The organism is Gardnerella nova, assembly GCF_049244055.1.
GTDB lineage: Bacteria > Actinomycetota > Actinomycetes > Actinomycetales > Bifidobacteriaceae > Bifidobacterium > Bifidobacterium vaginale_H.
Genome location: NZ_CP058369.1, coordinates 346028 through 403220 on the forward strand (window position 1 = coordinate 346028; position 57193 = coordinate 403220).

At 37.9% G+C, this 57193-nt stretch carries 61 protein-coding genes and 4 pseudogenes (2 of these 65 cut by a window edge); 44 read left to right on the top strand and 21 right to left on the bottom strand.

Annotated elements, in window-relative coordinates; genetic code table 11:
• Both tet(M) and HXT56_RS01510 read left to right on the top strand, forming a co-directional pair.
• Nucleotides 1-749 carry the 3' end of a tetracycline resistance ribosomal protection protein Tet(M) gene (tet(M), locus tag HXT56_RS01505; protein WP_000691736.1) on the top strand. Its footprint begins 1171 nt before the window's first position, so the window shows 749 of its 1920 coding nt (coding positions 1172-1920); its start codon lies off the left edge, out of view; it ends in the stop codon at nt 747-749.
• A gap of 118 nt (nt 750-867) precedes the next feature.
• Complete coding sequence (locus HXT56_RS01510) at nt 868-1035, top strand: cysteine-rich KTR domain-containing protein (protein WP_000336323.1); 168 nt, start codon at nt 868-870, stop codon at nt 1033-1035.
• 59 nt (nt 1036-1094) lie between these two features.
• Here HXT56_RS01510 and HXT56_RS01515 read toward each other — a convergent pair.
• Nucleotides 1095-1205, bottom strand: a pseudogene (locus tag HXT56_RS01515) (XRE family transcriptional regulator); the annotation flags it as partial.
• 59 nt (nt 1206-1264) lie between these two features.
• Here HXT56_RS01515 and HXT56_RS01520 point away from each other — a divergent pair.
• The 9 genes from HXT56_RS01520 (at nt 1265) to HXT56_RS01560 (ending at nt 9050) form a co-directional block, all read left to right on the top strand.
• Nucleotides 1265-2251 (top strand): restriction endonuclease subunit S, encoded by a 987-nt coding sequence (locus HXT56_RS01520; protein ID WP_421778259.1) that lies wholly within the window; start codon nt 1265-1267, stop codon nt 2249-2251.
• A 499-nt stretch (nt 2252-2750) separates the two neighbouring features.
• A complete protein-coding gene (locus HXT56_RS01525) occupies nt 2751-3344 on the top strand; it encodes a hypothetical protein (protein ID WP_116712562.1) in 594 nt (197 codons plus the stop codon).
• Nucleotides 3345-3435: 91 nt separating this feature from the next.
• The gene (locus HXT56_RS01530) at nt 3436-3720 is read left to right on the top strand and encodes a hypothetical protein (protein ID WP_004114737.1); all 285 of its coding nucleotides are present in this window, start codon (nt 3436-3438) and stop codon (nt 3718-3720) included.
• A gap of 107 nt (nt 3721-3827) precedes the next feature.
• Nucleotides 3828-5306, top strand: a complete 1479-nt coding sequence (locus HXT56_RS01535) for an Lsa family ABC-F type ribosomal protection protein (protein ID WP_004113321.1) — start codon at nt 3828-3830, stop codon at nt 5304-5306.
• A gap of 734 nt (nt 5307-6040) precedes the next feature.
• Nucleotides 6041-6799 (top strand): ATP-binding cassette domain-containing protein, encoded by a 759-nt coding sequence (locus HXT56_RS01540; protein WP_421778260.1) that lies wholly within the window; start codon nt 6041-6043, stop codon nt 6797-6799.
• Complete coding sequence (locus HXT56_RS01545) at nt 6796-7188, top strand: hypothetical protein (RefSeq protein WP_004114689.1); 393 nt, start codon at nt 6796-6798, stop codon at nt 7186-7188. The genes HXT56_RS01540 and HXT56_RS01545 overlap by 4 nt, the downstream gene beginning before the upstream one ends.
• Nucleotides 7189-7192: 4 nt before the next feature.
• A complete protein-coding gene (locus tag HXT56_RS01550; RefSeq protein ID WP_032837326.1) occupies nt 7193-8065 on the top strand; it encodes an ABC transporter ATP-binding protein in 873 nt (290 codons plus the stop codon).
• Nucleotides 8034-8684, top strand: coding sequence for a hypothetical protein (locus HXT56_RS01555; RefSeq protein WP_421778261.1), 651 nt, complete (start codon nt 8034-8036; stop codon nt 8682-8684). Before HXT56_RS01550 ends, HXT56_RS01555 begins: the two co-directional genes overlap by 32 nt.
• Nucleotides 8685-8687: 3 nt before the next feature.
• Nucleotides 8688-9050 (top strand): thioredoxin, encoded by a 363-nt coding sequence (locus tag HXT56_RS01560; RefSeq protein ID WP_248901207.1) that lies wholly within the window; start codon nt 8688-8690, stop codon nt 9048-9050.
• Here the strand turns inward: HXT56_RS01560 and HXT56_RS01565 are convergent.
• Nucleotides 9047-9268 carry a hypothetical protein gene (locus tag HXT56_RS01565; RefSeq protein ID WP_421778262.1) on the bottom strand — a complete coding sequence of 74 codons (222 nt, stop codon included), beginning with the start codon at nt 9266-9268 and terminating at the stop codon, nt 9047-9049. The two genes, HXT56_RS01560 and HXT56_RS01565, sit on opposite strands and share 4 nt — an antisense overlap.
• A gap of 438 nt (nt 9269-9706) precedes the next feature.
• On the opposite strand from HXT56_RS01565, the gene HXT56_RS01570 reads away from it, so the two are divergent.
• Both HXT56_RS01570 and HXT56_RS01575 read left to right on the top strand, forming a co-directional pair.
• On the top strand, nt 9707-9868 hold the full coding sequence (locus tag HXT56_RS01570) for a hypothetical protein (protein WP_421778263.1): 162 nt from the start codon (nt 9707-9709) through the stop codon (nt 9866-9868).
• Nucleotides 9869-10368: 500 nt separating this feature from the next.
• Entirely contained in the window at nt 10369-11769 is a 1401-nt protein-coding gene (locus tag HXT56_RS01575) for a hypothetical protein (protein WP_421778264.1), read from the top strand.
• A 130-nt stretch (nt 11770-11899) separates the two neighbouring features.
• Here the strand turns inward: HXT56_RS01575 and HXT56_RS01580 are convergent.
• Nucleotides 11900-12073 (bottom strand): annotated as a pseudogene (locus HXT56_RS01580) (IS256 family transposase); the annotation flags it as partial.
• Nucleotides 12074-12432: 359 nt separating this feature from the next.
• Between HXT56_RS01580 and HXT56_RS01585 the strand changes: the two are divergent.
• Both HXT56_RS01585 and HXT56_RS01590 read left to right on the top strand, forming a co-directional pair.
• Nucleotides 12433-12990 (top strand): hypothetical protein, encoded by a 558-nt coding sequence (locus HXT56_RS01585; protein ID WP_421778265.1) that lies wholly within the window; start codon nt 12433-12435, stop codon nt 12988-12990.
• 1 nt (nt 12991) lies between these two features.
• Complete coding sequence (locus HXT56_RS01590) at nt 12992-13270, top strand: hypothetical protein (RefSeq protein WP_033888441.1); 279 nt, start codon at nt 12992-12994, stop codon at nt 13268-13270.
• 86 nt (nt 13271-13356) lie between these two features.
• Here HXT56_RS01590 and HXT56_RS01595 read toward each other — a convergent pair whose 3' ends face one another.
• On the bottom strand, nt 13357-13578 hold the full coding sequence (locus HXT56_RS01595) for an IS3 family transposase (RefSeq protein WP_419471009.1): 222 nt from the start codon (nt 13576-13578) through the stop codon (nt 13357-13359).
• A 218-nt stretch (nt 13579-13796) separates the two neighbouring features.
• Complete coding sequence (locus HXT56_RS01600; RefSeq protein WP_421778521.1) at nt 13797-14024, bottom strand: hypothetical protein; 228 nt, start codon at nt 14022-14024, stop codon at nt 13797-13799.
• Nucleotides 14025-14392: 368 nt separating this feature from the next.
• Here HXT56_RS01600 and HXT56_RS01605 point away from each other — a divergent pair, with 368 nt between their 5' ends.
• The 3 genes and pseudogenes from HXT56_RS01605 to HXT56_RS01615 form a co-directional block, all read left to right on the top strand.
• Entirely contained in the window at nt 14393-15298 is a 906-nt protein-coding gene (locus HXT56_RS01605) for an exonuclease domain-containing protein (RefSeq protein WP_421778266.1), read from the top strand.
• A gap of 25 nt (nt 15299-15323) precedes the next feature.
• Entirely contained in the window at nt 15324-16127 is an 804-nt protein-coding gene (locus tag HXT56_RS01610; protein WP_004128523.1) for a KilA-N domain-containing protein, read from the top strand.
• A 3-nt stretch (nt 16128-16130) separates the two neighbouring features.
• Nucleotides 16131-16445 (top strand): annotated as a pseudogene (locus tag HXT56_RS01615) (hypothetical protein); the annotation flags it as partial.
• A gap of 106 nt (nt 16446-16551) precedes the next feature.
• Here the strand turns inward: HXT56_RS01615 and HXT56_RS01620 are convergent.
• Both HXT56_RS01620 and HXT56_RS01625 read right to left on the bottom strand, forming a co-directional pair.
• Nucleotides 16552-16869: a type II toxin-antitoxin system RelE/ParE family toxin gene (locus HXT56_RS01620; protein WP_250310182.1), complete on the bottom strand. Its 318-nt coding sequence runs from the start codon at nt 16867-16869 to the stop codon at nt 16552-16554.
• A complete protein-coding gene (locus HXT56_RS01625; RefSeq protein WP_250310181.1) occupies nt 16850-17122 on the bottom strand; it encodes a type II toxin-antitoxin system Phd/YefM family antitoxin in 273 nt (90 codons plus the stop codon). Before HXT56_RS01625 ends, HXT56_RS01620 begins: the two co-directional genes overlap by 20 nt.
• 383 nt (nt 17123-17505) lie before the next feature.
• On the opposite strand from HXT56_RS01625, the gene HXT56_RS01630 reads away from it, so the two are divergent.
• From HXT56_RS01630 to HXT56_RS01645, 4 genes are all read left to right on the top strand, one after another.
• Nucleotides 17506-17646: a hypothetical protein gene (locus HXT56_RS01630; protein ID WP_165846098.1), complete on the top strand. Its 141-nt coding sequence runs from the start codon at nt 17506-17508 to the stop codon at nt 17644-17646.
• 238 nt (nt 17647-17884) lie between these two features.
• Nucleotides 17885-18319, top strand: coding sequence for a hypothetical protein (locus HXT56_RS01635; RefSeq protein WP_116712557.1), 435 nt, complete (start codon nt 17885-17887; stop codon nt 18317-18319).
• A 130-nt stretch (nt 18320-18449) separates the two neighbouring features.
• Nucleotides 18450-18746 (top strand): type II toxin-antitoxin system RelB/DinJ family antitoxin, encoded by a 297-nt coding sequence (locus HXT56_RS01640; RefSeq protein ID WP_116712556.1) that lies wholly within the window; start codon nt 18450-18452, stop codon nt 18744-18746.
• A gap of 13 nt (nt 18747-18759) precedes the next feature.
• On the top strand, nt 18760-20043 hold the full coding sequence (locus HXT56_RS01645) for a YcxB family protein (RefSeq protein ID WP_421778267.1): 1284 nt from the start codon (nt 18760-18762) through the stop codon (nt 20041-20043).
• A 178-nt stretch (nt 20044-20221) separates the two neighbouring features.
• Here HXT56_RS01645 and HXT56_RS01650 read toward each other — a convergent pair whose 3' ends face one another.
• From HXT56_RS01650 to HXT56_RS01665, 4 genes are all read right to left on the bottom strand, one after another.
• Nucleotides 20222-20344, bottom strand: a complete 123-nt coding sequence (locus HXT56_RS01650) for an IS3 family transposase (RefSeq protein ID WP_349815773.1) — start codon at nt 20342-20344, stop codon at nt 20222-20224.
• 190 nt (nt 20345-20534) lie between these two features.
• Complete coding sequence (locus HXT56_RS01655; protein ID WP_250310175.1) at nt 20535-21299, bottom strand: ABC transporter permease; 765 nt, start codon at nt 21297-21299, stop codon at nt 20535-20537.
• Between the two features lie 59 nt (nt 21300-21358).
• Entirely contained in the window at nt 21359-22084 is a 726-nt protein-coding gene (locus HXT56_RS01660) for an ABC transporter permease (protein WP_116712554.1), read from the bottom strand.
• Complete coding sequence (locus HXT56_RS01665) at nt 22081-22845, bottom strand: ABC transporter ATP-binding protein (protein WP_116712553.1); 765 nt, start codon at nt 22843-22845, stop codon at nt 22081-22083. The genes HXT56_RS01660 and HXT56_RS01665 overlap by 4 nt, the downstream gene beginning before the upstream one ends.
• Before the next feature lie 139 nt (nt 22846-22984).
• Between HXT56_RS01665 and HXT56_RS01670 the strand changes: the two genes are divergently transcribed.
• From HXT56_RS01670 to HXT56_RS01710, 9 genes and pseudogenes are all read left to right on the top strand, one after another.
• On the top strand, nt 22985-23686 hold the full coding sequence (locus tag HXT56_RS01670; RefSeq protein ID WP_250310173.1) for a response regulator transcription factor: 702 nt from the start codon (nt 22985-22987) through the stop codon (nt 23684-23686).
• A 6-nt stretch (nt 23687-23692) separates the two neighbouring features.
• Complete coding sequence (locus HXT56_RS01675) at nt 23693-25090, top strand: sensor histidine kinase (protein ID WP_421778268.1); 1398 nt, start codon at nt 23693-23695, stop codon at nt 25088-25090.
• A gap of 344 nt (nt 25091-25434) precedes the next feature.
• Nucleotides 25435-25614: a hypothetical protein gene (locus HXT56_RS01680; protein ID WP_009994761.1), complete on the top strand. Its 180-nt coding sequence runs from the start codon at nt 25435-25437 to the stop codon at nt 25612-25614.
• 183 nt (nt 25615-25797) lie between these two features.
• Nucleotides 25798-26076 (top strand): annotated as a pseudogene (locus tag HXT56_RS01685) (hypothetical protein).
• A gap of 148 nt (nt 26077-26224) precedes the next feature.
• Nucleotides 26225-26836 carry a CadD family cadmium resistance transporter gene (locus HXT56_RS01690; protein ID WP_004136331.1) on the top strand — a complete coding sequence of 204 codons (612 nt, stop codon included), beginning with the start codon at nt 26225-26227 and terminating at the stop codon, nt 26834-26836.
• Nucleotides 26837-27146: 310 nt separating this feature from the next.
• A complete protein-coding gene (locus HXT56_RS01695) occupies nt 27147-27341 on the top strand; it encodes a hypothetical protein (protein ID WP_004136333.1) in 195 nt (64 codons plus the stop codon).
• A 132-nt stretch (nt 27342-27473) separates the two neighbouring features.
• Entirely contained in the window at nt 27474-28646 is a 1173-nt protein-coding gene (locus HXT56_RS01700) for an ATP-binding protein (RefSeq protein WP_004136335.1), read from the top strand.
• An 839-nt stretch (nt 28647-29485) separates the two neighbouring features.
• Nucleotides 29486-29971: an NUDIX hydrolase gene (locus HXT56_RS01705; protein ID WP_421778269.1), complete on the top strand. Its 486-nt coding sequence runs from the start codon at nt 29486-29488 to the stop codon at nt 29969-29971.
• 1005 nt (nt 29972-30976) lie between these two features.
• The gene (locus HXT56_RS01710; RefSeq protein WP_004574614.1) at nt 30977-31621 is read left to right on the top strand and encodes a helix-turn-helix domain-containing protein; all 645 of its coding nucleotides are present in this window, start codon (nt 30977-30979) and stop codon (nt 31619-31621) included.
• Nucleotides 31622-31644: 23 nt separating this feature from the next.
• On the opposite strand, the gene HXT56_RS01715 is transcribed toward HXT56_RS01710, so the two are convergent.
• Together HXT56_RS01715 and HXT56_RS01720 are read right to left on the bottom strand one after the other, a co-directional pair.
• Nucleotides 31645-32046 carry a hypothetical protein gene (locus HXT56_RS01715; protein WP_004574613.1) on the bottom strand — a complete coding sequence of 134 codons (402 nt, stop codon included), beginning with the start codon at nt 32044-32046 and terminating at the stop codon, nt 31645-31647.
• Entirely contained in the window at nt 32043-32246 is a 204-nt protein-coding gene (locus HXT56_RS01720; protein ID WP_004134772.1) for a helix-turn-helix transcriptional regulator, read from the bottom strand. Before HXT56_RS01720 ends, HXT56_RS01715 begins: the two co-directional genes overlap by 4 nt.
• A gap of 191 nt (nt 32247-32437) precedes the next feature.
• On the opposite strand from HXT56_RS01720, the gene HXT56_RS01725 reads away from it, so the two are divergent.
• Nucleotides 32438-33631, top strand: a complete 1194-nt coding sequence (locus HXT56_RS01725; RefSeq protein WP_297643791.1) for a hypothetical protein — start codon at nt 32438-32440, stop codon at nt 33629-33631.
• A 128-nt stretch (nt 33632-33759) separates the two neighbouring features.
• Here HXT56_RS01725 and HXT56_RS01730 read toward each other — a convergent pair whose 3' ends face one another.
• Nucleotides 33760-34056, bottom strand: a complete 297-nt coding sequence (locus HXT56_RS01730; RefSeq protein WP_421778270.1) for a type II toxin-antitoxin system RelB/DinJ family antitoxin — start codon at nt 34054-34056, stop codon at nt 33760-33762.
• A 360-nt stretch (nt 34057-34416) separates the two neighbouring features.
• Here HXT56_RS01730 and HXT56_RS01735 point away from each other — a divergent pair, with 360 nt between their 5' ends.
• The 6 genes from HXT56_RS01735 to HXT56_RS01760 all read left to right on the top strand — a co-directional run bounded on the left by HXT56_RS01735 (nt 34417) and on the right by HXT56_RS01760 (nt 40862).
• Nucleotides 34417-34923, top strand: a complete 507-nt coding sequence (locus HXT56_RS01735; RefSeq protein WP_250309299.1) for a GNAT family N-acetyltransferase — start codon at nt 34417-34419, stop codon at nt 34921-34923.
• A gap of 10 nt (nt 34924-34933) precedes the next feature.
• Nucleotides 34934-35893: a hypothetical protein gene (locus tag HXT56_RS01740; protein ID WP_421778271.1), complete on the top strand. Its 960-nt coding sequence runs from the start codon at nt 34934-34936 to the stop codon at nt 35891-35893.
• 386 nt (nt 35894-36279) lie between these two features.
• Nucleotides 36280-37581 carry an MFS transporter gene (locus HXT56_RS01745; RefSeq protein WP_421778272.1) on the top strand — a complete coding sequence of 434 codons (1302 nt, stop codon included), beginning with the start codon at nt 36280-36282 and terminating at the stop codon, nt 37579-37581.
• Between the two features lie 219 nt (nt 37582-37800).
• The gene (sstT, locus tag HXT56_RS01750; protein WP_421778273.1) at nt 37801-39057 is read left to right on the top strand and encodes a serine/threonine transporter SstT; all 1257 of its coding nucleotides are present in this window, start codon (nt 37801-37803) and stop codon (nt 39055-39057) included.
• Between the two features lie 99 nt (nt 39058-39156).
• A complete protein-coding gene (locus tag HXT56_RS01755) occupies nt 39157-39579 on the top strand; it encodes a GNAT family N-acetyltransferase (RefSeq protein WP_116711552.1) in 423 nt (140 codons plus the stop codon).
• 275 nt (nt 39580-39854) lie between these two features.
• Nucleotides 39855-40862 (top strand): CAP domain-containing protein, encoded by a 1008-nt coding sequence (locus HXT56_RS01760; RefSeq protein WP_421778274.1) that lies wholly within the window; start codon nt 39855-39857, stop codon nt 40860-40862.
• Nucleotides 40863-41073: 211 nt separating this feature from the next.
• Here the strand turns inward: HXT56_RS01760 and epsC are convergent, their stop codons facing one another.
• A complete protein-coding gene (gene epsC / locus HXT56_RS01765; protein ID WP_116711554.1) occupies nt 41074-41931 on the bottom strand; it encodes a serine O-acetyltransferase EpsC in 858 nt (285 codons plus the stop codon).
• Nucleotides 41932-42046: 115 nt separating this feature from the next.
• Nucleotides 42047-42979, bottom strand: coding sequence for a cysteine synthase A (gene cysK / locus HXT56_RS01770; protein WP_250309305.1), 933 nt, complete (start codon nt 42977-42979; stop codon nt 42047-42049).
• A gap of 873 nt (nt 42980-43852) precedes the next feature.
• On the opposite strand from cysK, the gene HXT56_RS01775 reads away from it, so the two are divergent.
• Both HXT56_RS01775 and HXT56_RS01780 read left to right on the top strand, forming a co-directional pair.
• On the top strand, nt 43853-44698 hold the full coding sequence (locus HXT56_RS01775; RefSeq protein WP_421778277.1) for a nucleoside phosphorylase: 846 nt from the start codon (nt 43853-43855) through the stop codon (nt 44696-44698).
• Nucleotides 44699-44973: 275 nt separating this feature from the next.
• Nucleotides 44974-46776 (top strand): ABC transporter ATP-binding protein, encoded by a 1803-nt coding sequence (locus HXT56_RS01780; protein ID WP_421778278.1) that lies wholly within the window; start codon nt 44974-44976, stop codon nt 46774-46776.
• Between the two features lie 252 nt (nt 46777-47028).
• On the opposite strand, the gene HXT56_RS01785 is transcribed toward HXT56_RS01780, so the two are convergent.
• The 3 genes from HXT56_RS01785 to HXT56_RS01795 all read right to left on the bottom strand — a co-directional run bounded on the left by HXT56_RS01785 (nt 47029) and on the right by HXT56_RS01795 (nt 49297).
• Nucleotides 47029-47355 (bottom strand): type II toxin-antitoxin system mRNA interferase toxin, RelE/StbE family, encoded by a 327-nt coding sequence (locus HXT56_RS01785; protein WP_116711558.1) that lies wholly within the window; start codon nt 47353-47355, stop codon nt 47029-47031.
• On the bottom strand, nt 47342-47614 hold the full coding sequence (locus HXT56_RS01790) for a type II toxin-antitoxin system Phd/YefM family antitoxin (protein WP_421778279.1): 273 nt from the start codon (nt 47612-47614) through the stop codon (nt 47342-47344). The genes HXT56_RS01785 and HXT56_RS01790 overlap by 14 nt, the downstream gene beginning before the upstream one ends.
• A 342-nt stretch (nt 47615-47956) precedes the next feature.
• Entirely contained in the window at nt 47957-49297 is a 1341-nt protein-coding gene (locus HXT56_RS01795; protein ID WP_421778280.1) for a Na+/H+ antiporter NhaC family protein, read from the bottom strand.
• Nucleotides 49298-49876: 579 nt separating this feature from the next.
• Between HXT56_RS01795 and HXT56_RS01800 the strand changes: the two genes are divergently transcribed.
• The 3 genes from HXT56_RS01800 (at nt 49877) to HXT56_RS01810 (ending at nt 53677) form a co-directional block, all read left to right on the top strand.
• Nucleotides 49877-50635, top strand: a complete 759-nt coding sequence (locus HXT56_RS01800) for an ATP-binding cassette domain-containing protein (RefSeq protein ID WP_421778281.1) — start codon at nt 49877-49879, stop codon at nt 50633-50635.
• A complete protein-coding gene (locus HXT56_RS01805; RefSeq protein WP_421778522.1) occupies nt 50625-52703 on the top strand; it encodes a YhgE/Pip family protein in 2079 nt (692 codons plus the stop codon). The genes HXT56_RS01800 and HXT56_RS01805 overlap by 11 nt, the downstream gene beginning before the upstream one ends.
• A 320-nt stretch (nt 52704-53023) precedes the next feature.
• Complete coding sequence (locus tag HXT56_RS01810) at nt 53024-53677, top strand: TenA family protein (protein WP_421778282.1); 654 nt, start codon at nt 53024-53026, stop codon at nt 53675-53677.
• Nucleotides 53678-53839: 162 nt separating this feature from the next.
• Here the strand turns inward: HXT56_RS01810 and HXT56_RS01815 are convergent, their stop codons facing one another.
• A complete protein-coding gene (locus tag HXT56_RS01815) occupies nt 53840-54973 on the bottom strand; it encodes a 4-hydroxybutyrate dehydrogenase (protein ID WP_421778283.1) in 1134 nt (377 codons plus the stop codon).
• Nucleotides 54974-55179: 206 nt separating this feature from the next.
• On the bottom strand, nt 55180-56520 hold the full coding sequence (gene nox, locus HXT56_RS01820) for a H2O-forming NADH oxidase (RefSeq protein WP_421778284.1): 1341 nt from the start codon (nt 56518-56520) through the stop codon (nt 55180-55182).
• Nucleotides 56521-56886: 366 nt separating this feature from the next.
• On the opposite strand from nox, the gene HXT56_RS01825 reads away from it, so the two are divergent.
• A protein-coding gene (locus tag HXT56_RS01825; RefSeq protein ID WP_421778285.1) for a pyroglutamyl-peptidase I crosses the window boundary here: on the top strand, nt 56887-57193 show its 5' portion. Its footprint extends 299 nt past the window's final position; only the first 307 of its 606 coding nucleotides appear in the window; its start codon is at nt 56887-56889; the stop codon falls past the right edge of the window.

Sequence of the window (57193 nt, forward strand, 5' to 3'; positions counted from 1 at the left end):
TAGGGAAAGTACAAATGGAAGTGATTAGTGCACTGTTGCAAGAAAAGTATCATGTGGAGATAGAACTAAAAGAGCCTACAGTCATTTATATGGAGAGACCGTTAAAAAATGCAGAATATACCATTCACATCGAAGTGCCGCCAAATCCTTTCTGGGCTTCCATTGGTTTATCTGTATCACCGCTTCCGTTGGGAAGTGGAATGCAGTATGAGAGCTCGGTTTCTCTTGGATACTTAAATCAATCATTTCAAAATGCAGTTATGGAAGGGATACGCTATGGTTGCGAACAAGGATTATATGGTTGGAATGTGACGGACTGTAAAATCTGTTTTAAGTATGGCTTATACTATAGCCCTGTTAGTACCCCAGCAGATTTTCGGATGCTTGCTCCTATTGTATTGGAACAAGTCTTAAAAAAAGCTGGAACAGAATTGTTAGAGCCATATCTTAGTTTTAAAATTTATGCGCCACAGGAATATCTTTCACGAGCATACAACGATGCTCCTAAATATTGTGCGAACATCGTAGACACTCAATTGAAAAATAATGAGGTCATTCTTAGTGGAGAAATCCCTGCTCGGTGTATTCAAGAATATCGTAGTGATTTAACTTTCTTTACAAATGGACGTAGTGTTTGTTTAACAGAGTTAAAAGGGTACCATGTTACTACCGGTGAACCTGTTTGCCAGCCCCGTCGTCCAAATAGTCGGATAGATAAAGTACGATATATGTTCAATAAAATAACTTAGTGTATTTTATGTTGTTATATAAATATGGTTTCTTGTTAAATAAGATGAAATATTTTTTAATAAAGATTTGAATTAAAGTGTAAAGGAGGAGATAGTTATTATAAACTACAAGTGGATATTGTGTCCTGTATGTGGAAATAAAACACGATTAAAGATAAGGGAAGATACTGAATTAAAAAAATTCCCCCTCTATTGTCCGAAATGCAGACAAGAAAATTTAATTGAAATAAAGCAGTTCAAAGTAACTGTGATTACAGAGCCAGACGCAAAGACGCAGAGCCGATAAAATGAGATTAATACAATCTCATTTTATCGGCTCTTTCCGTTATGTATGGATTCTTTTAATTAGTCTTCGATGTTTCTTGCTTCGTTGATACCGCTGGCTAAAGATTCCATTAAGGATAGTTCTTTGTCTGTAAAGCTATCCATGTATTTCTCTATCTGTAATCGTCGGGGGGTATGTAAAATATTTTGATGATGCTCATCTTATACCTGGAAATTCTCTTGCGGTTGGAATGATTAGTATGCAATTTCATTATATGCAACATGATTTTTACGCAGGTCAATTCACAAAAACTCTTATTCCAAAGTTTAGGGGATTTAATGAAAATCTCGCTATGTATTTTATAGCCATCTTAAATAAACATAGTGAATATTATCAGAGTTATCTCGTTAGACATTTCAAAGAAAAAATAAGCGAAACAGTTGTTGAGCTTCCTGTCATCGAACACTCCGACCTTAACCACGAATATACTGTAGATGACATTGACTGGCAGTATATGGAAGATCGCATCAAGGAGCTGGAGGAAGATCGCATCAAGGAGCTGGATGCTTATCTAAAGGTAACTAACCTTGATGACTATGAGCTGACAGATGAAGATAAGAAAATACTCTCTCTCTCTAGAAAATCCGCATCTAACGAAAACGGCTCTTTGGAAACTGATTGCGAAAATGGGGCACTAAGGTTTAAGAAATTTAAAGTAGTTGACATTTTTGAAGTAAAAAACACGAAATGTTTTATGAAAAATGATTTGATACTTAATAGTGGTAATACACCATATATTACTGCAAGTGATAGAAATAATTCTGTTATGTCATATATTGCATGCAGTGAAGAACAACTTGATAAAGGGCACTGTATCTTTATTGGCGGAAAAACGCTGACATTTAGCTATCAGGATCAAGATTTTGTTTCAAATGATAGCCATAATCTCGTTTTATATCCTAAGTATTTAAAAATATTTTCAAAATATGTTTATATGTATATGATTGATTCTTTGCAAAAATCGTTGAAGTCTAAATATTATTGGGGGGATTCAATATCTAATAGGAAAATTCAAAAAGATACATTTACGCTTCCAGTAACTCCTGATGGTGAACCTGATTTTGACTATATGGAACGCTACATTCGAGCCATTGAAAAGTTAACTATTGCAGACGTTGTGAAGTATAAAGACAAGGTTATTGATACTGCCAAAAAGCTGGTAAATTGCCAATCTTAAACCTTTTAACGATAGCCTTTTCCTATCGTTAAAAAGTGCACCCACTATCCATAGTGTGCACTCAAAAAAGTGTAGCTATACTTGGAGTTCTCTCAATCCACGTTGAGACTGTCGTATTGATGTCAAAGACTGATTAGGTGGGTGCATTTTTGCCCTTATGTAGCAGGGTTTAGCGAGGGCTATCGTTAAAAGGTTTAGCGTGTGGCGGCTTTAAGCTGGGTTCTTGCGATTTTTGAGCGCAGTTTGGCTGTTTGAGTAAACATGTCTACGCTATAGGGTCGAGTGCACAGGATGTTAACGTACTTCGCTTGCGTTGAAAGCACACTGTGCTTTCAACTCTGAGCAAGCTCAGCGAATCGAAGTGCATTCGCGAATTATATTTAATCGCTCATGCAAGTCGATTCGCCACTTTGCACCCAGGCTGTGAAGTGGGAAAATATAGCTCAAAAGGTAAAATGAAACCTGATTATTAGTATGTGCACGAGGAGGTGCTTAAGGAATGGATAATAAGAAGTTTATCGCAGAGACGAAAGATGTTCGTTTAACGGTGAAACGTGCTGATACCTTTGGCGTGAGCTTTGTTAACTGTGAACAAGATATATTGAGGGTTGAGGATGCGCAAAATGTTATAAGGCTTATTCAAACTAAAAAAGTTTCAGCTTCGAATTGGCTGAGGTGGTTTACTCAGGGTATGCCTGAAATTCTTGTGAGTTTGCCACATGATGTGGAAGTTTGTGAGGTTGAATCTGATTCTAATCAAGTGCTCATCACGGATATTGAGATTGGTAAGCTTTATGTAGAAGTGAACAATGGCAAGGTAGAAGTTGTTAATTTGAAAGCGGATGATGTCTTTCTTAAATGTTATAATGGGTTGGCTTCAGCAACAAACGTAGAAGTAACTCATGTTTGTACGCTTGATACGTTAAATGGCATGAGTATTTTAGAAGGAACAATCACCAAGGATGCAAGCCTTGAAGTAGATTGTGAGAATGGTGTCACCGAGGTTTCAGATAAGAAGAAGGTAAATTGTAAAAACGATGGATTTGCGCATTACATGGTGCACTGTCTTAATGGGAAAGCTATTGCGAAGTAGCAGACATATAGATCAAAAAAGAAGCAATAAAACTTGATATAAGTTGGAATTAGAGCGTATATAGACATACCGATAAAGGAGGAAGCCGTATATGCTCTATGTAAAATTTGATGATTTCGAAGATGTTAGCGTCATGGGAAATGAGAAAGATCATGGAATGTTTATTCCGATTAAGGATGGGAATGTGTATGCTGAGTGCGAACGGTGCGGTGTAGTTGAAAGGATCACCTCACCATGCGAATTCATTGCTAGCACATTTAGGTCAAGAGTGAACTTCAATGAAGGTTATGAACTTTGCGAGAAGTGCTTGCAAGAGGTTGAGTTTGTTACTGTCGCTTTGAGAACTGGAAAATTACCTAATCGAGAATTGAAATGACTGAAAAGCAAAGCAGTGATAACCGTAGTAATACATGAAAAACTAAACGTTAAAAGGTGCACACACTTTGCACCCGGGCGGTAAATGATAATTTAGGGAGGCGTTTTATGTCAGTAATTAAAATTGAAAACCTCACTTTCTCATATTATGGATATGTAAAACCCATATTTAAAAATGTATCGTTTTCCTTTGATACAAACTGGAAAACGGGATTGATAGGAAGAAATGGAATCGGTAAATCAACTCTATTTAAGTTACTTTTAAATCAAGAAACTTATCAAGGTAAAATAAGCAAGGATGTTGAATTTATTAAATTTCCACCAAATATAAGCGATACTTCAAAATTAGGAATTGAGTTATATAAAGAACTAATATCAGATGATGAAGAATGGAAGTTATTTAGAGAACTCAGTTTGCTAAATGTAGATGAGAACCTTGTTTACAGAGAGTTTGAAACGCTTTCTAAAGGGGAACAAACAAAAATCCTTTTAGCTATTTTGTTTACAAGAGAAGATGGCTTTTTACTTATTGATGAACCAACAAACCATTTAGATATGGACGGAAGAAAAATTGTAAGTGAATATCTGAAAAGTAAAAAAGGATTTTTGCTTATATCTCATGATAGAGATTTTTTAGATGGTTGTATCAATCATGTTATTTCTATTAACAGGAATTCTATTGATGTCCAATCGGGAAATTTTACATCATGGTATGAAAACAAAGTGATGAAAGACCAATTTGAAATTAGTCAAAATGAGAGATTAAGAAAAGATATTAAACGATTAAAAGAGTCTGCAAGACAAAGTCAAATTTGGTCTGATAAAATTGAAAATACTAAAAATGGTGTAAAAGTATCAGGTGTAAAACCAGACAAAGGACATATAGGTCATCAATCAGCCAAGATGATGAAAAAATCTAAGAATTTGGAGAATAGACAAAACAAGGCAATAGAAGAAAAACAGAGTTTACTAAAAGATATCGAAACAAAGGAAAGTCTATTATTGCATCCATTACATCATCATAAAAATCCTCTAATATCGGTTAGCAATTTATCATCATGCTATGGAGAGAGACAGATCCTAAATAATGTAAGTTTCGAGATAAAGCAAGGCGACATAGTGGCTATATATGGGGGTAATGGTAGCGGAAAATCAACCTTGATTAAAATTTTATTAGGTATAAATCACGAGTATACAGGTGAGATAAAATTAGCAGGTAATTTAAAAATCTCGTATATTCCTCAAGACACATCTAATTTAACAGGTAGCCTAAATGAATATATTCACAAGCAAGATGTTGATGAAACATTGTGTAAAACAATTCTAAGAAAATTAGATTTTTCAAGAGAATTATTTGAAATGGATATGAAGAATTATAGTGATGGACAAAAAAAGAAAGTTTTAATTGCTGTAAGTTTCTCAAAGCCAGCTCATATATTTGTTTGGGACGAACCACTGAATTATATAGATGTAATATCAAGAATACAGATTGAGGAAATTATAAAAGAAGCAAAGCCTACACTCATATTTGTGGAACACGATAAGCGATTTGTAGAAGATATCGCTAATAAAATAATACAATTTTAAGTAAAATCCAAATCCCAGTTTGTAGTGCCTTAGACTTTTATCATCATACGACATTCCCCTTGCCAGTTTCTCTCCTGCAATGAACGTTAAGGCTCTTTTATTGATGCATGGTTATCATAAGGGTAGTCTTGATACACGTGAGACTGTCGTATTGATGTCAAGGGCTTAATAGGTGGGTGCATTTTTGCCCTTGTGCAGCAAGGCTTAGTGAGGGCTATTGTTAAAAGGTTTAGCGTGTGGCTGCTTTAGGCTGGCTTGGCGTGATTTTTGAGTGCTATTTTTCTGTATGAGGTAAGATATCGACGCTCTGGGGTCGAGTGCACAGGATGTTAACGTTAAAAAGTGCACACACTTTGCACCCACCCTGTGAAGTGGGAAATTGAAGTCATAAAACAAAAATAAGGTAAGATTTCACATATAAGGTGTGGTCGTACCTTATTTTTTGGTCTATAACCCGATAATTGAGAAAAATGAGCAATCGTAATAGAGGATAGTCTGCATATTTTCATGTGAATTTTATTTTCAAAATCATACATAATTCGCGATAATTACATTAATGCCAGGATGAAAGTTGGTGGAAATATCTGGTATATATGTGTTATAACATTTTCGTTACAGTGTATTGACAAGACATCATAAATGATTTATAACTATGGCGAGAGTTGAGAATGCAACATTCGTCTATGATGTTGCGGATTTAGCTCTATAGGAGGTTTTTACTTGAAAGAGAGGAGATGATTATTACGGTTTATAGTCTTGGCAAGCCTGCTATACAAAAATTTTTAGATTTGGAGAGATATTCTTCGCTTGATTCCCATTATCGTAAACCACCTGCTATTGATAGAAACAATGCAGCAGATTTTACTATTACTGGAATATCTTTAGAAAATGTTTCAGTTTCGTACAGTCAAGACACTTCAGTCTCAGTCCTTTCTGGAATATCAAAGCAATTTCGTAGTCATAGCTTGATTTTGGTTAAAGGGAAGAATGGAATAGGCAAATCGACTTTAATGTATGTTATTATGGGCGTAGTACCAGTGTCGGGTGGAAGTGTGCATTATTATGACTCTGATAGGGATTTGTATGGTTATACAATAGAAATGATTCAGAGTAGAATAAGTTGTTATCAGCAAAATCAATTTTTAAACTATGCTTCTATTGGTAAGAATGTTGCATATGATATTTATAAGAATGCAAGACAGCCAGTAGATAATATTTTTAAACTTGATTTAGATAAGATAATTTTTTATAACGGTGTGAATTTATCGCAAGGGGAACGACAGAAGGTTTTATTGTCTAGAAGTTTGAATAAAGAAGCAGATGTGTATATTTTTGATGAGCCTACTTCAAACTTGGATGATTCTTCTAAGAAGATTTTTATAGACAAAGTCTTGGAGTTAAAAAAGACTGCGATGATTTTTATTGTTACTCATGATGCAATGTTCGATAAAATTGCTGATGAAATAATAGATTTGGATGTGATTAAGAAATGAAAAGCAAAAAATGGATATTTGCAGCTACCATAGTAATCCTCGGTCTTATCAGTCTGCTGTATGTAGGGTATAAGACAAATAATGTTCGTTTTGGTATAATTCGTGATGATTTGCCAACACTAGTTTCAGGAGATTATAAAAATAACGATAACTTATCGTTAAAGCCAGGAGTGTATGCTATTTATGCAAAGAGAGGCAAAGGAGAGATACGCTTTGCTGGAAAGCTGTACAAGCTTGATGATGCTCTTTTTGTGCGTGCTCAGAAACAGCCAGGAAATGTTAAAAATGCTGTTATCTACGAAGAGAGTCCTAAAATTTTTATTGGTGAAGATAGTAAGATTTCTGTAAAAGGAGATCGGAAATTTTTAGTTTCATTTGTTAAGAGGTAATCTTATGAAGATATCTCATTTGAAAAAATCATATGGGGGAAAAGTCGTTTTAGATGACATTTCTTTGGAAAGCAGTGCTGGGCAAATTATTGCGTTAGTAGGCAATAATGGTTCAGGAAAAACCACGTTAATGAAGTGCATTGCAAATTTGATAGTTGATTATCAAGGCAATATTGAATTGGACGGTTCACTTTCATTTGCTATTGAGAATCCATCTTTTTATGACGAATTTTCTGTACAGGATAATCTTAGAGTGTTTGCTGCTTTGATGGGGAGAAAAGACTTTAATTGTGATAAATTATTGCATCAGGTGAGTCTCGACGAAGCAAAAAATAAAAAGTTTAAACAATTGTCGCTAGGTATGAAGCAAAAATTAAATATTGCTAGAATATTGCTCTCAAATAGTGAAATCATTCTTCTTGATGAACCTTTCAATGGATTAGATGTTCTTACTATAAAGCAGTTAAAAGACACTATCTTGTCATTGCGCTCACAAGGTAAAAGCCTTGTAATTTCAAGTCATATATTAGATGAGTTAGGTGAAATTGCTGATATTGTATGGTATTTAAAAAAAGGGAAAATTCAAAAAATTGTTAATTTTAACGATAATCTAAGAATTTATAATGTGATTGTTGTAAATGATGTGGATATTAGTAAATTGCTTTCTAACAGATATGAGGTTTTTTGTCGTAGCAAAGATAACAAAGAATCAACTTTTAGAATTAAATTGCCTAGAGAGGATATTGCCAAGGTTCTTAAATTGCTGATTGAGCATGGGGCACAAATCGTGGAATACAGTGATATTACACATGATATTAAAGATTTTATGTTGGAGGAAGATGATAATGAAGCACTATATAAAATCAGAAATTATTAAGTTTAGTCATCAGAAGCTTTTCTTATTGTCTTTTGTTTTGTATTTGGCATGTTGCGTGTTTATAGTATTTCAAGCTAAAAGAGGTGCATTTTTATCACAATATAAATTCTTTTCAACGATAACTATACTATTTTTAAGCCTATATCAGATATTATCAATTGGTGAATGGCAAGAGAAGAAAATTATTCATCATTATCTAGAGTATATTCCTAATAGGATTAAATTATTGTGTTTTATATATGGTGAATACGTAAGCATTTATCTAGTCGTAAATTTGGTATTTTTGTCACTAAAATACTCGTCTCTAGGGATAGTTATGCATCAACTGCTCGTATATCCGATAATTTTCCTTTTGTATATTGCTATAAATATGAATCTGTTGATATATTTTGAAAAAGTTGGTGTTACAATGATTCTTTCCTTTATATTATTATGGATATTGCCGAATTTAATAAACATAATATTGTCTCAAACATCCGTGTATTCTTTTCAGATATTTTATTATTTATCACCAGACTCGTTCACCGCTCTTACGTCTGCAACTTGTATTATTGCTCTAATGTATATTGTTATGTTTTTCCTATTGTCGTTATTCCAATTTATGAAAAAAGAGTACTGAGTTATGAAAAGTGTAGTATCTCGTATACTTCCAGCTATTGTCATAATGTTATTCGTTGGTTTTATTGCATATATTCATTTGAGTGGCTTAAGACCCTCATTTTCAGTATTACAGGAGAATAATATCTCAAATCTTAAAACTGGAGAAGTGCTCTATTTTGGTAGTTCAGGCTGTGGAGCATGTCAGGAATTCAATAAAGTTCTAAAAGAATATCAAGATGAAACGCATACTAAAATTTATTATTGGGATGCCACAGACACGAAAATTGTGAGAAAGGCAGCTGAAATAAAGATTTACAAAGCAAATTGGCGCATTTGGTTTATTAATCATCTATCCCAGCCCCATATAAAAGTAACTCTCATTTAAATCTCATCATATTTCTTTTTTAATTTATCCATATTATCAAGGTCAATCCACTCCTCGCTAAAACCACAGGCAGTGCAAATATACCTATCAACAGGTACTGCCGACATAATTGTATGGCCAGTCATAATATTATTTCCAGTCCCATAAGCCCCAGCAGATCCAGGCACAGATATAATTTCACTTCCCCCACACTTTGGGCATTTTTTCGTATTTTTCATAAATCCTCCTTATCAATCTAGTAATGTTCTTTTTATTGTTTTGAAAAATTGCATAAAAATAGGAAGGAACACATACCTATCCATCAGGTATATATTTCTACCAATTAAAAAATTCTACGTGAAAAGAGACAGAACTACACTGTCTGTCAAGGATTTTGTCAGTTTTTTCATGGCTTGCCAACCTTTTATGCTAACTTTTCTTGAGTTAATTATACAAGAAAAAATCTATATTGACTTGCCTTTATATATTGTATATCCGTGGGTTTAACAATCTAACTTCTTACTTATTGAATGCGATGTTAGTATAAAAAGGATTGCATATCAGTTTTTCTGTCTCAACAAATTCGTACGTACTCTGATTCTATTAAATACGTACTCTGATTCTATTAAAATAGCTTCATAATTTGTACGCACTTTTAATGAGGGGAGTGTTTAGTTATGGGATATTCAGTTACACAACGCATTAAAAGCATTAAACAACCTTATGGTGGATATTTGCCACGAAAAGATTTTGTTGAAGAATCGTTAGGCGAAGAAATAGAAGACTTATACGATAAAGAAAACATTCACCCAGATCGAAGCGTTGATTCAATACATTGACTTGCAGATGGCAGATTCGATGATCTCCTGGCACATGGATGGCGATGGCACGTATACGCTCCATTCGCGCGATGAGGAAGGTCGTCCGCTGGTCGACAGTCAGGAATATTTGATCCGCGCTCATCGACGCCATCCGCGCCGTGCATAAATAAAACAGTATTTTAAGGGTAGTTAAAACGTAGAATCGGCGATATTATTTATTGTTTAGAGATATCGCCGATTTTATGCAAATATCGTTGCTGATAGAACGGTGTTTAGGTAAATTATTGGCGTTTCGTTTGTTGATAAATAAGTCGTGATCAACGATTTATTTTGTATTTCCTGTATGCAATATTTTGTCAGTGTTATTAACTTTCATTTCGGATTTCCTATCGTTTATGTTAGAATAATTTACTATTTGTATTGAATGTTTTACGTTTATGAGGGAAAGAGTATTGCATATTTTTTCATAGAAGCGTACCATAAGGGAAAGGTGTTTTACTATTGTAAAGATGCATAGTATGCCTTCCTATGAAGAAAGAGATATTTTGAAAAATATAATAAGCACAACTGGGAATAAAACTCATAGAGTAGTAGTCTGGATTTTCGGGGTTATAGGTATAATTGCTGTAATTGCAGCCGTTACTATAGGTGTCTTTCATTGGGTTTTATCGACAGAATATACAGTATCTGCTCATTCGGAGAAATTTGAAAATCTTCGGTTGCAGCATGCGGTTGTTGCAATCCCGCTGCATAACCCTCAGACATCTCTTATTCCCAATGGCAACGCATTTATGTCAATTGTTTATGAAGATGGCAGTTTTAAGCTGCATAAGGTGAGCAATATAGAAGGCCAAACGCCAATTTGGAATACTGAGGCGCTTCACTATACAGATTCCCGTGATAGTTATTTCATACCAGTGAACGCTGGAAAACCTACGGTAAACTCTATAGAAAAGGTGCAACGTCAGAATTTTGCATTTTCTCTTGCTAATGGCGGTTTTGTTGATCTGTATGACGAAAGCATGATGAAGCATAGAGGTAAAACAACATATAAGATTCTTTCTACGACTTCTAAAGGTGAGAGTAAGCAGCAAACAATACAATTTTCAGAGAGTCTATTTATTAAAACTTGTTCTACCTGTGGCAATCAAGCGTATGCAATTGCTCAAACAGACAAGCATGAAGTTGTATTGTATCGCATGGTCAATGAAGCAAATGTTGGCCTAAATGAGGTATCGCGGCACCATGAAAAAGACATGGTGGGTGAGCAATTATATCAAGGAGAAAATGAATCTACAGGAGTAATTGATGCTGCTTATAGCCCACGATGCAACAATGGTGTGATTACTTTCTTATATTCGTATGGTCCATCGTCTGCTCGCACAAAGGATATGGCAGTAGAACACAGCGATTCTGCTGATGATGTTAAAGCTATTCAGGAACATTTTCTTGTGCGATGGGATGTGAAAACTGGTAAAATAACAACAATTCCATTGAAGAACAGCAAAGGTCAAGTGTTGTATGGTCCGACCACAGTCTCTTATGAGATTGCTGGCTACATAAACGCACAGGCATACGATGAAAAGCTTCTTCATATTGTTGATACCGAGAATGGACGAGTGTTTACTCTTGATACGCAAACAGGTGTTCTTCGCCGATTGTTAGATAAAACTACGCGTCAAGAGTCGTCAGCGGGCGTCAACTATCGTTTGCTGGTAGGAAACCATGAAATAGTTCGTATGCCATCGATTATCGATACCTCTGATTTGAAAGATTTTGTTATCGAACGATTTGATAGGAAGACTGGAAAATTATTGAAAAAAATAAAAGTTAATAAAGATTTTCTCTATTTGACAGCTCAGAAAAATACGAATTTATATCCGGGAATTCCAGCTGTGAATCCAAAATGGTTGCAATGATCGGCAATTGACGTATTGGGCTTGATGCTTGTGAATGATTTTGCAGTGTCAAGCCCGATTTATTCTGTCGTGCGTGTAGGGGGAAACTAAGGGTAAGCGGCAAAAAGTGTGTCTATTGGTCGGCGTGTCTTTAACACATTGTCCCTTTTCTGATTGAAATATCTGGATGATAGTCAGCTTTACATAAGTTAAACCCAGTGTCTAAATGAGCTGGTCCGATTGGATTATCATCAATAATAATTTTTTTATTTTTTGGTTTAAAACATTCAGCAGTTATAAATTGTTTAGGATCTGAAGGATTTTCAACAATTCATAACTCCTGAATACTTCAAATCAGTAACAAAGAAAATTATTGATGACCAGCAATCAATTGGGTCTTCGGGTTTCGATACAAGCTTTGACTTATTATGTAGGGCAGATTACTACTCAGATATATCAATTAGAAAAGGAACACTACACTAACGACGCACCTGAATAAACACGTTTACAGACACACTTTTGCCGCTTACCTGATTATTACGGCGTTTCTATCAATCAAGTATTTATACTATTGACTTGTGAGCATAACAACGTGAGTCACTCACCACATGTTTGGCCAACATGCTGTTTACTGGAATACGCTTACTCACTAATTGATAAGGCCAATATTAGAGAGATCATCTTGTGATAAAGAAAGTTAGTTCATTGTTAATAGCTGCAGCATTATTACTTGGAAGTATGGTGTTTGCAACTCCATCTTTTGCAGTTCAATCAACACCACGATATGGGAATTTTAAGTCTGAAATGAGAGGATTGCGTTCTCCAGATGGTCGACGTTCAATTGTTCCAGTATCTGGACAAGGATTGAATGTGCATACGCTAGCTGGTGATACTATCGTAGTAAAGAATAATATAGCTACTTGGAGAGATGCAACAAATCATACTATAGCAACTATCAATTTAACAGTTCATGACGGGCAGCATGTTGATTTTGGTTATAGCAAAGTTCTTCATAGGATTGCTCCTACTGTTTCCTTAGAGACAGCTTTAGAACGTGGTGGAAAGAAACATCATTGTATTCCTAAATGGATTGGTGTGGGATGGAATGTTTTATGGGATGCAACAGTTTGTACTCCATTATCACTTGGTATTTCTGGATTGGCGTCACCAATTGCTGGTGTTTCGGCTGATATAGCTTGTAGCGCTGCAGGTGGCACTTTGACAGCAGCATTGGGGTGTTAATATGGATGATGCAACTATTTCGAAGAAGCATGCCACAACAGGGCATCGGTCATGGCTTGCTTCGTTTGCTACCATTTGGCTGACGAGTGTTGTTTTCTCGTGCATCAATCATTTACCTTGGTATGCCAATGCTATTTCAGGGGTAATCTTGCTGATCGCAGCGTTTGTATGCCATGCATTGTTGCAGCATCACCATGTGAAGCCTATGGATTACGTGGTGTTTGCTGCTGCCGTGGCAGTTATACTCGTAGTGGTACTCGTATTGGCGTATATCGTCTAAATTAGGGTAAGCGGCAAAAAGTGTGCTAAAAAACCGAGTTTTCGTTGAAATACCAAGGAAAACTCGCTGTTATTAAGCTGAAAAGCTTAACATTTAGTATTACTTGACATTGAAAACAAAAGGGGCTTAGGACAATTTTTAGACATTTTGTGCAACCATAGCACGATGTTCCATAATTGTCTTTTAAGCCCCATTTTAATTCTGTGATTGTTGTAAAAATCAATATAAGTATGAATAGCTTGACGTAATTCTTCTGTGCTATCCCAGCTACTGCGACTTAGATAACAAATTGCGAAAAAGTTATGCATTGAGAACGTTATTTGCAATTTTTATATTGCGAGCATGCTGTTAGCGATTAAGTCCTCACTTTGGTGTAAATTCATTTCCTTCCCTTTATCTGCTATTTTTATGTTCAAACTCAAACGAGAAAAATAAGTGGTGCTTCCCACTGTCACGGCGCTTGATTGTGCTATCTGATGCAGGAGGCTGATTAGGTGGGTGCATTTTTGCCTTTGTGTAGCAGGGTTTAGCGAGGGCTATCGTTAAAAGGTTTAATGCGAAGTGGCTTTAAGCTGTGTTCTCGTGATTTTTGAGTGCGATTTTTCTGTATGAGGGAAGATATCAACGCTCTGGGGTTGAGTGCACAGGATGTTAACGTACTTCGCTTGCGTTGAAAGCACACTGTGCTTTCAACTTTGAGCAAGCTCAGCGAATCGAAGTGCATTTTCGTGCTACGCTTTAAGCGAAAAGGCAGGTCGTCATGCACGGCTATTAGTAGCCGTTCGGCTGATTTGGCATGTAAAGTCCACTGGACTTTACATTTGAGCCAAATCACGCTTTGAAGGAGCTTGAAATGCGCTATGCAATTTCAAGCTCTGTCAAAGCGCCCATGCAAGTCGATTCGCCACTTTGCACCCAGATGTTTGTGTCGTGTTTGCTTGTAGTGTGTTAGCGATTTATTGGTATATGGTTGTTTGAATATTTTTTGAAAAATTGTAGTTTTAAGTGATTTGGGAATATCGATAATATTGTTTTAAGAAAAATTGTTATATGAGTTGCTAGTGTAAAGTTCTTCTTTATAATTGGATTATAATAATCGTTTTTGGGGGTTGGGGGTATTTTATGTATAGCGTGAATACTAACTATACTAGGCAGATTATTGATGATTATTGTGTGTTAGATACTGAGACGACAGGCTTATCTGCTTATTATGATGAGATTATTGAGATTGGTATCTTAAAAGTTAGAAATAATGAGATAGTAGACCGTTATGATCAGCTGATTAAACCGAGTGTAGAAGTAGATGGTTTTATTACAGCATTAACAGGAATAACTAATGAAATGCTGGAAGGCATGCCATCTATTGCTGATGTGAAAACGTCTGTGCTTTCATTTATTGGTGAGGATATTATTCTTGGGCATAATACTTCTTTTGATATGCGCTTTTTGAATGAAGGCTTTAAGGAACAACTGACTAACCGGTATATGGATACGATGCAATTTGCAAGAAAACTGTATCCTGAGCTGAAACATCACAGACTCTCCGATTTAACTGACTACTTAGGATTACACAATAATGAACACCGTGCTTTATCAGACTGCACATCAACGAAAGAATTATATGATGCTGTTAAATCACGCATGGTGGAGAAGAATCTAGTCATTGAAGACTTATGGCCTGCCAGTGGAAGTCACAGTGGTAAAGGGATAGATATCAAAGCAATTAAGCCTGATGAAGTGGTTGTTGATAAAGATGGGTTTTTCTATAATCGGCACGTGGTTTTCACCGGTAAGCTTGAGAAAATGCTTCGCAAAGATGCTCAGCAGATTGTAGTGAATCTCGGCGGTGTTTTAGATAATAGTGTGACTAAGCAGACGAACTATCTGATACTTGGTGACAATGATTACAATGCAATTCTTAAAGGTGATAAGTCATCAAAGCATAAGAAAGCAGAAAAGCTCAAGCTTGAGGGGCAAGATATAGAAATTATTGATGAGCGTACTTTCTATGATTTGCTAAATGTGTGAAATTGGATGATTGAGAGGTGATTACGTGTCTAAAATAAATGTTGAAGGTTCAGAAATTAGCATTATTGCCATTGACAATAGAGATTATATTTCTTTAACGGATATGGTTAGAAATATTGATAACGGTTCTGCTTTGATTGAAAAGTGGCTTAGGAATAAGAATACGATAGAGTTTTTAGGTATTTGGGAAGAAATGTATAACACGAATTTTAATTCCACCGAATTCGAGGGAATTAAAAATGAAGCAGGACTTAACCGTTTTATATTATCTGTTAAGCAATGGGTGGAGAAAACCAATTCTATCGGTATCGTTGCTAGAGCGGGAAGATATGGTGGAACTTATGCTCATAAAGATATAGCGTTTGAGTTTGCTTCTTGGGTATCGCCATACTTTAAATTATATTTAATCAAAGAATTTGAACGTCTAAAGGAAGAAGAACAGAAGAAGTTAGGATGGGATATTAAAAGAAATTTGGCAAAAATAAATTATAGAATTCACACAAATGCCATTAAGAACAAACTTGTACCAGATAAACTTTCAAAAGAAAAAATCAATTTTATTTATGCAAATGAAGCGGATATTCTTAACGTTTCTTTATTTGGAATAACAGCTAAAGAGTGGCGTGATGAAAATCCGGATTTAAAAGGCAATATTAGAGATTATGCAGATATATCTCAGCTTGTTTGCCTTTCTAATCTTGAGAATCTTAATGCTGTATTTATAAATGAAGGTATGAGTCAATCTGAAAGATTGGAGAAATTAAATGCAATAGCTATTGAACAAATGAGGATACTATCTGAAAGTGAATCAATTAAAAAATTGCAATAAGCTGCGTCGTATCATTGGGAAACGGTAGCGGTGTCTCAAGAAGAGTTTCATATGCCAGAAAACTATATGAATAAGGATGAGTTGTATCTATTTGTGTCACGAGATATTCTTGATTCTCATTATGATTTGTCTAAAGTCACTCTCGGAGATAAGCCAATCAAATTAGTTGACTCATCGTTCAATTTACCTGGTCCAGGACTTAAAGCTTTATTTTTAGTTGGAAAATTTGATTTAAAAGATAAGTCAAGTTCTGATGTTCTTAAAGTACCAGGGATTAATAAAACAGGTAATGTTGCTGTAGGTTATAAGAAGAAATAGTAGTATTTTGCACTCAAGAATCAAGCTATTAAGCCAATCTTAAACCTTTTAACGATAGCTTTTTTAATAATCGTTAACATAAAATAATGATAGTTATTAGGAATAGTTATTCCAGTAGTGCGTCAATATTTCGTTTTGAATATAGAAGTCTGCGCACTTCCATAGTGTCGCCCAAGACAACGTAAAAAACAGAAAAGTTGCGTACGCTAATCCTGTAGTAGGGGTGTTCTCGTGTTGTTGATGATTGGTAAGGAGCAAATAAGAGGGGCGATTCAAGTCGTTTATCGATTGCTGATTCTATATCGTCAACAAGTCTGTGAGCAGCTTTTGGATTTTGCAGTGTATTGGTTATATAGTCAACTGTTTCTAATAAATCTTCTTTGAATAGTGGGAGAAAGGTTAATTTATACGTGTTCTTGCTCATTAATCCTTCTCCTTACGCTATCAAAGACGTCAGCTTTAGAAAGACGCGTAGAAGTGTTTGCGGCAAAAGTATCTGCTTCGTCGAGTTTTCTTTCGGTGTCGTCAGTGAGAGTGGAGTATTGTTTGATGCTCATGAGAACCATAGTCCCATAACCATTTTTTGTAAGGAATACTGGTGTATTTGAATTTATAACTGTTTCTTCTACTTCTGGGAATTTATTTCTTAAATCGGAAACTGGGCGAATATTAATCATTTTATTAACCTCCTTTTATCAAAAAAGTATCATAATCTTATCAAGATTACAATTATATCAGTGGCTTGGCACTCAAAAAAGTGTAAATATACTACCCGTTCACTCAATCCATACAGAATCAGTGGCGCTCCTTTACAAATCGCACTGAATCAAGATATCGTTTTGATGATACCTATTTGCGTACAGTCTAGTTGCTGCGTTTTAGGCTTTGTGTAGCAAAGCTTAGCGAGGGCTATCGTTAAAAGGTTTAATGCGAAGCGGCTTTAAGCTGGGTTCTTGTGGTTTTTGAGCGTGATCTTGCTGTCGAGTAGTTGTGCGATTTAGTTGCTTATGTTTTGGGGAACAAATCGGTGGAATAATCGTAAAAAAGTTCCCTACATTATTTGATTTCTCACTGTAAAGGCTTGTTGGTTATTCCAGAAAATAAGGTTCCTGAGTTTAAGAAGTTGCTTGTTGAGTATTATGAGGGTGAAGATTTGCAGGTGATTGCTTCGTTTATGAGGGAATATTGTTGGAGGCGTTAAACGCGCGTGATTATGTTGGTTCTTCTGTTTCTTCGAATTTTGCTGTTTATGAAAGAGTATAGTTTGCTAGTAAATGAAGAAATTAGTGTCGATAGTCTAGACAAATTAATAAAAAAATAGGATATTTATTAAGATTATTAAAGTAATCAGAGCGAATGGTAGATTTTGTTTACTTAATAGTCTGTTTTATAATCATTTGATACAGAGTCGTGTTAACGAAAAGGAGGCTAGTGGTGTTATGAGGAGTAAAACTATTTTTTGTAAAAACATTTTTCAAAGTTGTCTTGTTATGCTTCTGCTGCTAGGTTCTCTCTTTTCTCTTTCTGCATGTGCTGATGATGAGGAGAAGGCGGAGCTTGCGTCGTATCATTGGGAAACGGTAGAGGTATCTCAGAAAGAATATCGCCTACCAGACGATTACATGAATAAAGGTGAATTGTATCTCTTTGTGTCACGAGATATTCTTGATTCTCATTATGATTTGTCTAAAGTCACTCTTGGAGATAAGCCCATCAAATTAGTTGACTCACAGTTTAATTTGCCTAGTTCAGGGCTTAAAGCTTTATTTTTAGTTGGTAAATTTGATTTAAAAGACAAGCCAAGCTCTAATGTTCTTAAAGTACCAGGACTTAATAAAACAGGTAATGTTGCTGTAGGGTATAAGAAGAAATAGTGGTATTTTGCACTAAATTATTAGTGAGAATGTTGAAAGCGTATATATCAGTCGAGACATCCTATTCATGTAAATTGTATTGCAATATGCGATACAGTATTTTACGATGTGTGCATGGAGATTGGTTGATATGGCAGTTACTAAAACAGCGAATGTTAATGTGAGAATACAAGAAAATATTAAGCAGCAGGCGGAGCAGATTCTGGAAACTATTGGAATTACTAGGGCTACTGCTATTGACATGTTTTATCGTCAAATCATTCTTAATAACGGTATTCCGTTTTCGCTTACTATTCCAAAGTCGCTTCCAGCACAAGATGATATGGATGAGAAAACGTTTAACGCGTTGATGGATAAAGGCTATGATCAGGCGGTTCAAGGTGATAGTTATCCGATAGATGATGTTTTTGAAGAGCTTGAACGATGATAGGAACAGAAAAATGTCAGATTCATCGATTAAAGAGAAGGAAAAGCAGGAACATACTCCCAGAGAGGAGAAAAATCCACTATATTGTGAATCACATGAGCAAATATGTGAGAACCTTAACAGTGCAAATAAGGAATTGCCAAAGTATAAGGTTTTGCGGCTGAGCGCGGAAATCTTTTCCATCTTAATTATTGTTGGAACTGCTTTTATGGCGTCCAATAAGCTACAGCTTTTTGGATGGATCACCTATTGTTTTGCAATTCTGTTTCTTGTTGGAGTTTCTCTTATTTGGGTTATTTGTGTTATTTGGCAGCGCAATATACATAGTCGTTTTAGGAGTGCAAATGTAGAGCGTAATAAATCTTTTCTTAGCTATGGCAAGCAACGGTGGAAGGGTAGAATCTCGCTGATTCTTTGTTGCTTTTTTGTGTTAAGTGGTATTCTAACTGCATTCTTTGGAATAACTGCGGTACGTCTTCCAAATCAGTGGCTTTTGCAGACTTGGGCGTATGTTATATGCGCGGCAATGCCAGTTGTTTGGATGATTACGATTGCTCTTGTATGTGTCTTCTATAATCTCTATCTTATCTCACTCGTACGGAAGATAGGTATAAGAATTGTACTTCGTTGTCTACATGTTCTGCTTTGTGTGCTGATTATCTTAGGTCTTGGATTTTTTGACGTTTTGTTTATTGTTGGCAGATATTCTGTGAAACAAAATGATAATGGTACATACACAGAGCACGTGGATGATATGTATGCTCCTTTTGAGTATTATCTTTATAAGTCTGAAGGCCCATTTTTCCTTAAGTATCTTCGGCCAATGAAAGATTCAAGTGATACTGATCCAAAAATAAGTGAATCTGAGTGGTATAGCAGAATAGATTGCAATAACAGGAAAGATACAAGATTAAAAGATACAAGATTAAAGGCTGAAGAGCCAGATAAAAATTACGATTTGCATGATGCCGCTGAGCGTGATTTAGAATCAAAGAGGGAAAGAAATGCAGCGCTTAAGATATTTGATAAGTATTTTGCGGCGAAAGGCTTTACGTTTAAGGAGAGTTATACTGCGAAGGGGGATATGTATTTTGTTCTGAGTGAAAGCCGTTCGGACATTACTTATCTGCAGTATAACAGGGACTCTCAGGATGGAAAATGTGGTCTTTATATTCTGTTTAAGGCTTCAAAATCTTCAAATGGAAGCTGGTCGCCGAGTGATGCTCATATGCAGAACACTTATACTTATGAATATAGCACTGGACTAATTGCAAAGAGCAGTATGGCATATTGGTAGTAGGGTTGATTGGTAGTAGGGCAGATTGGTTGTATGTCAGAATCGTTGGATGCCAAAATCGAAGAGTATCTGAAGATTGCCAGATAGTGATTGCCAGATAGTAGAATCCATATTTGCGTGCTCTAGTTGCTTGGGTTGATATGTACCCAGAAAACTGGACACATGTTTTGACACGGGGTTAACAAATGGATGCCATCCTGTACCTTACGGGATGCATCCATTTTGTTTTCTTCTGGATCCTGCAATTGTTGTAGTAATCTATATATTCACTTTCCAATTTGAATTTAAAACTATAGCGCATAAAAATACCCTCCTTACTGGTTTTGTCCAGTAAAGAGGGTGCATATCAATTTAGACAAGGGTGTGTGTTTGTTTTACTGATTGCTTATCTTATTAAACAAAGCACGCAAACAAACAGTGTTGTGTTAGACGGGTTTTTAGGTTCACGTCTGCATTTGTTATTTCTCTGCATTGTTATTTAGTATCTTTTGTTATCTCATTTCTTTTTTACCAAATTGTGTTATTGCAATCAAAAATACAAACACAGATATTGCAATTGCACATGGCAAAAATGGTATAAGATTAAAGCCGTTTCCTAATCCTGTTGATGTAACTGCATGTAGAGAGCGGGAAACCATATATCCGCTGTAACAATAAGGATAAACTATCCAAAGTGGAGTATTTGCTATTAATACGCCAGGAATTACAAGAAGTATATTTAATCCAATGGATAACATTGACTTTTCAAAAAGCACAGTAATCGCCCACATGACTATTACGCTTGGAATCATAGTCAAAAACAGATCTAAACACCATTTTAGCAGATACATAATTGGGAGCGTTTCTGTAACTCCTGTGCTACTGGTTGCAAACAATCCTGCTATAACGAATACAGCAAAAAATACGACCATTTCCATAAGCAAATAAAATAGCAGTACGCAAAATTTTGCAGCAGAAATCGCGTATCTGCTAACAGGCAGTGCCAGCATTTTTAGTATTCCGTTATTGCTTGTTTCTCGTCCTGCAATCATCACGCAAACAACAATCATACTAAGCGGAAGCAAATAGTATGAATAGACTAATGCGCTTTGAATAAACATAGCAGCCCATGCGTGTGTATATTCTGGAGTGAAGTAGCTATGAAGGCTTGCTACACCAGATCCAACCACAAGTAATGGCGCAATAAAAATCAAAGGAATAATTTTACTACGCTTTACTTTCTTAAATTCGATTCTAAGAAGTTCAAAAAATCTCATTTTCATAGTCTCCTTATTCATAGTTATATAGTGCAAGTTTTTACTTATAGTGCGTGTTTTTATTCATAGTGCAGGTTCTTAGCTGCCCACAATCCAGAACATAAAAACAGAAGTGTTTCAACTATGGATACGATTACGACCGTAGTATTAGGTTGCGCGCTCATGGCAACTGCTGGTTTTAGCATAACTATAAAAGGTGATGCCATAAAAAGCACAATGTCTGAAGAAGCCAATGCCATGCCGCTTAAAAATCCTGCTACACCAATTCCAAGCGTTACCCACATGTTTTCAAATCGTGATGATACAAAAATCATAAAGGACAATACAGGCATTGACGTAATAAATGAATATGCAGCAAAAGATATAAGAGTACTTACATTAAACGTGCCTTGTGGCAAATCTGTTACACCGATTTTTGCAAGTGCTAAATTTTGTATGCAAATAACGATTAGTAATAGAACAGTCAGCAGCATAAATTTGCATAGGTACATAGCAGGAACGCTCATAGGCAGCATATGCATCCTTTTTACTGCATTTCCCTTAAATTCCATGTTGTAGATAATGCATGCTGCGACTATTATGCCGAACATGTTTAACACCATAATCATGCCGTAAAGCTGTGTGAGAAGAATATCCATAGGAGCTAAAGGCAGGTTTAATAATGTATTTTTTCGTACAATAAAATTCACAAAAGCGTACGCTGCTCCCATAACTCCAATAGCAATCATAAGAGCTATAAAGCCAGTTCTCTTGCATTTTTTTAGTTCGATTACAAGCGTTTTCATAGTCGTGCACTCTGCTTCCTGATCTTATTGTCTTCATCAATCATGGATAGGAACATATCTTCCAAATTGTCGGAAGCAAAACCAGATCGTAATGCATGCTGTCGTAGTTCATCTAAACTACCTTCAAATAACAAGTGTCCGTGATTAAGTATTCCAATATCATCTGCAATAAGCTCAATTTCGGATAGCATATGAGAAGAAATAAGAATCGTGCAATCGTAAAGATCTGGCAGTGACTTAATCAGATTTCGGATTTCGTGTATGCCAGATGGATCGAGTCCATTTGTTGGCTCATCTAAAATCAAAATAGGTGGTCTACCAAGCAATGCTCCAGCAAGACCAAGCCTTTGCTTCATGCCAAGCGAATATTTTTTTGCAAGACGGTCTGCAAACTCAGAAAGACCCACTAATTCTAATGCGTCATCAACTGCACTCTTAGGTAGTTCTAAAATGCGACGTATAATGTCAAGATTTTCTCTACCTGTTAGATTTGCATAGAAAGATGGTGATTCAATAAATGAGCCTATTTCTTTCAAAATAGGTATGCGATCGGCAGGAAACTGCTTTCCGTCTATTGTAAATACACCTTTTGTTGGAGCCGTAAGCCCTAGGAGCATTTTCATTGTTGTAGATTTTCCAGCTCCATTTGGCCCAAGAAAGCCGTAAATGCTACCTTTGCGAATATGAAGTGAAACATCATTAACAGCAATAAATGACTTATATTTTTTTGTTAAATGTTCTGTTGTAACAATATTGTTCATGGCAATATCTCCTTTCAGGATTTACGATATTGCGTCAACCTTTCTACAACATTCTCTTCACCTTACATCTACCTTACATTTTTATGCGAGGTCAAAAAATGAACATTCACATGGCATAATATATGTTAGGGGGTTCTCCATGAATCGGAATGATTATTTATTGAACAAGCATCTGCTACTTGTTGATGATGAGCAGGAACTTCTAGATATGGTTGTATCCATATTAAACGAATACGGTTTTTATAATATAACGACTGCAAAAAGTATAAAAGATGCAGTAGAGGCAACACAAAAATTGCGTCCAGAATTAGCAATCCTTGATGTTATGCTCCCCGACGGTAATGGGTTTGAGCTAATGAAGCAGATAAAACAATATAGTGATTGTCCTATTTTATTCCTTACTGCTTGCGGTGAAGATGAAGATAAGTTTAAGGGATTTGACTTAGGAGCAGACGATTATATTGTAAAGCCGTTTCTTCCAAAAGAGCTAACGTTTCGCATTATGGCAATTTTAAGACGAAGCTACAAGAGCGAAAATCCCATTGTTAAACTGAAAAATAGTCAGATTGATTTTTCTTCTGCCCAAGTAATAAAAAATAACGAACATATTCCACTCACAGCCAAAGAATATGATTTACTTTCTGCACTTTATAGAAATGCTGGATGCATTGTAACAATTGACGCGTTATGTGAAGCTACATGGGGAGCTAATCCTTTTGGATATGAAAATTCTTTAATGGCACATATACGTCGTATCAGAGAAAAAATAGAACTCAATCCATCGCAGCCTGTTTCTTTAATAACAGTTAAAGGCTTAGGATATAAGCTGATTGTGGAGTAAAGCAGAATGAAAAGCATACCAAAACTAATACGACGCTTCATAAGTATTTTTCTACTAAGCTCTGTGCTTATAGTATTAATGAATATTATTGCGTTTATTGTACTTATAGGAACTTACGCTCCCGATGAAGAGATGTCTCCTTATAGCATAGCAAAAGAGACGGGAGAAGCATTACAATTATCCGCAAGTGGGGATTATGCATTATCCAAAAATATGTCTTCCAAATTGACAAATTCTGGCGCATGGGCAATTCTGATTGATAATAATACGTTGAAAGTCGTATGGAAAACAGAAAATGTCCCTGCGGGTATTCCAAATAACTATACTTTGTCTGATATAGCTAATTTGAGCGTTGGTTACATTGATGGTTATCCAACTTACACTGGCAAAAATAAGGATGGAGTTGTTGTAGTCGGATTTCCGCACAACAGCTTTTGGAAACATACGCGACCAAGTTGGAACTACAGTTTAATCTCAAATTTTCCGCAGATTGTTTTAAGCGTATTATTTATCAACATTTTGCTGATTCTTGGAATTTATTTAATAGCTAATATAAAACTACTAAAATCAATTAATCCGATTACAAAAGGGATACAACGTTTATCTAGTGGAGAAAGCGTGCATATTCCAGAAACAGGAGCGCTTTCAGAAATTTCATCTAACATAAATTCTGCCTCCGATATTTTGCAAATACAAAAAGAACAATTGAGAAAAAGGGAGACTGCAAGAGCAAATTGGATAGCTGGGGTTTCGCATGATATTCGTACGCCGTTATCTATGGTTATGGGATATGCGGGACAGTTAGAAAATTCTCTACATATTTCGCAAGAAGATTGTAAAAAAGCGACGATGATTATTAAGCAAAGTGCAAGAATGAAGAATTTGATTAATGACCTTAATTTGGCTTCAAAACTTGAATACAATATGCAACCAATTATGAAAAAAGAAGAAAATGTTGTTGCTGTTGTTAGGCAAGTTGTTGTGGATTTTATGAATATGGGTATGCAAGATGAGTTTTCGATTAAATGGGAAACGGACGCAGAATTGACTGTTTGCAATATTAATGTAGACAAAGATTTATTAAAACGAGCAATATCTAATCTTATTCAGAACAGCATATCTCATAATGAAAATGGGTGTACGATTTATGTATCCGTTGCTGCAAATAATAATAATTGTATTATTTGTGTTGAAGATAACGGTATAGGTGTTTCAGATGAAAAAATCGAAAAGCTTAATCATGAACCGCACTATATGATTTGTGATACAAGTACTGCAGAGCAACGGCATGGTTTGGGTTTGCTGATTGTTCAGCAGATTATTGGCGCTCATAATGGAACAGTTGATATAAGTAGAAGCAAATACGGTGGGTTTAAGGTATCTCTAACGATACCGCTTAATTGAATATGGGCAGTAGATGGATGACATCTTTCCACTTAATTGTGGAGAGTGTCGTGTTGATGTCAAAGGCTTAATAGGTGGGTGCAAGTTTGCCCTTGTGTAGCAGGGGTTTGCAGGGTCTATCGTTAAAAGGTTTAGCGTGTGGCGGATTTAAGCTGGGTTCTTGCGGTCTTTGAGAGTGATTTTGCTGTATGAGGGAAGATATCGACGCTCTAGGGTTGAGTGCACAGGATGTTAACGTTAAAAAGTGCACACACTTTGCACCCACCCTGTGAAGTGGTAAAATATAGCTCAAAAGGTAAAATGAGGCCTGATTATTAGTATGTGCACGAGGAGGTATTTAAGGAATGGACAAGCTCGTTCGTTTTTGCCGTGAAGTAGCGACATTCGGCTTGACGGTTGCCTTAATCGCGATGCTGGTTGCCTTAATATGGGATGGCACACTTGCTATTAGAATTGGTTTCACCTCTTTTGTTATTGGTGTCACAGTGATTTCGCTTAAGACTGTCCTTCGAAAGACTGATTGAATTTTGTTTGGTTCAAGTCAATAGTTGAATATCTCACGTTGGGTGACTATTACTGATCTCTGTCAGTAATAGTCACTTCTTTTTATGAATCTTAAAGTCAGGCTCAATGTCCGTCCTGTTTAGCCGGTGATTAGGGGTAATCGTTAAAAGATTAACAACTGTATCAATGAAAATGCACGGAAATTGCAGAACCAGGATGAGTATGAGAAAAAATATACGAGTCTAGTGAACAGGTTTAATACTGTAGAATAAAGGCTTAAGGAAGTAAAAGCTCGCATTGTTGACAAGCAAATGAGGCATGATGAAGTTGAATATTTTATCGAGGACTTGAAAAAACAGGACTTGTTAACAGTGTTCGATGAAAACGTCTGTCTTAGCATGGTTGACCATCTAACTGTGCATCACGATGGAAAGGTTGATCTTACTTTCCTTGATGGGAGCAAAACGGAACTAAAGTGTTAAGATTACAGGAAAAGTGTAAGGTAAAATAAAAGTATATCAGCAAGTCACTGACGTGCTTTTTTGCTGTTAAAAGAGTTACGGGTTGAGTATAAATGGAGAGAAGAGGGTGCGTCTGTCTAAAAAATTTAACATTTTGAAAGGAGAAATAATGGAAACAATAGTATCTGCTTTATTAGTTTTTGTTTCTACATCCATTGACTACTTAGTTGTTTTGACTATTTTATTCGCTAGTCAAGGAAAGAAAGGTTTGAAATCAATTTATTTAGGGCAGTATTTAGGTACAGGACTGCTTGTACTGGCTAGTCTTATTGCCGCTTACTTTTTAAATTTTATTCCACAAGATTGGATTATCGGACTCCTTGGTCTAATTCCGCTAGGTCTTGGTATAAGAGCAATTTTTGTGGATGAAGATATTGATGAAGAAGATATCGAGGGGAAAATTACCGGAAATGGATCAAAAATCTTAGCATTTACAAGTTTAACAGTGGCAATGGGTGGAGATAATTTAGGAATTTATATCCCTTATTTTACAGGAAAGAGTTTGATTGAGATTAGTATAAGTTTAGTAATATTTGCCTTAGGGATTTTGATTCTATGCAAATTATCTCAAAATCTCGCCTCAATTTCTGCTATCGGAGAGACTGTGGAAAAGTACGAAAAAGTAATTGTACCTGTCGTGTTTATTGGACTCGGTCTCTATATATTGATTGAAAATGGAACTATTAATTATTTCATAGGTCAAGTCCTAAAAGTGGTGTAAATTCATTTCCTTCCCTTTATCTGCTATTTTTATGTTCAAACTCAAACGAGAAAAATAAGTGGTGCTTCCCACCGTCACGGCGCTTCACCGTGCTATAAGATGCAGGAGGCTGATTAGCCGGGTGCATTTTAGTCCTTGTATAGCAGGGGTTTGCGATGGCTATCGTTAAAAGGTTTAATGCGAAGTGGCTTTAAGCTGGGTTTTCGCGATTTTTGAATGCGATTTTGCTGTCGAGTAGTTGTGCGCTCTAGTTGCTTATGTTTTGGGGAACAAAATGGTATAAAAATTGTAAAAAAGTTCCCTACATTATTTGATTTCTCACGGTAACGGTTTGCTGGTTATTCCAGGAAATAAGGTTTCTGAGTTTAAGAAGTTGCTTGTTGGGTATTACGAAGGTGAAGATTTGCAGGCTGTGACTGATGTGTTTGCTTGCGTTAGTGAGGATGATTGGAAAGCACGGTGTGTAAAATACATGTCATCAAATCATAAAGGGCAAAATATTTAGTGTACGGAGCAATTCTTTTGCTGCGTGTTTTTTACTCGTAAAAGATAAGTTGACCATTTTGGGCGTAATTTTAAAGTTGAACTTGAAATTTACGCCCAAAATGTATACCCTATTATGAAAAGGGAGTCTTTTATGATAAAAAGAAAAGTTGCTGAAAAGTTGGTGCAAGTTTCCAAGCAAGTGCCTGTAGTTACTGTAATCGGGCCGAGACAATCTGGTAAAACTACCCTAGTAAAGGAGTGTTTTCCAGAATACAATTACGTCAATTTAGAAGATCCTTTTACTAGAGCGTTAGCTACAGAAGATTACCGAGGATTTTTTGCAAGCTACAAAGAACCTCTTATTATAGATGAAGTTCAGCGAGTGCCTGAGCTTCTTTCAGCAGTGCAAGTTATGGTTGACGAGGACAGAGAGAGAAATGGACGATTTATACTAACTGGAAGTCATCAATCAACCCTGCAAAAAGAAATTTCTCAATCTTTAGCAGGTAGAACGAGCATAGTAACGCTTCTCCCATTAAGCATGGATGAACTTGCCGAAGATGGACGTCTAGGTAAATTATCTGCCGATAAGTTATTAATTCAGGGTTTTATGCCTGAATTATATAGGGAAAATTCAAGAGAAAGCAGTGTGTATTATCGCGATTACTTGAATACCTATGTGGAAAAAGATTTACGCGAAATGTTGGAAGTTAAGAATTTGGATAAGTTTCTACGATTCTTAACCTTGCTTGCAGGCAGAGTTGGGCAAGTTGTAAATTTGTCTTCTATGTCTGGAGATGTTGGCGTTTCATCTGCAACTTTGTCGCAATGGCTGTCAGTACTTGAGGCATCTTATATAGTGTATAAGTTACAGCCATATTTTTCTAACATTTCAAAGCGGCATACCAAATCGCCAAAAATCTATTTTACAGAAATTGGATTGGCTTCATACTTATTGGGAATTGAAACAGAAAATCAAGCGAATAGAGATCCGTTACGTGGAAATCTTTTTGAAAATCTAATCGTTTCGGAAGTCCTAAAATCTCGATTGAATGAGAATAAAACTCCTCAGCTGTTTTACATGAGAACAGAAAAAGGTATAGAGGTGGATTTGATTATAAAGAAAGAAAATGCTTTATATCCGATCGAAATAAAAACATCAATGACACCTAATAGATCGTTTTCTAAGAATTTGCTATCTTTTGTAGATGCGGAAGAAAATGCAAAGAATCCTAAAATTATTTATACAGGACAGTCATACCCACAATTTAATGGCGTTGAGTATGTTAACTTCAAGGACATGAAAAATTACCAGATGTTCTAGATGACGCTGGTATAAATGCTTATGCATTGTCAAGCGAAATAAACAGACGGTCGTTACTATGGGATTGAAATCTCTACGAACTGAGTCATCTGTGCTGTGTGGCTTTACTGGTGTATTAGTAGGACGCTTGGCGGATTTTAGTTCCGATGTTTGGCGGCGTTCGTTAAGATGATTGGAAAGCGCTGTGCAAAAATGAGAGAAAACAAATTGGCGGTCGGTTGCGCTCATTTGTCGGCAGAAATTGCGCTTTCAACGGAAATTGCCAATCGCACTTGCTACTACGCAACTGCTGTTTCATCTATAATTTCACCATAATCATGATGAATTCGAGTTTGAAATGGAGATGTTTTTATGATTTTAGCAGATAAAATATTGGAACTGCGTAAACAAAACGGTTGGCCGTTGGCCGCATTGACTTACGGAGTAATAGAAGTAGTGCTCAAAGTGTGGAGGCTTGGAAAGAAATAAGTGACTTCCAGCGTCGATTTTGTGGCGAATAACAGGTGTTATCCGGACGAAATATGGTATGCTTGCGCTTATATTACCCCCAAGGAGTGAAAGTATGATTAAAATGTCGTGCATATAGGCTTTACCGTCGGGGTGCGGACATTTTTTAGACAGCCACACCCAGCCTACTTCTGTTCTCGATAAGACTTATTCCTCCAAGTTATCAAGTTGCTTATTTGATGGCTAGCGAAGATGCTCGTAGTAGGGAATTTGGCGTTTATTGATTGGTTAAGGATAATTATCCTAAATATGTTTTATCGATGGACACAATGAATTTTTCGCAAGAAGGGATTATACACAAATATTTACCAGATTTTCTAAAGGAGTAAACTATGGAATATAATTGCGGATTTATTAACGATAAAAAAGCATTTAGATATAGAGCAGCAGCCATCATAGTCGAAGAAGGTTGTGTGCTATTTGCAAGAAACGATGAGGACGACTATTTCTACTCAGTTGGCGGAGCGGTTCACATGGGCGAGACATCAGAAGAAGCCGTTAAGAGAGAAGTGTTTGAAGAGACAGGTCTTAATTATGAAGTAAATCACCTTGCCGTCATACACGAGAACTTATTCATCGGTAGCTCCGGCTTAGATGGAGTAGACTTCCATGAGCTTACACTCTACTACATGATGAAGCCCATGGGCAAAAGAGATTTTACGAGCCAAAGCACTACAGAGTCAGGTGCTAAAGAGACAATGCATTGGTTACCTATAGATGAGCTTGATAAGTTTAAGGCTTACCCGACATTTATGAAAGAATATCTTAAATCGGAGCATAGTGGAATAGAGCATATAATTTCAGATGAAAGATATTAATGAATCCCGCTATTATGGCAAGAGATCGTTACATAAACATTATTTCTGTTTATGTTCGGGCAGAACAATCAGCCGAAAATATTCGCCAGGATACAATTAGAGCAGTTCGAAGATGTACTCTCTTACATAGATTATGAAAACATAGATCATGATACAATTACGCTTATCTGAGTCTCGAAAGGCGCAGAATACGCGTTGATGCCGGAGTAATGATCATTGAATTCGGTGGAGAGGAAGAAGAAAATCAGAAGGCTAAAGCGGAGTCTCAAACCTTGATACTTGAAACACTTATGTTTTTGGATTGATTACCGTAGTCCCTTTACACTGCCACAGATATGCACGTTCCAACCCCATTGCCATCTTCCGTCATGCGACGAGCGTTAAGATCAGCTTCGTGATGGAGGGTTATCATCAGGGTAGTCTTGAAACATGCGAGACTGTCGTATTGATGTCAAGGGCTTAATAGGTGGGTGCAAATTTGCCTTTGTATAGCAGGGGTTTGCGAGAGTTATCGTTAAAAGGTTTAATTTGAAAGCGTAAGTGCGATGTTTCATTGTTTTCCTTGCGAATTGGCGGGTTTTCATTCCGACGATTGTCTGGATTTTGTTCCGATGTTTGGCGGGATATTAGTGCGACGATTGGCTTTGTTTAGAAATGTGGTTGTAGGACTAAATGTTAAAAGGTTTAGCGTGCGGTGGATTTAAGCTTACTTCTCGAGATTCTAGATGTGATTTTGCTATTCTGCTGTCGAGTGTTTGTGTGCTCTAGTTGCTTATGTTTTAGGGAACAAATTAGTGTAAAAATCGTAAAAAAGTTCCCTACATTATTTGATTTCTCATGCTGTTACAGTTGGTAACTATAGTGTTTCACCTTGTTTCTTTTTCCGTTGTAAATTATTTGTTAGTTTGTAATTAGGCGGTATATAAATCAAATGTTTCAATACTAATTTGGTTTCCGTCAAGTAATTTCATGATGTGTAATAAGTGATTTGAAAGGAGTTGTGTTATGAGTAGTGTTATATCTTTGGGAGAAAAAATTAAAAAGGCTCGTCTGGAAGCTGGGTTGACGCAGGAGGAGCTTTCGGAATTATTGATGGTATCTCGTGCTGCTGTAGCAAAATGGGAAACGAATCGGGGTTTGCCAGATATAGAGAATCTGAAATTTATTGCATCTGCTCTAAGCGTGAGTGTTGATTATCTTTTGGATGAGAACAATAGCGTTGATTTTTCTATTACTAAGAAGCCTATTAATCTCAATAAATATGGTTTCGACGGTAGGTTGAGCGGTTTTAAGAAGTCGAAAATTAAAGAGCAGATTGTATTAGATGAATATACTGACTCAGAAATCAATATGCTAACTGTTGTTAAGACTTATAACAGTTCATCTGAGAAAATGGTGGATAATTTTGTTGGATGGTTTTCTACTCTCCTTGGAGGATTGCCATTGTTTGGCATATATGATTTCAGTAAAGCTGTTTCCACTCTTGGGGCTGATCAGTATTATTTGGTGGATAAAAAAGATAAGCAGTATTTCGTGCTTATAACTGATGAGTATATTATTAGCAGAATTATGGGAGTGGCGTTTAATAGTAAAAAGTTCCGTATTGGAGATAAAGAATTTATGAAAGTTGGTTTTCTTCGTAATAAGTAGTAAATGGGAGGGTGGGTCTGGTTTTAATATTTTTTCTCATAATATTTGTTGATAAAAAACATGATTAATGGAGAGAAGGCGACTGAAATAGCTAAAAGAGTAGCTGGTAAATATGCTTTTGTGATAAATGCAATTATGGCAATTATTCCCATTAGGTGCATTAGTATGAATGCCATTGTTGCATTTACTTTATCTTTGATTTTCTCGTTTCTTTCATCGTTCATATTTATTTTGTATGTGTGGTCTTTTTTCATCATCTTATAGTGCATGATTTTTACGTGTGAAAGTGAGATAATCGCAACAAAAACAACTGACAATACAATTTCGACGGATTCATTCAGTTTAAGAGTCAGTGCAAGAATTAATCCGCAAATACCTATTACATAACCTATGTACCAAAAATTCTGGGTTTTCTGTTTTTTCATTTTTTATCCTCCTCGTAAATAAATATTTCTTCGATTGTTAAATCAAAGTACTTAGCAATTTTGTATGCCAATATGATTGACGGGTTGTATCTTCCATTTTCCAGAGAACCGACTGTTTGTCTTGATACTTCGAGTGCGTCAGCAAGTTCTTCCTGGGTTATGCCTTTTTCTTTTCTAATTTGTTCAAGTCTATTTTTCACATTACATTCTCCTTTCTAATGGAAAGCTAGCTTTACATATAAGATAATTGTTTTGAAAGTAAATGTCAAGTTTGCTTTCCATTGGATTTAATTTCGATAATGTTGTTTGCAAAGTTTCATAGTATTCAAGAGAGTGAGAAAAATAGAAGTATAATTTTCTTTCAGATACTATTTCAGATAGTATTGTTCTTATGGGTAACAGTAGTGAGCTTTCGGTAAGTAACAGTGAAAATGCGTTAGTAGATTTTACTGAAAAACTTCTTGTGGATGTTAAAGATTTTAACAATAACAACAATAAAGTATTAAGTGTTCCAGTATCTGAATTATTGAATTTTGGATCTGGTTTATCGTCATTAATTCCTGCATGTAATACAGTTACTCAAACAATAACCATTCCTACGGATGGTCTTTATAAGATTGCTAATAAAGCTGCAGGTGATACTCTAAAATACGCAAAAAATGGGAATCTATGGGGATCTTTAAGAAAAGCTGACGGTGGTTCTAGAATGATGCAGATTTCAAAGATGGATTCTTTGCAAGGTTCTATGAAAACAGTATCTGCGTTTAATCCTGCTCTTTTAATGATGGCTGTGGCTATTTATTCTATTGAAAAAGATATGAAAAAGATTAAAGAGACTCAGGAAAAGATACTTACCTTTATGGAAGTTGAGAATGAGTCACAAATTGAGGCAGATGTTGAGTCATTGATGGGGATTGCTTCTACTTATAAGTGCAGTTGGGATAATGAAATTTCTGTTACGAATAATCATAAGCTTGTTATCGATATTAAGAATCGTGCTAGAAAGAACATTATTGCTTATCAGAAAAAGATTACTGATATTCTTCTGTTAAAGAAGTTTATTGTGTATAAAAGTAACGTAAATTCGACGTTGTCTGATTTAGGGAAAAAGTTTAAGTATTACAGATTGTCGTTGTATATTTTCTCTCTATCATCTTTGATGGAAATAATGTTAAGTGGTAATTTTTCGGAAGAGTACATTAGTAATGCAGAAAATGAGATAAAGAAATTGTCTGATGACTACCGTGAGAAATTTGAAAAAAGTTCTTTATATTTAGAAAAACTTGGTAATTCGGAAGTGGAAGTCAACGTTGTGAAAGCTATGGGTACTGCTGGTGCGGCTGTTGGTAAGCTAATTGGTGGTATTCCTTTAGTTAAAGATGGTTCTGTTGATGAGTTTTTACAAGATAAAGGAAACGGATTATATGAAAATGCTAATGCAATGGGGGCAAAAGCAGTAAAGGAGTTTGCTGTTTTGCGTGATCCGGAAACAAAAGTGTTTGTGGAAAAAATGGAGAATATAACTCAAATTTACAATCGTACTTCGCAAATATGTGTTGATAAAGAAAAAATATATTTGTTGTAAGTCATATATTGTTTCATGTTGTAAGAAAACGTTTAACGCGTTGATGTCAAAGGCTGATTAGGTGGGTGTGTTTTATAACGTTCGAAATTACGCTATTTCATTCGTTACTTTTTAACCCAAATCGCGCATTAGTTGTTTGGGTCGTTAGCAATGACTTCATCTGCACTATAAGATTTGCCAGTCGAAAGTGAGTTGATGCCTTTTTGTAATTCTTTATCCAACTCGGCTCTTGTTAAGCTACCTAAAGCAGTAGGCGTATTAACTGGCAAGCGGAGTTCAAAAGGCATACCTTTTTGTAAAACGATTTGACTATAAAGCATTTGGATTGCTGAAGATGGAGTTATTCCAAGCTGGTTCAATATGCTTTCAGCATTTTCTTTAAGATTTGTATCGATTCTTGCATATACAGCGTTTGTGTTTGTCATTGTGTGGCGTCCTTTCTAACCTTATTTTACAAAATGATTGCAAGCATACGCAAGCAAATGAAAGCAAAAGTTTAATCACTATTTAGATTATGACTTCACATTGTTGTATCTTCGGATTCAAAATCAAGCTATTAAGCCAATCTTAAACCTTTTAACGATAGCCCTTCCTATCGTTAAAAAGTGCGCCCAATATCCATAGTATGCACTTGAAAAAATTAAAAATTTTTTCTTTAATAAGGCTTGTATGTGTGGTTTTTTTTTTAATAGTAATACTATTAAAGCTAAACAGACTATTATGGATTCTAATTTTAATAGAATTGCATTTTTATTAGAATTGCATATTAAGAATAAGGGGAACTTATGAAATTAATTAGACCAGATAGTAAATATATCCAAGGTTATATAGAAGCAAATGAAGAAGATGAAATTTTTAGGCCGAATGCAGAAAGACGTTTTATATACCCTGAGACAATTATAGAGAGTTCTTATAACTATGAACATGGTATAAATTTGCCTGAAAATTATGTTAGAGCTACTACGTTTTGGCTGATAGATAATGAAAAATTTATTGGTGAGATTAATATTAGGCATGAATTAAATTCTTTTTTAATTAACTATGGTGGTCACATAGGGTACGAGATTAGACAATCTGAATGTATGAAGGGCTATGGAACAAAAATGCTTTCTATGGCACTTACATATTGTAAAGAGACTTTGAATCTACATAAAATTTTGATTACATGCGATGATGACAATATCGGATCCATACGAGTTATAGAAAATAATGGTGGAATTTTGGAGAACAAAGTGAAAAATAGCTTATCAAGAGGAAACGTTACAACAAGAAGGTATTGGATTAATATATAGAGGAAAGATGATGAGTGAGACGAATGTAAGGCCAGTGCTTTTCAAGCATGCTTTTTGGGGTCATGTGATTACAGAAACTATTGCTAGCGTTTGCACGCTTATTATTGCGTTGCTTGTACAGCAGTTCGTAGGGCACCGCGTACTAGGTTGGGAAACTGTGGTCATACTCGCGTTGAGTGTTGTGGTGTTTTCGCTGCTAAGTGCAGCGTATCTGCAGTGGGATAGGCATCGCAGACCAGATGACGGATCTGGTGATTTACTCATAGGAATCATCGATTTTGCGTTAAGGCTTCTGGTGACTTCTGGTATTGCTTTATTGCTTGTTTCCAATATCACGCTGCTAAGCATTATTATTGGTGCAGCGATTACTAGTGTGTTGCTGTTTGTTTTTGAAAAGCCTTGGCAGCCAGGTATGACGGATGCGCAATTACAGGAAGCTTCACAGAAATCGGTTGAGCTTGGCGTTCAAATGCTTGAAGAAGAGCGCGTAAAGCGCGCCGAGGCGAGAAACATGATTGCATTACAGCATGTGAGCGAAGGTAAAACAGGCACTCCTAGAGGCGTGTCTTTAACATTTTCCTCGTTAATCGTTGCGAATATGCTGATGGAAGCAGTATATGCTGTTGTCACATTTTTGCTTGCATTGATGCTGCAATGGTGGATGCTTTGTACTATCGCTGGCTGGAGCACGCTACTCGTCATATTCTTGGGCAATATGCTATTTTCTTGCGTGGCGGCTGCGGTTATGGTTCTGATGGGTGCATTGAAGGCTGATCAACAGAAATGCCTAACAAAAAGTTGGCCTTTCTTAGTTGTTGTTGTACTGCTTCGACTGCTGATCTTTGGTGTTCTCGCTTGGCTTCTTACACCGAGTTTGGCATGGGTGAGCGTAGTTGTTGGTATTGTGCTTACCAATATTGTTCTCGTTATCAAGTGGCACCCACGGAGAAGAACCGCAGTAGCCGCATAAGATTTTATAAGACTGTTTTCTTCTCTTTTGAGCAAAAGGCTCTACGCACGTTGAGAGTGTTGTTTTTATGCTGAGCGTTGTTCAATGCGTATAATTATGTGATAAAAACACTAAAATACGTATAATTATGTGATTAAATGCACCAAAACATACATAATAGTGTGATATTCGCTAAGATATAATGCAAATTTTGCTTTTTCTTTAAACGAGAGTATAGTGTTACCAAATTTGTAAAATAAGCTATTGGATTTGTGTAGTTTGTAGTGAATTATTTAAGTTGGATAGCGATTTGCAAGTAATCATGCGAGTAGTTATGTAAGTTTGCATGTAAGTGTTCATGTAAGTTTGCATTATTTTGAAAGAGTTTTAGGGGAGAGCTTGTTGCTGTGAAGACGATTTTTAGCAAAGATAATATTTTTATTCGTATGAGATCTATTAGTCCAGCATTGCGATGGGCGCTTGTTGGCTTTTGTTTTTCTATGCTTGGCAATCAGGCGTACGAAGGCTCGGTTTTGCCTTCTATTATTATTGTGGGCTTGCCGGCTTGGGTGATTGGTTTTCGTAAGACTTTTATGACGGTTGCTGATTTTCTTTCGCCATGCTCTGGTTGGATTGTTGATAAGCTTGGCGGTTTTCGCGCTCTTGCAATGACTGAAGGCGTAGAAGGCGTGCTCAGTTTACTACCGCTTCTTATGCTTGGCTCTCCTGCGTGGAAGTGGTCTCTTGTAGCTCTTTCTTGTGCGTTGTTGATTACTGGTCAAGTGATTGATATTGCTAGCGAAGTTTTTGAGGTTGATGCTGCAGGCGGCGATGACGGCATGATTGTAAACTACAGTGGCATTGTGAGCGTTTTGGCGAGTATTACAGGAACGCTGCTTGGCTCTCCGCTTGGTTCGTGGATTGCAAGCTGGTCGATTCCTGCGGTTTTGATTTTCTCGTCCGTGACTTCTTTTGCGGCTTGCGCTACGCGATTTATTATGAAGCAAGACATTGCGCAAGCATCTAACGAAGTAGAGGGAGCGTCGCAAGATGTAGAGAATGAATCGCAAGCGATTAGTGAAGAAGGAGAAGTATCGCAAGAATCGCAAGCAAATGATGTGACTAACAAATCTACAGCTAAGCAATCCGCGAATCCATTACTCAAGAGTAAAATCATGCTTCTTGCCGGATCTCTTTTGGTTGCTTTTATTCCTGCATGCTCTGTTTCCTATATCCTGCTCGGTTTTGGTAAGCAATATGGTTCTAACTCTTTGACGATATTGTATATTTTCACTGGTGTAGGAAGCGTATTTGCGTCCGTTTTGTATGCGCATTCGTCTCAAAAACTCGGTTTAAGAAAAGTTGCGATTTTAGGTATTGCTGTGAGCTTGCTTGCTTATTGCCTTATGTTTATTAATCTTTTGCCAATGATGTGCTTTGCATTCTTACTTGAAGCAATTGGCGGAATGTTGCTAGTGGAGCCGATTATTGTTGCGCGTCAGATTCTGTTTAAGGGAAGTACTCTCGCTAAGTTTTCTGGTTGGGCGCGCCTCGCGTTTGCGATTGGTGCTACAACTGGTTCTTGGATTGGATTTGCATTCTCGTCTACGTTCCAATGGCAGCTTTTGCCTATACTTGCGCTGATTTTCACAGCAGGATTACTTGTTGTTTTGCCGCAGCTGCCAAACATGAGCTACGTTACGGATTAGATTAATTTCGTCGCTATGTGGTAACCCAAGTTGTGATTTTGTGCAAAACTACTTTTGAGTCCTGTCGTCTTTTGCTAAGATTTGCTGACATCCAACGATTTGCATATATATGCATGTATGTGTATAATCTGTAAAAAATAAAAACAAAAATCTTGCGAGTATGAATACAAATAAAAGAGTATAAAATATACTGCACAAACCACAATACAGGAGACTCTCATGCACAAGATTATTCAAAAGTGGAATAGCATTGACCTTATTTTGCGTATTGTTATAGGTCTTTTTCTCGGTGCTGCACTTGGCATTTTTGTGCCAGCCCACGTTTATGTGCTAGACCTTATTGGAAAGCTGTTTGTGAGCGCACTTAAATCCGTTGCGCCTATTTTGGTATTTTGCTTGGTGATTGGCGCGCTTGCAAAAGCGAAAAGTGTTGGCAATATGAAGCTCGTAATCGTGTTGTACGCATTTTCTACATTTACCGCAAGTTTGGTAGCAGTGTGTGCGGCTATGATTTTCCCTGTTGATTTCACATTTGCGCATGTTGAAGCAGCATCTTCGCCGTCGCCTCAAGGAATTGGTGAAGTTCTTAATTCCCTTGTACTAAATATAGTGGTTAATCCTGTAGATGCTCTTGCTAAGGGAAACTTTATTGGTATTCTCTTCTGGGCAATTGCTTTCGGCGTTGCTCTTCGCTTAGCTGAGCCTTCTACAAAAGCATTCTTTGATAACGTTTCGTCTGCTATTGGAAAAATCGTTCACTGGATTATTAACGCAGCGCCTTTCGGTATTATGGGCCTCGTTTATACAACGGTCGCAAGTAACGGTCTTCGCATTTTTAGCGAGTATGGTTCCGTTATTGCCTTGTTAGTTTGCACTATGGCTGTTGTTGCTTTGGTTATTAATCCTATTTTGGTTTTCGTTCTTACTCGCAAAAATCCGTATCCTCTTATTTTTAGAACATTGCGTGATTCGGGCGTTACAGCGTTCTTTATGCGTTCTTCCGCTGCGAACATTCCTGTAAACATGAATTTGTGCGAAAAACTTGGTTTTAACAAAGATAATTACTCAGTTTCTATATCGCTTGGCTCCACTATTAATATGAGCGGTGCTGCTATAACGATTTCTATTATGGCTTTGTGTGCAGCGCATACGCTCGGTATTTACGTTGATATTCCAACGGCTGTGATTCTTTCCGTGCTTTCTGCAGTTTCTGCTGCAGGTGCATCTGGCGTAGCAGGCGGTTCGCTTTTGCTTATACCTCTTGCATGCTCGTCGTTTGGTATTTCAAACGATATCGCTATGCAAGTAGTTGCTATTGGTCTTATTATTGGCGTGATTCAGGATTCTTGCGAAACTGCACTTAACTCTTCCACAGATGTTCTCTTTACTGCGGTTGGCGAATATCGCATGTGGCAGCGTGCAGGTATTGCATTCAAAATGGGCAAGGATCACGAAACTGTGCAGCTTAAGAAGTAGCTGTTGTAGCTGTTAGTACTATTATTACTAGTGCGCGTTCTTACGTTTTTACGTTTTAGATCGCGCACTTTTGCTATGTTTTGCGAGGTGTTGTCGTAAATGAATTTAACAGATGTGCAAATACGAGAGTATAAAAAATATAATGGCGAAGATATTTTAAGGTTGTATGATTCCGTTGGTTGGTCTTCGTACACAGATGATTTAGTTGCTTTGGAAAATGGTTTTAACAATTCGCTCAAGGTTTTAGCTGCGTATAAAGATGACGAACTAGTTGGCATTGTTAGGGCTGTTGGTGACGGGTATACGGTTGTTCTTATTCAGGATATTCTTGTTTTTCCTGAGTATCAACGTCAGGGGATAGGCTCTGCTTTGTTAAAGTCGATTGTGGATTGTTATCCTAATGTTCGTCAAATTCAATTGACTACGGATTGTACTGAAAAAACTATTGCTTTTTATAAATCTGCTGGTTTTATTGAGTTATCAGAAATCGAGTGCTGCGGTTTTATAAAAGACAGAGCATGATACAAGCGCATATATACGTATACGCTTTAATAACTATTAAGTGCGAATTTGCAGCGATTGTAGTTTTGACCGGTGAAGAAAATTGCCGTAAACGGCAATAATCTTCACTTCTATCGTATAACTGCAATAAAATCAAGCTGAAGAAGTTTATGAATAGCATACATCATTATGTGTGAATACATTGTCTCCACAAAGTTATAGCTTGTTGCTAAGCAAATCCAATAATATTGTGCTATGAAAATTATAGAAATTATTCATATATAGGGAGATCACACATGTTTCGATTAAAGAAAAGTATATTCTTTGCACTTTCAATTGCTTCAGCGGTTGCGATGCTTGCATCAGGCGTATCTACTGCAGAAGCAGTAAACGTATACGCTGATTCTACTAAGGAAACAGTAAACACAGACTGGCAGATTAAGGATGCTTCAACTGCTGCTAATGTTTTGCGGCACATTCGTCAAACCCGTTCGAAGCTATACGACGATCGCAGCGTATATTTTGAAGGAATGCCACTGCAGGATTATGTTACTAAAAAAGGATTGACCAAAGAACAGTACGTTAATAACATTCAGTACGATCGTGCAAACGAGGAGGATGCGTACCGCAGAGCTAAAGAAACCCGTCATCACGGAAAAATAGCGCATCTTGGTCCAGATGGTGTTAGCAAGCCAAATTACGACGGTCGCAAAGCGTGGGGTGAGAATCTAGCTTGGGGATCTGATGCCGCTGGTTCAATGGAAGCTTGGACTTATAAGGAACTTTCCGCTTTGAAGAATAGTAAAGGACATTTCAACCTTAATTCTGGTCACCTATATCAGGTCCTTAATCCTGATAATATTTCCTTTGGCTACGGTCAAGTAGATGGTGGACCATACGGTGAAGTATCTGCTTTAACTCTTTCGCACTATCACGGTGACTCTGATTATCCTGGTGGCAAGATTGGCGCCGCTGAGTCTGGTGCTGATGAGTCTGATTCTGATGATTCCTTGCCTGAACTGGATTATTCAGGACTTTCTGATGCTGATGCATCGGATTTTTCTGATTATCTAAATTATGATGATGATTCTTCCTCTGACTTAGATTTTTCGGATTTTGCTGATATAGATTTTGCTGATTTTTCAGATATAGATTTTTCAGATTTTGCTGACTTCTCATCTGACTTGAACGCCGGTGATTCTACTGATTCCACTGATGGTTCCAAGGATTCCAAAGATACCAAAGATACTACTGATTCCAAGGGTTCTACTGGCGATTATTTAGATAACCTGCTAGCTTTGTGAATCTTTCTGTGGGAGATAATTACAAGCTAATCGCGAATCCGAAAGTGTAGCAAGCTTGAGTAAGTAAAAATCTACCCAAACGGAAGATGTGATTTACTAATTGTGCTCTGTGCTGAAGGTAATGATTCAGTGCAGAGCACAATTGTTTTTTTATTATTAAGTTCCTTTTACTTGATTGTGTAGGATTGCGCATGCTTCTGCATAAGTGCCATTATGCCTTCGGGAAGTGGTAGGTTGTGTTTGCGGGAATGCTGCGGTTTATCCACGCATTTGCTGCGATTATACTTCCGCTGCCGATTGTGGTTTCGCCGCCAAGAATCGTAGCGTTTGCGTAAATTACTACGTTGTCGCCAATATTCGGGTGTCGCTTTCCGCCTTTTATAGGATTTCCGTCCTCATCTAGCGCAAAGCTTTTCGCACCAAGCGTTACGCCCTGGTAAAGCTTAACATGCTCGCCGATTACGGTTGTTTCGCCAATTACAATGCCAGTTCCGTGATCGATGCAGAAATATGCGCCAATTTTTGCGCCTGGGTGAATGTCAATTCCAGTTTTTCTGTGCGCGTATTCGCTCATAAGTCTAGGAACTAGCGGTACGTTAAGTTCGTAGAGTGCGTGCGCTGTTCGGTGAATAAGCATTGCATAAAACCCGGGATATGCGAGCGTGACTTCTACTTTGCTTGTGCAAGCAGGATCACCTTCGTATATAGCTTGAATATCTGTTAAAAGTAGCTTTTTAATTGCAGGAAGCGTATTTATAAATTGATTGCAAGTTTCTCGAATTTTAGCTGCGTCGTTTGTGTAGCATTGAAGTTCGTGGAATATAATGCGTTCTATAGTGTCTAACGCGTTTGAAGTAACAGTATTCAAACTAGCGTTAGTATTCAAACTAGCGTTGAGTTGTGTATTATTGTTGCTTTCATTGCGCACATGCAACTCAGGTAAAAGTAACACCTGAGTCGCATGTATGAGCGTAATAATATTGCGGTAATTAGGTATGAATGTAGCTTGTCTTATATCTGAATCGTAAATTGAGTTGAGTTGATTTATAAGATCAAGGCGATCATTCATACATTTCTCCTATTATTCTCTTGCTTGTTTTATTTGAGTGTTAGAAAGTGCGCTTGTAAATCTACTAAAAACGCACTTTCAAAACATCATTTATTATTATCATTATTGCATAGCATTATTCCGCAAACAAAGGCGTTGACAAGTATCGATCTCCTGAATCTGGCAGTATTGCAACGATGGTTTTGCCAGCGTTTTCTTCTCTTTTTGCTTCCTGGATTGCTGTCCAAACTGCAGCTCCAGAAGAAATACCTACGAGCACACCTTCCTTTTTGCTTATAAGTTTGCCATTTTCGATTGCGTCTTCATTCGTTACGTGAACAATACGATCATAAATATTCTGGTTGAGGACGTCCGGTACGAATCCTGCGCCAATTCCTTGGATTTTGTGCGCTCCTGGCTTGCCACCTGCGAGCACAGGGGAGTCGGCTGGTTCTACTGCGACTACTTCAAGCTGCGGATTTTGTTCCTTTAAATATGTGCCGGTACCGGTGATTGTGCCGCCAGTTCCAACGCCGGCAATGAGTATGTCTACATTTCCGTCAGTATCCTGCCAAATTTCTGGGCCGGTTGTGTTGTAGTGCGCGTGCACGTTTGCTTGGTTGGTAAACTGTCCCGGAGTCCACGCGTTTGGCGTGTTTTCAACGATTTCCTTAGCTTTGGCAATTGCGCCTTTCATTCCCTCTGCGGCAGGTGTGAGCACGAGTTCGGCGCCGTAGGCTTTCATAAGTTTTCGGCGTTCAATTGACATGCTTTCTGGCATGACGATAATGCTCTTGTATCCTTTTGTTTGCGCAATCATTGCAAGACCAATGCCAGTGTTTCCGGAAGTTGGTTCAACGATTACAGAGCCTTGCTTGAGTGTGCCTGCGGCTTCTGCTTCTTCAATCATCTGCTTTGCGATGCGGTCTTTTACAGATCCTGCTGGGTTAAAATATTCGAGTTTTACAAGGATTTTTGCTGCTAGATTGTACTCTTTTTCAATGTGTGTAAGCTCCAGAAGTGGAGTGTGGCCTACGAGTTCTTGCACGGACTTGTAGATGTTAGACATAATATTTCCCCTTACTTATTTGTTTGTTTTGTTTAATTTGTTTTGTTTTTAATTTTTAAAAAATAATTTTATTAATAAAGCGACTGCTGTTTTATTAGTTGTTTCTAAAAATGCCATTATTCGTTTTAATATTTAATCCGTATCAAATTCTTTTTTTTTTAACGTGTTATATTCGAATTTTGGCATAAAAAAAAGAAACAGCGCGCTGTTTCTTGAATCGTAATTTGCTGTGTTCTAACGTGAATACTTTTAACACAGGCTAGATGTTATGCATACTTAGTGCTTGCAAACATCATTTCGATTAAGAAATGCGCAACAGCATACGTTACAACAACAATTTGTCATCATATTTGTATGATACATGTGCACTCCTTTACTCGTCGAAATGGTGATAAGTGAAGACTATAGCGAATGGATTTGTGTTTGTCAAACCTAGTCTGTGTTTGCTAGCCCTTGATATGTAATCCTTTTCTGTGATATGTATCCCTTTTTCTGGACACTGGTGCAGTATGCGTTCTGCGCGAAGGTCTGATTTTGCTTGTTTTTTGACACTGGTGCAGTCAGCGCTCGCGCGGATTACGCGCTCGCTTACGAAACTCGCGTTGGAAGTCCACCGGACTTCCAACTTAAGCGAGTTTCCGCTCCGAGTTGCCTTCGCGCGCTACGCTCTATGCGCTCAGGCAGGTCGTCGCGCTGCGTGAGTGTCTCTGTTTGGTGTAAGTAGCCATTAAATGCAAATTTGCAGCGATTGGCTACTCTGCGATTGGCCAATTTGCGATTGGCTACTTTGCGATTGGCCAATTTGTGATATTTGCGTACTAATGTGCATACTTGTACATAGGATTGAGTTGCTTGTGGGATGGAGTTGATTATATGACAGAATACGATTTACCGATTTTAGAGTATGATTCCGATAAAAGCGCAGTTTTAATGCCAAATCACGATAATATTTCTGTTCATCTGCCATCCAAAGCGGTTTTTGCTTTCTTAGGCGATGAAATCGATCAGTATGCTTTAAGTAGAAAAGCTACGATTGTAGCAAATTTTGAATCTGCAACTAAAAAATATCCAATATATGTTTTGGAAGAAAAAGTAAAGAAGAAAGTAGGGGATAAGCTAGACGAGAATGCAGACGAAAAGTTAGACGAAAGTTCAGATGAAAAAGTAGAAGAAGAAACGCAAAAAATCTGCTTAGTGCAGGCTCCAGTTGGCGCTCCTGCTGCTGTTCAGATCTTAGACTGGTTGATTTCTTACGGTGTTAGAGAAGTTATTAGTGCCGGTTCTTGCGGATCGCTAGTTGATTATGCGGAAAATGTTTTCCTGGTTCCGTATAAAGCTTTAAGGGATGAGGGGACTTCTTATCATTATTTGCCTCCAAGTCGTTATGTTGACGTTTCAGAGCGCTCGAGACGTGCTATTTTACAAACTTTGCAAGCGCACAATTTGCCTCATCATGAAGTTAAGACGTGGACTACGGATGGGTTTTTCCGTGAAACTAAGGGGAAAGTTGCTAGTCGTAAGCAGGAGGGATGTGCGGTTGTGGAGATGGAGTGTTCTGCTTTAGCGGCTTGTGCACAAATGCGTGGGATTGTTTGGGGTGAGATTCTTTACACTGCAGATACTTTGCACGATGTTGAAAATTACGATGAGCGCAATTGGGGTGGGGATTCTAAAGCGTATGCTCTTAAGCTTTGTATTGAAGCAGCGTTGCGCATTTGATACGTTTACACTGATATTACATTATGGAATCAGTGTTTTAATTTGATTTTTTTTTTTTAACTCTATGCTTATTATTTCTAGCAAGCATTGCGCATAAATGTGTTTAGGCATTACGTATAAGTGTTATTAAGCATGATAAGTGTGATAATGTAGCTTTCAATACTTTGTAGCGAGTGAATCGGCAAAACGAAAATGAAAATGCTAGCTACGAAAATGATATTAGAGAAGAAATAACAGAAATAGTATAGATATAAAGGAAGTGAGAGGTAGCGAGAATGAGTAAAACTGACAACGCGGCGAATCAGAATTCATTCGCGAATCAAAATATTGCGGCAAATCAGCAATCGCCCGCAAATCAGCAATCATCCAAACTGCATCCCGACGTAAAAAATTACGTAAAACTATTTTTCAAAGAAAACAAGTTTGTAGCTTTTCTTTCGATGATAGTTTTTATTGCCTTGTCTATGATTTTCACTGCTATTTCTTGGATTTTGCAAATTATTTTCGACTATATGTCTGGCAAAGGAGCCTTCTCTTTAACTACTATTTTGCTGCTTGTAGTTTCCTTTATGCTGGCAATCTCCTTAATTTTCGCGTTGAAGCGCAGTGCGTACCCTCGCTTTCTTGAAAAAGCAATGAATCAGTATAAAGAGTCTGTTATCAAGAAGCTTTTGAAAAAGAGTTATAGTGATTTTTCGCTTGCGAATTCCGGCACGTATCTTTCTGTACTTACTAATGATTGCGAGCGTATTCAAGAAAAGTATTTGAAGAAGATTTTTGATTTTGTTCAAGATGTTCTTATGCTTGTAAGCTCTCTAGCTCTTATGATTTACTACAGTCCGCTGCTCACTGTTATTGCCCTTGTTATTTCCGTGCTCCCAATGGCGTGCTCGATTCTTACGGCTAACGGAATTGCTACTCGTGAGGAGCAGGTTTCTAAGTCGAATGAATCTTATACGGCCCTGACGAAGGATGTTTTGAATGGCGTTTCGGTTATTAAGAGTTTTAAGGCGGAGCAGGAGGTTATTAGCCGTTATCAGAATCAGTCGATGGAACTTGAGCATGCTAAGAATCTTCGCGAGAAAACAATGACTACTGTTTCTGCTCTTGGCACAATTTCAAGTCTTGGAACTCAGCTTGGCGTGATGCTTGTTGGCGCTTGGATGGTTAACGCTCACGTTGGCGTTATTACTGCTGGCATGGTTTTAGCTTTCACTAATTTGATGAATGGAGTGCTTCAGCCTATTTCAAGTCTTCCGCAAATGCTTGGAGAGATGAAGGGTGCTAAGAAGCTTATTAGTAAGATGGCTGATTATATGAGTAACGCCAAGGAAGATTCTGGCGAGGTTATTGACGATTCTATTAAAAGTGTTGTTTTGCGAGATGTTTCGTACGCTTATGATGCGGATCATAAAGTTTTGAAAAATGTAAATCTAACTTTGCAGGCTGGAAAATCTTACGCGATAGTAGGGCCTTCTGGTGCTGGCAAGAGTAGCTTGATTAATTTGCTTATGGGCTATTACAAGGATTATGAAGGTAGCGTGCAGCTGAATAATCACGAACTTAGCAATGTGAGCAAGAGTTCGCTTTATGATAAGACGACTCTTATGCAGCAGTCTGTGTTTATGTTTGATGCTTCGATTTTAGATAATATTACGCTTTTTAAGCCGTTCCCGGATGTTGAGGTGGATTGCGTGATTCACCTGGCTGGTTTGGATGATTTGATTGCTGCTAAAGGCAAGGATTATCAGTGCGGCGAGAATGGTAGTCATCTTTCTGGTGGAGAAAAGCAGCGTATTGCTATTGCGCGAAGCTTACTTAAAAAGTCCGAGATTCTGCTGGTTGATGAGGCAACGAGCGCGCTAGATAACGGGACGAGCGCGAATGTAACGCAGTCTATTTTGGATTTGCAAGGAATTCTTCGACTTGTGGTAACTCACCGTTTAGATGCTAATTCGCTTAAACAATATGATGAGATTCTTGTGATGAAAAGTGGCGAGCTTATTGAGCGCGGAAACTTTGAGGATCTTATGAACCAGAAAGCTTACTTCTACTCGCTTTACACTGTGTCTATGTGAGGCTGTGGAGCTGGTTTGCTCTCAATGCGCTGTGCAATTTCAATCTCGGTAAAAATATTAGCGCAGCATGCTTTCTGCGATAGTAGCCAATTGTTGCGAATTTGCAGTGATTGGCTACTTTGGGATTGGTTGATTTGGGCAGGTGAAGAAAATTGCCGTAAATGACAAAAATCTTCACTGGTGTTTATTAAACGCGTATCACAATAGCAGATGTATATCTCACTGACAGGTGCGTATCTCAATAACTTTAACTTACAATATGTCAACCCAGTTTTGTCTAGCATGAAGTATTCTATGTACCATAACCGTTTTATTCTCTTCGCAAATTTTATAGAAGATTACATATTTTTTAACGAAACATCTTCTGAAGTTTTTGCTACTCAGGTAATCATCGTTCACCAATCGGTATCGATAAGGCATTGTAGATAGGCTTGAAACAGTGGCTTCTACGTTATCGAGGAATTCGGATGCTGTAATTGGGGAGTCTAGATTGTGCGCAATGTAATGGACTATGTCTTGTAAATCTTTGTGGTAACTTTGCGAAACAAGAATTGAGTATTTTGGGTTACTTTGCGCTATTGTTTAGTTCTTCTCTTAAGTTTCGCAGTGATTCTTCAAAAGATAATGTGCGATTGTTGTTAAAATCAGACTCGCTTTGATCAAGTAAGCTGTATAGTTCATATTTGCTCATGAACTTGTTGAATAAGTCAATGCTCATTACTGCTAAGTCTCCGTGACCGTTTTTTGTAATGAAAACTGGCTCTTTTGTTTCGTGGCAGAATGTTGATATCTCGTTGTAGTTATTGCGTAAATCTGTGCTTGACTTAATAGTTGGCATCGTGCGAGTCCTTTGAGATGATTGTTATTATTTTTTTTGAATTAGCTTATCTGGTTTTGCTTTATGTACATAAATAAAATATTAAATTAGTATAATGCAATCTAAAGATATTATATTATTATTTCTTTAGATTATTGACTTTGATTGTTTGATTTCCATAATTCTAGTAGCCAATCGTTGCAGATTTGCAGTGATTGGCTACTTTGTGGTTTGGCTACTTGTGATTGATTGTTGTTTAAAATAAACGCCAGTGAGTTTATTTCAACTCGACTGGCGTTTATTAATTATTTGCGCTATCCGCTAGTTACATTTGTTACCCACCGTTTTTTCAGAAATAATCTGCTAAATAAACTGTGATATTACAATGCCAGCAACCATAAGCGGAATGTTGAAAATAAGGAATGTCGGAACGCAAGTATCCCAAATATGACTGTGCTGTCCGTCCGCATTTAAGCCAGCAGTAGGCCCGAGTGTGGTGTCGGAAGCAGGGGAGCCTGCGTCGCCAAGAGCTGCAGCAGAAGACATAAGAAGAATCGTTGCAGGAGTGCTAAAACCAATACTCTGGCATAGAGGCACGAACAAAACCGCAAGAATAGGAACCGTACCAAATGAAGTACCAATGCCCATAGTTACCAGCAAGCCAATAATCGTAATCACAAACGCAGCAATAATTTTGTTCTGCCCCATGGCTGCAACGCCAAAGTGTACAAGCTCCTCAACGCCACCTGTCGCTTGAATAACGTTAGCGTAGCCGCCTGCAATAAGCATTACGAAAGCAATAAGACCCATGAGCTTCACGCCACCGGTAAGCTGCTTGTCGATGTCGTTCCATTTTATTGCGCCAAAAATAATCATCGTTGCAAGACCTGCAAGAGAAGAAAGCGAAAGATCTTTACTGATTACCTGCACTATTACAACAATAATAATTGCAAGAATAGTTACGTAATGTGCTTTAGTAAGAGGGCCAACAACAGCGTCAGCGGCACGAGTATCAGCTTCGGTGGTTTCGTATTTGCGAGGTTTGCGATAGAGCACAAATACGGCAAATAGCAAAGCTGCTAGCATTGCAGCGCCCAAGTACCAGTTCACAGCGCTTACGTCCGATACGGTAACTTTCATGCCGTTTTTAGAAAGATTAGTAGCGATAACAGTCTGGAAAATAAGACCGAAGCCAAATGGAATGGCAATATATGGCACTTCAAGGCCGAAAGCAGTACAGCAGGCGGCAGCTCGACGATCCAAATTAAGCTTATTCATAATCGACAAAATAGGCGGAATAAGAATAGGAATATACGCAATATGAACCGGCACAATATTTTGCGACATGCACGCAATTACTGTCAACACTGCAAGCAGAATAAATTTATTGGTACCAATAATCTTGCTTATCTTTTTAGAAATAATCTGGGCTAAGCCAGTAGCGGTAATAGCCTCAGCAAAAGTACCAAGCAAAATGTATGCGAGTGCAGTTTGTGCGTTAGTGGAAAAACCATCGCAAAGCAACGCCATAATTGTGTGATTTCCGTCTCCAAAAAGAGGAAGATCGCCTGCAATACCGCCCGCAACGCAGGCTACAATCATAGCAAGCAGAACATTAAGTTTTGCGAGACTGAGCGCGCATAACACTACGACTGACACGATAACTGGGTTGAATACGATGTGTAGTATTTGCAAACCTAGCATGCTTCTTCACCTCTTTTTAGCTAATTGAGAATCGAATTGTAACTTTTGAACTCAGTATGATCTGATTAAAAGTTGTCAATTACAGCAAATATAACACGAAAAAGTAGATAATATCCATCTCAACGAATAAACAGTCTAAATATGTAGTTTCGTTGCCCGTATCTGTTTTTGTTGCGCATACGACAAATGTGACATTTTGTCATGTTTTAGCTTGTTCTTACTGATAAAACATAAACAAATGAACAAAAAGTTCAAAAATAAGTTCATATTTGTTCGTCTTAGTGGGTATACTAGGTATCGTGAGAAAAAGAAATTAAAGACTATGTTAGCCTCATTAATCTGATTTGCTTAAGTCAAGTGACTCGGCGTGTAGATTGCTGCAAAATATAGCAATAAAGCTGTAAAAGTAAAAATTGGGCATAATCAAGAGTCAAAAACAAAAACAAACAACCAAAACTAAAAATTTAATAACTCATAAACAGTAAGGAGGAATGCCTGACGCACGAAATAAACGCGAAAAGCGTAAGTAAATAACGCTACGTTTGCTTTATTTAATCGTAGGCGTCATACAAATAAATTATGCAAGAGGAACAGACACTTATAGAAGCGAAAGAATTAGGGTTACAAAAATTAAGAAAATCACCATTTTGTGACGTGTCACTCAGCGTTAAACCGCACCAAATCGTCGCAATATCAGGCGAACATGGCTCGGGAAAATCAGCCTTACTGCTCGCATTATCTGGTTATATGAAATTCACTAGCGGAACACTTACTATAGTCGACGCTAGTCTTCCACATGATCTTCGTAAATCAAGGCAGTATGTTGGTTTGGGATTATTTAACGGAATTAACGAATTCTACAAAACGCAAACCATAGATGAAGTTTTGATGAGCGAGTTAAAACTTGCATCATCTTCGCCACTATTTCGAGAACAGTATAAAAATGATGTAAAAAATCGCGAAGCATTGCGCCAATATGCGTACAATCTTCTTGCGCAATGGAAAGTATCAGCGCCGCGCGAAACAGCTATAGGAGATTTAACGCCATGCGAGCGCATGCGTTTGGCAATTGCGCTGGCCTTACTCAAGCGACCATGGCTGCTGTTTGTTGACGGAATCGAAGCGGAACTTACTAGTGAACAAAGTGATAGCTTGTTTGCGGATATTCGTGAATATGTTAATAAACACTACTGCTCATGCTTAGTGGGAGTTTTACAAAGCGAACTAGAAAAACGAGCGGATCAAGTAGTGCACATGGTTCCAAATCATCGGTATGACGCTGATAAAAACCAACTTAGTGAGCATAAAGAAAATGGGGATGGTAACAATGCGCGTTAACACTATTGCTCTTGCATTTCGTGAGCTTAATAACGCTATGAAAGGAAAAGCGCGAAAGCTTGTTATTGGAACCGTAGCTTTGATACCGCTCCTATACGGCTCGCTGTATTTATGGGCCTTTACAAATCCGTACAAAACGCTAAATACTGTGCCAGTGGCTGTGGTTGTTGAAGACAATGGCGCTATGATTAACGGCAAAATGCGCAACATTGGAAACGAAATCAAAACTCGTTTAAAGAATCAAAAAGACGGTAGTGAAGGTTTCCAATGGAATTTTGTAAATAGTGCTGAAGCGAATAAGGGTCTTAAAAATGGCAACTATTTTATGGTAGCAACCATTCCAGCTTCCTTCAGTAAGTGCATTGCTTCTGCGCAATACGAAACTCCTACCAAAGCAAAACTGCACGTAAAGTACGATCAAGCAAGCAATATGCTCGCCTCTCAGATCGGGAAAACTGCCTTCCGCACAATGCGAAGTGAAATCAGTGAAGCAATTGCGGAAGAATACTGGGAACACATGTTTGCGAAAGTAAATGCTGCTTCCGATTCTATTGGTGTTGCTGCAAACGGTGCTGGAGCATTGCATGAAGGTTCAAAGTCTTTGCAAGGCGGAATCAATAAGCTAGCAAACGGATCTAATCAACTTTCGCAGTCACTACGAAAATTGCAAGGTGGATTAGGCGAGTTGCAAAAAGGCGCGAATACTCTAACTGAAGCCAATACTCGCAGCAAAGAAGGAGCGAAATACTTAGCACAAAAAACGCAAGATTTAGCAAACGGAGCTCAGCAATTAAGCGAAGGAACACAAAGACTATCGGCGGCAACAAACGAATTCTATGAAGGAGCTCAAAAGCTTGCAGCTTCCAGCAACGAATTAGAAGAACATGTGAAAGCTGGTAACGCGGAAACTAAAACGCAAATTGCCGGTCTTCTTATGCAAGCACAAAACCCAGCAGTAACAAAGGAAGATGTGCTCGCTAATTTGCAAAGCTTGGCAGAAGGATTAGGAGAAAATTCTAATCTTTTGGAAACAAATCTTTCCGCTCTAAGCGCTGGAGCAGACAAGCTTTCTGCAGGAAGTTTGCAAATAAAAGGCGGTGCTGAAGCAATATCCCAAGGTGTTGAAAGCATTAACGCTGGTTCAAATAGGCTGGCTGCGGGTGCAAACAATCTTGCTAACGGACTTGCGCAGGTAAGTAACGGTAGTGAAAATCTTAATAACGGAATTACCAGTGCAGCTCAAGGTTCGGCAAAAATAGTGAACGGATCTGATCAGCTTAATTCTGGTGCTAAGAAGCTATCTGATAACACTCCAAAGCTTGTTGAAGGCGCTAAGAAATTGCATGACGGGCTTAAGGATGCTCAAAAGTCTGGAAAAATCGACAATATTGTGCAAAAAAGTAAGATGATGAGTGCGCCGGTTGCTCTGCAAGAGCACGAGTATTCGCACGTTGAAAACTACGGAACAGGTTTCGCACCTTACTTTATTTCCATCGGCCTTTGGGTTGGCGCTCTTATGGCAACATTCGTTTTGAGAGTTATGGATAGGCGAGCGTTGCTTAACGGCATGAATCCGCTTAAAAGTACGCTTATAAGTCTTACGCCTTTTGTAATCATGGGTGTAGTGCAATCCGTTATTTTGCTAGGCGTAGTTCACGTCGTCCTAGGGTTGCAAATCGACAATATACCTGCGTTCTACGCGTTGGGAATTATTGCAGGAATATCATTCATGGCAATAATGCAGATGATTATGACAGCTTTCCACATACCTGGCAGAATCGTTGCCATTATTCTGCTCATGTTGCAAATAACTAGCTCCGCGGGAACGTTCCCTGTAGAAATGACGCCAACATTCTTCAGAACTGTACACCCGTATCTGCCAATGACATACTCAATTATGGCGTTGCGCCAAGCTATGGCAGGTAAGAACAGTGGAGAAATAGTTTCAGGCATTGGAATGCTTGTGCTTTTCGGCGTGATTGCGATTGCGATAACGAGCATAATAGCGTACAAGAAGCGTACTGTTACTATGTTTGATTTGCATCCAGTAATTACATTGGAGGCATGAGAATACGAAATGAGTAGGGAATAATTACTGTGATTGCTGAAGTTGCTAAAGCTACTGAGGTTACTGAGACTACCATAATATAAAAATTGCAACCGAGTGCTGCTCAAATTTGTACCCAAGTTAAGTATGACTACTTATGATATTGTTCATACTAGCGTAGTTGTTCAGCTAGGTGTACGAGCAGTGCTCGGTTGTGCATAACTATACGACTATATGTGAACCGTAACTTATGGCGTAACTGGTATGGCTAACGCAACTATGCGCAATTATATTAAGCTGCCTAAGGGCTTATATGAGTCACAGAGGGAAAGGACGTGTCAATGACTGCACGATTTACCGACGAATTAAAAAATGAGAATATCGAAACATGGGATGCTGCTATTCATCATCGTTTTGTTAACGAGTTAGTTGAGGGCACTATTCCTGATGCTGTATTAGCTGGATATTTAATTCAAGACTACCGATTTTTAGATAGTTTCTTGGCTCTGCTTGGTGCTGCAGTTACGACAGCAGACACACTTGATTCTCGTCTCGTGTTTTCGAAATATATTGGTGAGGTAGCGGGAGATGAGAATACGTATTTTGTGGATGCGTTTAACGAATTTAATACTCCTGAATCTTTCCGCAATAAAATTCCAGACACTGAAGCAACTTGCGAATTTAAAAAAATGTTTTTAGACGCGGCTCACAGTGGACATTATGCTGCCGTGCTAGCCGTGTTAAACGTTACGGAATGGATATATCTTACGTGGGCATCAAACGCTGAAGGTAAGCGTCCTGAACGCAAGGTTCATTACCAGTGGATCGACCTGCATGATTATGAAGGATTCCACAAGTTTGTAGGGTTCTTGCGTGATGAGTTGGATCGTATTGGTCCTAAGGATGCTGATATTGCTCGAGAATATTTTGCTCGCGCAGTAAAGCTGGAGCGCATATTCTTCGATAATTCGTATGAGACTCCTGCGGAAATCTAACGAACAGCATTCTAACGAATGGACGGAAATCTAACGGATGGAAATCTAACGAAGTAAGCAAGCTGTGAGAATAAAAATAGACCCTACAAGATTTGTAGGGTCTATTTTTGAGAAGATGAGAAACTTTCTTAAATAAGAGAAAACTTCACTATTAATTATATGTTAGAACGTAGACATATAGATTTCTTCAACAGCGTCTTCGCTTATTGGCATATAAGAATGTTTCAAAAGACGTTGCTGCTCCTCAACTACGGACGCAGCCCAGCTTTGAATCATATCCTCGCTCATGCCATATTCGTGAAGCCTATGCTTAGGAAGAATCGTGTTAAGAACTTCGTCAAGCTTGTTTAGTACGTCTGATTTCTGGCATTCTAGAATATTTGCCATGAAGTCAAAAAGCTTAGAAAGCTCAGTGTTTTCTGCGCTACCATTATTTTCAGCGTCGTGCTTAGCATAGTATCGTAAAACGCTTGTAAGAAGCGCAGCATTCGTCTCGCCGTGAGCCACATGGAAAGTGCCACCAAGTGGATAAGCCATTGCGTGTACGCAACCGCAACCAGCGTTACCAAACGCAATACCAGCGTAAAGACTTGCCGAAACCAAGTCGCTCACAACCTGACTTTTCGCACTGCTACCTTCCTTCACAACTCGCATATAACTTTGCAAAATAAGCCCACAAGCTTTGTAACTAAACATTTTTGTAAGCTCAGTTGCAATAGGAGAAAGTGCGGACTCGATTGAGTGCGTAAGAGCGTCAATAGAGCTGGTTGCAAAAACGTAATCCGGCAGGCTCTTCAGCAATTCTGGAATAAGAACAGCATCCGTAGCGTAGCAAGCATCGTTTGCCAAACCCTTCTTAGTGTTGCGCTTAGTGAGCGAGAACACGGCGACGTTTGTAACCTCAGAGCCAGTGCCGCAAGTAGTTGGAACAAGAATAAGATCCGCGCCTTTTTCTGCAGGAATCTTACCGTCAACCAAATCCTCAAGCGGACTTGTTTGCTTCAAAGCGCAAACCTTAGAAATATCCAAAACAGTGCCGCCGCCAATGCCAATCACGCGCTTTGGAGTAGTGTGAATGTCGCTAACAATCGCGTCAACCATTGCGTCGCTCGGCTCGCCTTTGCCGTATTTCTCTTGGAAAATCACGTCGCAATCAAGATTCAAATCGCCAAAATAAGGTTCCCAAATGTACTGGTTAGTAATAACCAAATCGCCCTTGCCAAGCTTAAATTCTTGCGCAAAGTCGCGTGCGTGCTCGAACTTATGAATAGTTGGTTTAATAGAAAGCTGCTTCATCCTAGACTCCTTTGTTTTAATCTGCATGTCTTACGCTAATATGCGCGTTGTGTGCGCGCTTTTGTGCGCGGATGATTAAAAAACCAAGCAACTGCTCCATTATAGAACAGATTGCTTGGTTTAATAAATGCGATCTAGCTTAGGCGATTTCAGCAATTAACTAATCAGCAGGTACTGATCAGCTGATATGAATCAGCTGAAATTAATCACCCCTTCAACAAAGCCGTGTAAGCAGCCATCGTAATGTAATTGTATGGCTGGTTGAAATGAGGCATGAAGAAGATGTCACACAAAGCAAGCTCCTTAATCGTAACCTTCTTCTGAATAGCCAGCGAGAACAGGTGAATTGCGGCAGACATGTCGTAGTTAGAAGCCAACTGGCAACCAACAATAACCTTCGTATCCTTCTTGTAAACGATGCGAATCTTCACCTTTGGATTCTCAACTTCCATAAACGCAGGCTTTTGAGTATCCTCAAAATCAACGTAATCAACGTCCATGCCCTCTTTTTGAGCAGCGGTCAAGCTCAAGCCGGTGCAAACAAGCTTGTAGTCGTAGATCATCATTGCGCTAGAACCTTGCACGCCCTCAGTTTCTACAGGAGTTCCGCAAACGTTGTGGCCTGCAATCAAGCCGCTTCGAACTGCGTTAGTGGCGAGTGCAATGTAGTTTACGCGGTCTCGAGCGTTGTCGTAGATTGTAGCGCAGTCGCCGATTGCGTACACGTCTGGATCGGAAGTTTGCTGCTTTTTATCAACGAGGAAAGCGCCGTTAGCATACTGCTTTAAATGATCCTTGCCAAGCGCAACGTTTGGGTGGAAGCCAATAGCGCAAATCACCATGTCTGCATCGTAAGTGCCTTTGCTTGTTTTAACAGCCTTAACTTCAGTGTCTCCAACAATCTCCTCAACAGCTTGACCAAGCTCAAACTTAATGCCCTTATCTTCCATAATTTGCTTCAAATTGTTAGAAAACTCTGGGTCGAAGTAGCCGTTAAGAATATGGTCTTCCATGTCAATAAGGGTCACGTTTTTACCAAGACGCTCGAAGGCTTCAGCAAGTTCGACGCCAATGTAGCCTCCACCAAGAACCACGACGTTACGGAAATCGCGCTCTTGCAGTTTAGCAATAACAGTTTGTGCATTCTGGAAAAGCTTTACCATTTGCACGTTTTCCAAGTCAATGCCCTTAATGTGAGGCTTGTTTGGAAGGCTGCCGGTAGCGAGAACCAGCTTGTCGTAAGAATCGTGAATAACGGTGCCGTCTTTAAGCTCTACTGTTACTTCTTTCTTTGCGTAATCGATGTCGAGAACTTTACTTTCAAGATTTACCTTAGCGCCTTTTTTAACGAAATCTTCTGGCTTCTGGTAGAACAGTCCGTCGCTGCTTTGAATTTGCTTTCCAATCCACAAAGCCATACCGCAGCCAAGGAAAGAAATATTACTATTCTGATCGTAGATAGTAAGTTCGTTGCCTGGGTAGCTCAAAATGGTGTTAGCGCAGGCAGTGCCGGCATGGTTGGCGCCAATCTGAATGATCTTCGTCATCGGTAATCTCTTTTCGTCGTTGAATATAGTTTAATTTTGTTTATTTCTGTTGAATTCTTCTGAAATTATGGCATGTGCTGTGTTAACTACTTTGTTTAATTTACGCCGCAGCGTGGTGCACATCTAGCGCACAATCTTATTACATGAATGTGAGTCTTACCAATACTGTGTTGAGGTGTGTTGCTTTTGATTGTTGCGCAAGTTGCTATTGTTTAATCTTTGATGTTCTTTACTGTTCTTTACTGTTCTTTACTGTGAAAAATGAATTATGTAGTAGAATCGTGAGGGTTGGATACTGGCATATTCTGATATGTACAGTTTTGTGATGAGTTTTGATAAATGCGAGCTACATGAAGGGGTATTGTGATGCGTATTTTGATTACTGGTTTTACGCCGTTTAATAATGAGTCTATAAATCCGTCGTGGGAAATTGCACAATCAGTGCATGCGCCTGAGGGCGTGGAACTTGTTCGTTTGCAGATTCCTACGGAATTTAACAAAGGTGCGAAAAAAGTTATTGAGAAAATAGAGGAAGTTCAGCCTCATGCCGTGCTTTCATTAGGACAATTTGGTGGTTCTGCTTGTTTTAACGTTGAGTATGTTGGCATTAATTGTAGGGCTGCGCGCATACCAGATAATAGCGGATATAAGCCTTGGTATGAGCCTGTTGTGC

Bases quoted from the DNA above. Each gene is read 5' to 3' on its own strand.
- HXT56_RS01520 (WP_421778259.1), top strand. From the start codon at position 1,265: ATGATTAGTATGCAATTTCATTATATGCAACATGATTTTTACGCAGGT.
- HXT56_RS01525 (WP_116712562.1), top strand. From the start codon at position 2,751: ATGGATAATAAGAAGTTTATCGCAGAGACGAAAGATGTTCGTTTAACG.
- HXT56_RS01530 (WP_004114737.1), top strand. From the start codon at position 3,436: ATGCTCTATGTAAAATTTGATGATTTCGAAGATGTTAGCGTCATGGGA.
- HXT56_RS01535 (WP_004113321.1), top strand. From the start codon at position 3,828: ATGTCAGTAATTAAAATTGAAAACCTCACTTTCTCATATTATGGATAT.
- HXT56_RS01540 (WP_421778260.1), top strand. From the start codon at position 6,041: ATGATTATTACGGTTTATAGTCTTGGCAAGCCTGCTATACAAAAATTT.
- HXT56_RS01545 (WP_004114689.1), top strand. From the start codon at position 6,796: ATGAAAAGCAAAAAATGGATATTTGCAGCTACCATAGTAATCCTCGGT.
- HXT56_RS01550 (WP_032837326.1), top strand. From the start codon at position 7,193: ATGAAGATATCTCATTTGAAAAAATCATATGGGGGAAAAGTCGTTTTA.
- HXT56_RS01555 (WP_421778261.1), top strand. From the start codon at position 8,034: ATGAAGCACTATATAAAATCAGAAATTATTAAGTTTAGTCATCAGAAG.
- HXT56_RS01560 (WP_248901207.1), top strand. From the start codon at position 8,688: ATGAAAAGTGTAGTATCTCGTATACTTCCAGCTATTGTCATAATGTTA.
- HXT56_RS01565 (WP_421778262.1), bottom strand. From the start codon at position 9,268: ATGAAAAATACGAAAAAATGCCCAAAGTGTGGGGGAAGTGAAATTATA.
- HXT56_RS01570 (WP_421778263.1), top strand. From the start codon at position 9,707: ATGGGATATTCAGTTACACAACGCATTAAAAGCATTAAACAACCTTAT.
- HXT56_RS01575 (WP_421778264.1), top strand. From the start codon at position 10,369: ATGCCTTCCTATGAAGAAAGAGATATTTTGAAAAATATAATAAGCACA.
- HXT56_RS01590 (WP_033888441.1), top strand. From the start codon at position 12,992: ATGGATGATGCAACTATTTCGAAGAAGCATGCCACAACAGGGCATCGG.
- HXT56_RS01595 (WP_419471009.1), bottom strand. From the start codon at position 13,578: ATGCATAACTTTTTCGCAATTTGTTATCTAAGTCGCAGTAGCTGGGAT.
- HXT56_RS01605 (WP_421778266.1), top strand. From the start codon at position 14,393: ATGTATAGCGTGAATACTAACTATACTAGGCAGATTATTGATGATTAT.
- HXT56_RS01620 (WP_250310182.1), bottom strand. From the start codon at position 16,869: ATGAGCAAGAACACGTATAAATTAACCTTTCTCCCACTATTCAAAGAA.
- HXT56_RS01625 (WP_250310181.1), bottom strand. From the start codon at position 17,122: ATGATTAATATTCGCCCAGTTTCCGATTTAAGAAATAAATTCCCAGAA.
- HXT56_RS01635 (WP_116712557.1), top strand. From the start codon at position 17,885: ATGAGGAGTAAAACTATTTTTTGTAAAAACATTTTTCAAAGTTGTCTT.
- HXT56_RS01640 (WP_116712556.1), top strand. From the start codon at position 18,450: ATGGCAGTTACTAAAACAGCGAATGTTAATGTGAGAATACAAGAAAAT.
- HXT56_RS01645 (WP_421778267.1), top strand. From the start codon at position 18,760: ATGTCAGATTCATCGATTAAAGAGAAGGAAAAGCAGGAACATACTCCC.
- HXT56_RS01650 (WP_349815773.1), bottom strand. From the start codon at position 20,344: ATGCGCTATAGTTTTAAATTCAAATTGGAAAGTGAATATATAGATTAC.
- HXT56_RS01655 (WP_250310175.1), bottom strand. From the start codon at position 21,299: ATGAGATTTTTTGAACTTCTTAGAATCGAATTTAAGAAAGTAAAGCGT.
- HXT56_RS01660 (WP_116712554.1), bottom strand. From the start codon at position 22,084: ATGAAAACGCTTGTAATCGAACTAAAAAAATGCAAGAGAACTGGCTTT.
- HXT56_RS01665 (WP_116712553.1), bottom strand. From the start codon at position 22,845: ATGAACAATATTGTTACAACAGAACATTTAACAAAAAAATATAAGTCA.
- HXT56_RS01670 (WP_250310173.1), top strand. From the start codon at position 22,985: ATGAATCGGAATGATTATTTATTGAACAAGCATCTGCTACTTGTTGAT.
- HXT56_RS01675 (WP_421778268.1), top strand. From the start codon at position 23,693: ATGAAAAGCATACCAAAACTAATACGACGCTTCATAAGTATTTTTCTA.
- HXT56_RS01680 (WP_009994761.1), top strand. From the start codon at position 25,435: ATGGACAAGCTCGTTCGTTTTTGCCGTGAAGTAGCGACATTCGGCTTG.
- HXT56_RS01690 (WP_004136331.1), top strand. From the start codon at position 26,225: ATGGAAACAATAGTATCTGCTTTATTAGTTTTTGTTTCTACATCCATT.
- HXT56_RS01700 (WP_004136335.1), top strand. From the start codon at position 27,474: ATGATAAAAAGAAAAGTTGCTGAAAAGTTGGTGCAAGTTTCCAAGCAA.
- HXT56_RS01705 (WP_421778269.1), top strand. From the start codon at position 29,486: ATGGAATATAATTGCGGATTTATTAACGATAAAAAAGCATTTAGATAT.
- HXT56_RS01710 (WP_004574614.1), top strand. From the start codon at position 30,977: ATGAGTAGTGTTATATCTTTGGGAGAAAAAATTAAAAAGGCTCGTCTG.
- HXT56_RS01715 (WP_004574613.1), bottom strand. From the start codon at position 32,046: ATGAAAAAACAGAAAACCCAGAATTTTTGGTACATAGGTTATGTAATA.
- HXT56_RS01725 (WP_297643791.1), top strand. From the start codon at position 32,438: ATGGGTAACAGTAGTGAGCTTTCGGTAAGTAACAGTGAAAATGCGTTA.
- HXT56_RS01730 (WP_421778270.1), bottom strand. From the start codon at position 34,056: ATGACAAACACAAACGCTGTATATGCAAGAATCGATACAAATCTTAAA.
- HXT56_RS01735 (WP_250309299.1), top strand. From the start codon at position 34,417: ATGAAATTAATTAGACCAGATAGTAAATATATCCAAGGTTATATAGAA.
- HXT56_RS01740 (WP_421778271.1), top strand. From the start codon at position 34,934: ATGAGTGAGACGAATGTAAGGCCAGTGCTTTTCAAGCATGCTTTTTGG.
- sstT (WP_421778273.1), top strand. From the start codon at position 37,801: ATGCACAAGATTATTCAAAAGTGGAATAGCATTGACCTTATTTTGCGT.
- HXT56_RS01755 (WP_116711552.1), top strand. From the start codon at position 39,157: ATGAATTTAACAGATGTGCAAATACGAGAGTATAAAAAATATAATGGC.
- HXT56_RS01760 (WP_421778274.1), top strand. From the start codon at position 39,855: ATGTTTCGATTAAAGAAAAGTATATTCTTTGCACTTTCAATTGCTTCA.
- epsC (WP_116711554.1), bottom strand. From the start codon at position 41,931: ATGAATGATCGCCTTGATCTTATAAATCAACTCAACTCAATTTACGAT.
- cysK (WP_250309305.1), bottom strand. From the start codon at position 42,979: ATGTCTAACATCTACAAGTCCGTGCAAGAACTCGTAGGCCACACTCCA.
- HXT56_RS01775 (WP_421778277.1), top strand. From the start codon at position 43,853: ATGACAGAATACGATTTACCGATTTTAGAGTATGATTCCGATAAAAGC.
- HXT56_RS01780 (WP_421778278.1), top strand. From the start codon at position 44,974: ATGAGTAAAACTGACAACGCGGCGAATCAGAATTCATTCGCGAATCAA.
- HXT56_RS01790 (WP_421778279.1), bottom strand. From the start codon at position 47,614: ATGCCAACTATTAAGTCAAGCACAGATTTACGCAATAACTACAACGAG.
- HXT56_RS01795 (WP_421778280.1), bottom strand. From the start codon at position 49,297: ATGCTAGGTTTGCAAATACTACACATCGTATTCAACCCAGTTATCGTG.
- HXT56_RS01800 (WP_421778281.1), top strand. From the start codon at position 49,877: ATGCAAGAGGAACAGACACTTATAGAAGCGAAAGAATTAGGGTTACAA.
- HXT56_RS01805 (WP_421778522.1), top strand. From the start codon at position 50,625: ATGCGCGTTAACACTATTGCTCTTGCATTTCGTGAGCTTAATAACGCT.
- HXT56_RS01810 (WP_421778282.1), top strand. From the start codon at position 53,024: ATGACTGCACGATTTACCGACGAATTAAAAAATGAGAATATCGAAACA.
- HXT56_RS01815 (WP_421778283.1), bottom strand. From the start codon at position 54,973: ATGAAGCAGCTTTCTATTAAACCAACTATTCATAAGTTCGAGCACGCA.
- nox (WP_421778284.1), bottom strand. From the start codon at position 56,520: ATGACGAAGATCATTCAGATTGGCGCCAACCATGCCGGCACTGCCTGC.